The sequence below is a fragment of the Aeromonas sp. 1805 genome (assembly GCF_013085525.1).
Taxonomy (GTDB): Bacteria; Pseudomonadota; Gammaproteobacteria; order Enterobacterales; family Aeromonadaceae; genus Aeromonas; species Aeromonas hydrophila.
In genome coordinates this window covers 3992390-4050060 of record NZ_CP038515.1, presented here as the reverse complement: position 1 = coordinate 4050060, position 57671 = coordinate 3992390, and the positions used below count along the sequence as shown (strand labels likewise).

39 protein-coding genes, 4 pseudogenes and 1 other annotated feature (2 of these 44 running past the window's edge) are annotated in these 57671 nt (G+C 62.1%); of the genes and pseudogenes, 26 read left to right on the top strand and 17 right to left on the bottom strand.

All coding sequences use genetic code 11. The features are described 5' to 3' along the window. The 8 genes and pseudogenes from E5E96_RS18900 to E5E96_RS18865 all read left to right on the top strand — a co-directional run. Positions 1 to 1085 (top strand): annotated as a pseudogene (locus tag E5E96_RS18900) (molybdopterin-dependent oxidoreductase Mo/Fe-S-binding subunit) (it extends 1812 nt beyond the left edge of the window). Positions 1086 to 1180: 95 nt separating this feature from the next. Further along, the gene (locus tag E5E96_RS18895; protein WP_171282837.1) at positions 1181 to 2698 is read left to right on the top strand and encodes a nucleobase:cation symporter-2 family protein; all 1518 of its coding nucleotides are present in this window, start codon (positions 1181 to 1183) and stop codon (positions 2696 to 2698) included. Positions 2699 to 2722: 24 nt separating this feature from the next. Further along, positions 2723 to 4039 (top strand): guanine deaminase, encoded by a 1317-nt coding sequence (guaD, locus tag E5E96_RS18890; RefSeq protein WP_171282836.1) that lies wholly within the window; start codon positions 2723 to 2725, stop codon positions 4037 to 4039. 285 nt (positions 4040 to 4324) lie between these two features. Then, entirely contained in the window at positions 4325 to 5698 is a 1374-nt protein-coding gene (locus tag E5E96_RS18885) for an NCS2 family permease (RefSeq protein WP_171283255.1), read from the top strand. A gap of 330 nt (positions 5699 to 6028) precedes the next feature. After that, positions 6029 to 8347 carry a xanthine dehydrogenase molybdenum-binding subunit XdhA gene (xdhA, locus tag E5E96_RS18880; RefSeq protein WP_171282835.1) on the top strand — a complete coding sequence of 773 codons (2319 nt, stop codon included), beginning with the start codon at positions 6029 to 6031 and terminating at the stop codon, positions 8345 to 8347. Then, the gene (gene xdhB, locus E5E96_RS18875) at positions 8340 to 9218 is read left to right on the top strand and encodes a xanthine dehydrogenase FAD-binding subunit XdhB (RefSeq protein ID WP_171282834.1); all 879 of its coding nucleotides are present in this window, start codon (positions 8340 to 8342) and stop codon (positions 9216 to 9218) included. Before xdhA ends, xdhB begins: the two co-directional genes overlap by 8 nt. Continuing rightward, entirely contained in the window at positions 9215 to 9700 is a 486-nt protein-coding gene (xdhC, locus tag E5E96_RS18870) for a xanthine dehydrogenase iron sulfur-binding subunit XdhC (protein WP_171282833.1), read from the top strand. Before xdhB ends, xdhC begins: the two co-directional genes overlap by 4 nt. A gap of 529 nt (positions 9701 to 10229) precedes the next feature. After that, the gene (locus E5E96_RS18865; RefSeq protein WP_253264662.1) at positions 10230 to 13454 is read left to right on the top strand and encodes an ExeM/NucH family extracellular endonuclease; all 3225 of its coding nucleotides are present in this window, start codon (positions 10230 to 10232) and stop codon (positions 13452 to 13454) included. A 136-nt stretch (positions 13455 to 13590) separates the two neighbouring features. Here the strand turns inward: E5E96_RS18865 and E5E96_RS18860 are convergent, their stop codons facing one another. Beyond that, the gene (locus E5E96_RS18860; RefSeq protein WP_171282832.1) at positions 13591 to 14136 is read right to left on the bottom strand and encodes a glycine zipper 2TM domain-containing protein; all 546 of its coding nucleotides are present in this window, start codon (positions 14134 to 14136) and stop codon (positions 13591 to 13593) included. Between the two features lie 505 nt (positions 14137 to 14641). Between E5E96_RS18860 and E5E96_RS18855 the strand changes: the two genes are divergently transcribed. Continuing rightward, complete coding sequence (locus E5E96_RS18855; RefSeq protein ID WP_017764436.1) at positions 14642 to 14830, top strand: hypothetical protein; 189 nt, start codon at positions 14642 to 14644, stop codon at positions 14828 to 14830. 60 nt (positions 14831 to 14890) lie between these two features. Here the strand turns inward: E5E96_RS18855 and E5E96_RS18850 are convergent, their stop codons facing one another. Continuing rightward, entirely contained in the window at positions 14891 to 16417 is a 1527-nt protein-coding gene (locus tag E5E96_RS18850) for a YfcC family protein (RefSeq protein WP_171282831.1), read from the bottom strand. A gap of 636 nt (positions 16418 to 17053) precedes the next feature. On the opposite strand from E5E96_RS18850, the gene E5E96_RS18845 reads away from it, so the two are divergent. The 3 genes and pseudogenes from E5E96_RS18845 (at position 17054) to E5E96_RS18835 (ending at position 19953) form a co-directional block, all read left to right on the top strand. Continuing rightward, entirely contained in the window at positions 17054 to 18676 is a 1623-nt protein-coding gene (locus tag E5E96_RS18845; RefSeq protein ID WP_171282830.1) for an acyl-CoA synthetase, read from the top strand. A gap of 192 nt (positions 18677 to 18868) precedes the next feature. Beyond that, positions 18869 to 19567 carry a YafY family protein gene (locus E5E96_RS18840; RefSeq protein WP_171283254.1) on the top strand — a complete coding sequence of 233 codons (699 nt, stop codon included), beginning with the start codon at positions 18869 to 18871 and terminating at the stop codon, positions 19565 to 19567. Between the two features lie 66 nt (positions 19568 to 19633). Beyond that, a pseudogene (locus E5E96_RS18835) lies at positions 19634 to 19953 on the top strand (hypothetical protein). A gap of 91 nt (positions 19954 to 20044) precedes the next feature. Here E5E96_RS18835 and hisIE read toward each other — a convergent pair. The 11 genes and pseudogenes from hisIE to hisG all read right to left on the bottom strand — a co-directional run bounded on the left by hisIE (position 20045) and on the right by hisG (position 34872). Further along, positions 20045 to 20680 (bottom strand): bifunctional phosphoribosyl-AMP cyclohydrolase/phosphoribosyl-ATP diphosphatase HisIE, encoded by a 636-nt coding sequence (gene hisIE, locus E5E96_RS18830; RefSeq protein WP_171282829.1) that lies wholly within the window; start codon positions 20678 to 20680, stop codon positions 20045 to 20047. Continuing rightward, the gene (hisF, locus tag E5E96_RS18825) at positions 20673 to 21446 is read right to left on the bottom strand and encodes an imidazole glycerol phosphate synthase subunit HisF (RefSeq protein WP_171282828.1); all 774 of its coding nucleotides are present in this window, start codon (positions 21444 to 21446) and stop codon (positions 20673 to 20675) included. Before hisF ends, hisIE begins: the two co-directional genes overlap by 8 nt. A gap of 179 nt (positions 21447 to 21625) precedes the next feature. Continuing rightward, complete coding sequence (locus tag E5E96_RS18820) at positions 21626 to 25597, bottom strand: PAS domain S-box protein (protein ID WP_171282827.1); 3972 nt, start codon at positions 25595 to 25597, stop codon at positions 21626 to 21628. Continuing rightward, positions 25594 to 27747: a PAS domain-containing protein gene (locus E5E96_RS18815; protein WP_171282826.1), complete on the bottom strand. Its 2154-nt coding sequence runs from the start codon at positions 27745 to 27747 to the stop codon at positions 25594 to 25596. Before E5E96_RS18815 ends, E5E96_RS18820 begins: the two co-directional genes overlap by 4 nt. Continuing rightward, positions 27740 to 28848, bottom strand: a pseudogene (locus tag E5E96_RS18810) (two-component system response regulator). The gene E5E96_RS18815 and the pseudogene E5E96_RS18810 overlap by 8 nt, the downstream one beginning before the upstream one ends. A 165-nt stretch (positions 28849 to 29013) precedes the next feature. Beyond that, entirely contained in the window at positions 29014 to 29757 is a 744-nt protein-coding gene (hisA, locus tag E5E96_RS18805; RefSeq protein WP_011706048.1) for a 1-(5-phosphoribosyl)-5-[(5-phosphoribosylamino)methylideneamino]imidazole-4-carboxamide isomerase, read from the bottom strand. A gap of 5 nt (positions 29758 to 29762) precedes the next feature. Beyond that, complete coding sequence (gene hisH, locus E5E96_RS18800; protein WP_011706049.1) at positions 29763 to 30404, bottom strand: imidazole glycerol phosphate synthase subunit HisH; 642 nt, start codon at positions 30402 to 30404, stop codon at positions 29763 to 29765. Continuing rightward, positions 30404 to 31555 (bottom strand): bifunctional histidinol-phosphatase/imidazoleglycerol-phosphate dehydratase HisB, encoded by a 1152-nt coding sequence (gene hisB / locus E5E96_RS18795; protein WP_171282825.1) that lies wholly within the window; start codon positions 31553 to 31555, stop codon positions 30404 to 30406. The genes hisH and hisB overlap by 1 nt, the downstream gene beginning before the upstream one ends. Before the next feature lie 15 nt (positions 31556 to 31570). Further along, on the bottom strand, positions 31571 to 32641 hold the full coding sequence (hisC, locus tag E5E96_RS18790; protein WP_171282824.1) for a histidinol-phosphate transaminase: 1071 nt from the start codon (positions 32639 to 32641) through the stop codon (positions 31571 to 31573). After that, on the bottom strand, positions 32638 to 33963 hold the full coding sequence (gene hisD / locus E5E96_RS18785) for a histidinol dehydrogenase (protein WP_171282823.1): 1326 nt from the start codon (positions 33961 to 33963) through the stop codon (positions 32638 to 32640). Before hisD ends, hisC begins: the two co-directional genes overlap by 4 nt. Positions 33964 to 33975: 12 nt before the next feature. Then, positions 33976 to 34872: an ATP phosphoribosyltransferase gene (gene hisG / locus E5E96_RS18780; protein WP_171282822.1), complete on the bottom strand. Its 897-nt coding sequence runs from the start codon at positions 34870 to 34872 to the stop codon at positions 33976 to 33978. 28 nt (positions 34873 to 34900) lie between these two features. Beyond that, positions 34901 to 35025 (bottom strand) — a sequence feature (His leader region). A 186-nt stretch (positions 35026 to 35211) separates the two neighbouring features. On the opposite strand from hisG, the gene E5E96_RS18775 reads away from it, so the two are divergent. The 7 genes from E5E96_RS18775 (at position 35212) to rnd (ending at position 42824) form a co-directional block, all read left to right on the top strand. Continuing rightward, a complete protein-coding gene (locus E5E96_RS18775; protein WP_011706055.1) occupies positions 35212 to 35454 on the top strand; it encodes a hypothetical protein in 243 nt (80 codons plus the stop codon). Positions 35455 to 35521: 67 nt separating this feature from the next. Further along, positions 35522 to 37444 carry an ATP-dependent DNA helicase gene (locus E5E96_RS18770; RefSeq protein ID WP_171282821.1) on the top strand — a complete coding sequence of 641 codons (1923 nt, stop codon included), beginning with the start codon at positions 35522 to 35524 and terminating at the stop codon, positions 37442 to 37444. 109 nt (positions 37445 to 37553) lie between these two features. After that, complete coding sequence (tsaB, locus tag E5E96_RS18765) at positions 37554 to 38255, top strand: tRNA (adenosine(37)-N6)-threonylcarbamoyltransferase complex dimerization subunit type 1 TsaB (protein WP_171282820.1); 702 nt, start codon at positions 37554 to 37556, stop codon at positions 38253 to 38255. A gap of 94 nt (positions 38256 to 38349) precedes the next feature. Then, the gene (locus tag E5E96_RS18760) at positions 38350 to 38865 is read left to right on the top strand and encodes a Slp family lipoprotein (RefSeq protein ID WP_016350775.1); all 516 of its coding nucleotides are present in this window, start codon (positions 38350 to 38352) and stop codon (positions 38863 to 38865) included. A gap of 8 nt (positions 38866 to 38873) precedes the next feature. Continuing rightward, positions 38874 to 39740: an alpha/beta fold hydrolase gene (locus E5E96_RS18755; RefSeq protein WP_171282819.1), complete on the top strand. Its 867-nt coding sequence runs from the start codon at positions 38874 to 38876 to the stop codon at positions 39738 to 39740. A 198-nt stretch (positions 39741 to 39938) separates the two neighbouring features. Further along, positions 39939 to 41615: a long-chain-fatty-acid--CoA ligase FadD gene (fadD, locus tag E5E96_RS18750; protein ID WP_171283253.1), complete on the top strand. Its 1677-nt coding sequence runs from the start codon at positions 39939 to 39941 to the stop codon at positions 41613 to 41615. Positions 41616 to 41711: 96 nt separating this feature from the next. Continuing rightward, a complete protein-coding gene (gene rnd / locus E5E96_RS18745) occupies positions 41712 to 42824 on the top strand; it encodes a ribonuclease D (RefSeq protein ID WP_171280573.1) in 1113 nt (370 codons plus the stop codon). Positions 42825 to 42870: 46 nt separating this feature from the next. On the opposite strand, the pseudogene E5E96_RS18740 reads toward rnd, so the two are convergent. The 3 genes and pseudogenes from E5E96_RS18740 to dusC all read right to left on the bottom strand — a co-directional run bounded on the left by E5E96_RS18740 (position 42871) and on the right by dusC (position 45133). Then, positions 42871 to 43628: pseudogene (locus tag E5E96_RS18740) on the bottom strand (substrate-binding periplasmic protein). Positions 43629 to 43722: 94 nt separating this feature from the next. Further along, entirely contained in the window at positions 43723 to 44091 is a 369-nt protein-coding gene (locus E5E96_RS18735; RefSeq protein WP_011706064.1) for an RNA polymerase-binding protein DksA, read from the bottom strand. Positions 44092 to 44188: 97 nt separating this feature from the next. Next, positions 44189 to 45133: a tRNA dihydrouridine(16) synthase DusC gene (gene dusC / locus E5E96_RS18730; protein ID WP_171282818.1), complete on the bottom strand. Its 945-nt coding sequence runs from the start codon at positions 45131 to 45133 to the stop codon at positions 44189 to 44191. A gap of 218 nt (positions 45134 to 45351) precedes the next feature. Between dusC and E5E96_RS18725 the strand changes: the two genes are divergently transcribed. The 4 genes from E5E96_RS18725 (at position 45352) to E5E96_RS18710 (ending at position 49595) form a co-directional block, all read left to right on the top strand. After that, positions 45352 to 45729 (top strand): YbaN family protein, encoded by a 378-nt coding sequence (locus E5E96_RS18725; RefSeq protein WP_011706066.1) that lies wholly within the window; start codon positions 45352 to 45354, stop codon positions 45727 to 45729. 131 nt (positions 45730 to 45860) lie between these two features. Beyond that, on the top strand, positions 45861 to 46406 hold the full coding sequence (apt, locus tag E5E96_RS18720; RefSeq protein WP_016350746.1) for an adenine phosphoribosyltransferase: 546 nt from the start codon (positions 45861 to 45863) through the stop codon (positions 46404 to 46406). Between the two features lie 182 nt (positions 46407 to 46588). Continuing rightward, positions 46589 to 49150 (top strand): DNA polymerase III subunit gamma/tau, encoded by a 2562-nt coding sequence (dnaX, locus tag E5E96_RS18715; protein WP_171282817.1) that lies wholly within the window; start codon positions 46589 to 46591, stop codon positions 49148 to 49150. A 115-nt stretch (positions 49151 to 49265) separates the two neighbouring features. Continuing rightward, positions 49266 to 49595, top strand: a complete 330-nt coding sequence (locus E5E96_RS18710) for a YbaB/EbfC family nucleoid-associated protein (RefSeq protein WP_011706069.1) — start codon at positions 49266 to 49268, stop codon at positions 49593 to 49595. A 187-nt stretch (positions 49596 to 49782) separates the two neighbouring features. Here the strand turns inward: E5E96_RS18710 and E5E96_RS18705 are convergent, their stop codons facing one another. Continuing rightward, the gene (locus E5E96_RS18705; RefSeq protein ID WP_171282816.1) at positions 49783 to 51471 is read right to left on the bottom strand and encodes a glycosyltransferase family 39 protein; all 1689 of its coding nucleotides are present in this window, start codon (positions 51469 to 51471) and stop codon (positions 49783 to 49785) included. Positions 51472 to 52505: 1034 nt separating this feature from the next. Between E5E96_RS18705 and E5E96_RS18700 the strand changes: the two genes are divergently transcribed. The 3 genes from E5E96_RS18700 to hrpA all read left to right on the top strand — a co-directional run. Beyond that, positions 52506 to 53576, top strand: coding sequence for a transcriptional regulator (locus E5E96_RS18700; RefSeq protein ID WP_011706072.1), 1071 nt, complete (start codon positions 52506 to 52508; stop codon positions 53574 to 53576). An 84-nt stretch (positions 53577 to 53660) separates the two neighbouring features. After that, positions 53661 to 54083, top strand: coding sequence for a CBS domain-containing protein (locus E5E96_RS18695; protein WP_016350742.1), 423 nt, complete (start codon positions 53661 to 53663; stop codon positions 54081 to 54083). 213 nt (positions 54084 to 54296) lie between these two features. Continuing rightward, a protein-coding gene (hrpA, locus tag E5E96_RS18690; protein ID WP_171282815.1) for an ATP-dependent RNA helicase HrpA crosses the window boundary here: on the top strand, positions 54297 to 57671 show its 5' portion. The gene runs 525 nt beyond the window's last position; the window shows 3375 of its 3900 coding nt (coding positions 1–3375); it begins with the start codon at positions 54297 to 54299; its stop codon lies beyond the right edge, outside the window.

Sequence of the window (57671 nt, the reverse complement as noted above, 5' to 3'; positions counted from 1 at the left end):
GGGCCATCGGCGAGGGCAAGATGCCCACCTCGGTGCCCCATGCGGCCAGCTGTGCCCTTGAACCCATCCTCAAGCAGGGTCGCGAGCTTATCGCCTGGGACAGCCCCAAAGCCGCCGACGGGGATTGGCGCATCGGCCGTGGCGTCGCCATCATCATGCAAAAATCGGGGATCCCGGACATCGATCAGGCCAACTGCATGGTCAAGCTGGAATCGGACGGCACCTTTATCGTCCACTCCGGTGGCGCCGATATCGGCACCGGCCTCGATACCGTGGTGGCCAAGCTGACCGCCGAAGTGCTGCACTGCCCGCTCGGGGATGTGCACGTCATCTCGGGTGACACCGACCACGCTCTGTTTGACAAGGGGGCCTACGCCTCGTCAGGCACCTGCTTCTCCGGCAACGCGGCCAAGAAGGCGGCCGAGAACCTCAAGGAGAAGATCCTATTCCACGGCGCCGCCATGCTGGGCGAGCCGGTAGCCGATGTTGAGCTGGCGTTTCCAGGCCTGGTGCGCGGCAAGCTGGGGGAGGTGAGCCTCGCCAAGCTGGCCCACAAGGCCGAGACAGGTACCGGCTTCGGTATCCTGGTGGGCACCGCCAGCTACATCACCTCGGAGCTCGCCTTCCCGTACGGCGCGAACTTCGCCGAGGTGGCGGTCAACGTCAGAACCGGCCAGATCCGGCTCGACAAGTTCTACGCCCTGCTCGACTGCGGCACCCCGATCAATCCGGAGCTGGCGCTCGGCCAGATCTACGGGGCGACCATGCGGGCCATCGGTCACTCCCTGACCGAGGAGATCTGCTACGACGGCAAGGGCATTCCGCTGACCCGGGATCTGAAGAGCTATGGCGCGCCCAAGATTGGCGATATTCCGCGCGATTTTCGGGCCTTCCTGGTACCGAGTGACGACAAGGTCGGCCCTTACGGCGCCAAGTCCATCTCGGAGATCGGGGTCAACGGCGCCGCGCCTGCCATCGCCACCGCCATCCACGACGCCTGCGGTGTCTGGCTGCGCAAGTGGCACTTCACGCCGGAGCAGATCCTGCGCGAGCTCGGCAAGCTGGAGCAACAAGCGTCGGCATAACAAAAGAAAAGGTGAGGGGCGGGCGCAGGCTCGCCCCCAGCACCTGACAGCGGAATGAGTACTCCGCCCATATTCTGTGTGATGGGACAATCAAGATGTCTAAAACAACACGCAAGCACTCGGACCTGATTTACGCGCTCGAAGACAAACCTCCCTTTTATCAAACCCTGATGGGGGCCGTGACTCACCTGCTGGCCATCTTCGTACCCATGGTGACGCCGGCCCTGATCGTGGGCGGGGCTCTTGGCCTCTCCACCGAGACCACCGCCTACCTGGTCTCCATGGCGATGATCGCCTCCGGCATCGGCACCTGGCTGCAGGTGAACCGCTACGGCCCCATCGGCTCGGGGCTGCTCTCCATCCAGTCGGTCAACTTCTCCTTCGTCACCGTGATGATTGCGCTCGGTAGCGCCATGAAAAAAGATGGCCTGCACGAGGAGCTGATCGTCTCGACCCTGCTCGGGGTCTCCTTCGTCGGGGCCTTTCTGGTGATGGGCTCCTCCTTCGTGCTGCCCTATCTCAAGCGGGTGATCACCCCCACCGTGAGCGGTGTGGTGGTGCTGATGATTGGCCTGAGCCTCATCAAGGTGGGGATCATCGACTTTGGCGGCGGCTTCTCCGCCATGAGCAGCGGCACCTTCGGCAAATACGAGAACATCGGCCTGGGGCTGCTGGTGCTCTGCGTCATCGTCGCTTTCAACTGCAGCAAAAGCCCCTTGCTTCGCATGAGCGGCATCGCCATCGGCCTGCTGGTGGGCTATGCGGTGGCCCTGATGCTCGGCATGGTGGACTTCTCCGCCCTTGAGAACCTGCCGCTCATCACAGTACCTGTTCCGTTCAAGTACGGTTTTTCTTTCGATCTGCACGCCTTCGTGCTGGCCGGCACCATCTATCTGTTGAGCGTGCTGGAGGCGGTGGGGGACATCACCGCCACCGCCATGGTTTCCCACCGGCAGATCCAGGGCCCCGAGTTTCAAAAACGGCTCTCCGGCGGCGTGCTGGCGGACGGCCTGGTGTCGGTGATTGCCTCGGCGCTCGGCTCCCTGCCGCTCACCACCTTCGCCCAGAACAACGGCGTCATCCAGATGACCGGGGTGGCCTCGCGCCACGTGGGCAAGTTCATCGCCGTCATCCTGGTGCTGCTCGGCCTCTTCCCGGTGGTGGGGCGCTTCTTCACCACCATACCGTCGCCGGTGATGGGGGGGGCCATGGTCATCATGTTCTCCATGATCGCCATCGCCGGCGGGCGCATCATCATCAGTCACGGCTTCGATCGGCGCGAGACCCTGATCGTCGCCACCTCGCTCGGGCTGGGGCTCGGGGTCTCCTACGACCCGAACGTCTTCAAGGTGCTGCCGGCGGGGATCTACATGCTGGTGGAGAACCCCATCTGCGCCGGCGGCATCACTGCCATCATCATGAACCTGGTGCTGCCGCAAAGCCGCAGACGCCAGGCGGCCGCCAATGCCGCCGAGGCGGTGGAGCTGATCCAGCTGAGCGACAAACCCGACACCCGTTTTGCCACCCGGCCCGCTCCGTCGGCCACTGCCCGCCAACAGGGGCTGGCGACGGACGAGGCCCAGGTGCGCGCCCCGCAAGTGGATCGCGGCTAACGAACAACAAGAGGGAATTGAGAGATGAAAAACGACAACTCCGTCAAGGCGGTGCGCGGCAGCTTCTTTGACATCACCCGGGTGGTGAGCCAGCCCGAGGAGATAGAGCCCAATGCCCGCCTCATTGAAGACGGCCTGCTGATCATCCGCAACGGCTGCATCGACTGGTTCGGCCAGTGGGAAGAGGGCCGTGATCGCATCCCGGCCCAGGTACGGGTGCGGGATTATCGCGGCAAGATGATAGTGCCGGGCTTTGTCGACACCCACATCCACTACCCGCAAAGCGAGATGGTGGGGGCCTATGGTGAGCAGCTGCTGGAGTGGCTCAACCGCCACACCTTCCCGGCCGAGCGGCGTTACAACGATCTCGAGTACGCCCGCGAGATGTCCACCTTCTTCATCAAGCAGCTGCTGCGAAACGGCACCACCACGGCGCTGGTGTTCGGCACCGTCCACCCCGAATCGGTGGATGCCCTGTTCGAGGCGGCCAGTCGCATCAACATGCGGATGATCGCCGGCAAGGTGATGATGGATCGCAACGCGCCCGACTATCTGCTGGATACCGCCGAGAGCAGCTATGAGCAGAGCAAGGCGCTCATCGAGCGCTGGCACGGCAACGGCCGCTTGCTCTACGCCATCACGCCGCGCTTTGCCCCCACCTCGACCCCGGCGCAGCTGGCGATGGCGAGACGACTGCGCGAAGAGTACCCGACCACCTATCTGCACACCCACCTGTGCGAGAACAAGGACGAGATAGCCTGGGTCAAATCCCTCTTCCCAGAGCATCAGGGCTATCTCGACGTCTATCACCAGCATGGGCTCACCGGCCACAACTGCGTGTTTGCCCACTGCGTCCATCTGGAAGAGCAGGAGTGGGACTGCCTGAAGGAGACCGGCTCCACCATCGCGTTTTGTCCCACCTCCAATCTGTATCTGGGCAGTGGGCTGTTCAAGCTGCACAAGGCGTGGCACAAGCAGGTGAAGGTGGGGATGGGCACCGACATCGGCGCTGGCACCACCTTCAACATGCTGCAGACCCTCAACGAGGCCTACAAGGTGATGCAGTTGCAGGGGGAGCGCCTCTCGGCCTATCAGGCCTTCTACCTGGCGACCCTGGGCGGAGCCCATGCGCTCGGGCTGGACGAGCAGATCGGCAGCTTCGAGGTGGGCAAGGAGGCGGATTTCGTGGTGCTCGACCCGGTCGCCACCCCGCTGCAGCAGCTGCGTTATGACAACTCCACCACCCTGCGCGACAAGCTGTTCGTGCTGCTGACCCTGGGGGATGACAGATCCATCTACCGCACCTACGTGGATGGTCAGCTGGTGCACGAGCGGGGCTGATCCGCTTTTCACAGGAGAGGGGCGGGCATGCTCGCCCCGGGAACACGGCAGCAGGGACCAGCGTGGTGCCTGCGCCGCACGACAGGCGGGGCGCTTGCCCCGCCACAGCAGGTGAAATGGCCCGGTTTTTTTAGACGGCAAGTCAAACGTTTGCCTTGTCTGCCAACCCCATGATGCCGGCGACCGTGGCAGCAGAGATCCACGGCACCGACCGCCATTTCGTCACGACACATTCAGGGATGCAGGAAGGAGTCGGCCATGAGCCAGACAAACAGGATAAACGAGATGGACGGGGCAGTTGCGGACAAGGGGGCGGCGGCGGGACAGCCCGCCGGCGGCGCGCTCGATCGCTACTTCATGATCAGCGAGCGGGGCAGCAACGTGCGCCAGGAGGTGCTGGCGGGGCTCACCACCTTCCTCGCCATGGTCTATTCGGTGATCGTGGTGCCCAGCATGCTCGGCAAGGCGGGCTTTCCCCCCGGCGCCGTGTTCGTGGCCACCTGTCTGGTGGCGGGCTTTGGTTCGCTGTTGATGGGGCTCTGGGCCAAGCTGCCGATGGCCATCGGCTGCGCCATCTCGCTTACCGCCTTTACCGCCTTCAGCCTGGTGCTGGGGCAGCAGATCTCCATCCCGGTGGCGCTCGGCGCCGTCTTTCTGATGGGGGTGCTGTTTACCGCCATCTCGGTGACCGGGGTGCGCAGCTGGATCCTCGACAACCTGCCGATGGGGATCGCCCACGGCACCGGCATTGGCATCGGACTCTTCCTGCTGCTGATCGCCGCCAACGGGGTGGGGCTGGTGATCAAGAACCCGCTGGAGGGGCTGCCGGTGGCGCTGGGGGCCTTTACCTCCATGCCGGTCATCATGTCTCTAATCGGGCTGGCGGTCATCGTCGGGCTGGAGAAGCTCAAGGTGCCGGGCGGGATCCTGCTGGTGATCATCGCCATCTCCATTTTCGGCCTCGTCTTCGATCCGGCGGTCAAGTACCAGGGGCTGTTCGCCATGCCGAGCCTCGCCGACGAGCAGGGCAAGTCCCTCATCTTCAGCCTGGACATCATGGGGGCGCTCTCACCGCTGGTGCTGCCAAGCGTGCTGGCACTGGTGATGACGGCGGTGTTTGATGCCACCGGCACCATTCGCGCCGTGGCGGGGCAGGCCAACCTGCTGGACAAGGATGGCCACATCATCAACAGCGGCAAGGCGCTCAGCGCCGACTCCATCAGCAGCATCTTCTCCGGTCTGGTGGGGGCTGCGCCTGCCGCCGTCTACATCGAATCGGCGGCGGGCACGGCGGCAGGCGGCAAGACCGGCCTCACCGCCACCGTGGTAGGGGTCTTGTTCCTGTTGATGCTGTTCCTCTCGCCGCTCTCCTACCTGGTGCCGGCCTATGCCACCGCGCCGGCGCTGATGTACGTGGGGCTGCTGATGCTGAGCAACGTCGCCAGACTCGACTTCGATGACTTCGTCGGGGCCATGTCCGGCCTGCTGTGCGCCGTCTTCATCGTGCTCACCTGCAACATCGTCACCGGCATCATGCTGGGCTTCAGCGCCCTGGTGATCGGCCGCATCTGCTCGAAGGAGTGGCGCAAGCTCAACGTCGGCACCGTCATCATCGCCCTGGCGTTGGTGCTCTTCTACGCTGGCGGCTGGGCCATCTAGTCCGCATCGCGTCCTTCTTTATCGCGGGGCCAGCCTCTCTTGGCAGGCCCCGCCCTTTAAACCGAACTCATACCATTTTGATAACGGGGCTTACCAGATTGATAACGCCGCCTGTCCACTGGCGCTGCCGAGACCTTCATGGGCTGCTGCTGCGGGGCTGGTCACGGCCATGACGGAGCGCCTGATGGGCGCCGGATGGGATCTTCTTCACACTTCTTCCCTTTGCTCGCCGCCTTTGCCCCCCGGTTGGCCCGACGTGCCGGAAACGGGCGCATATCTTGCTGTTTTTTATACCGGTTCTGATTTTTCTGCCTGACAAAGGACTTGCATATGTCCATAGGATTACCGCTCAAGCGGGTGGATGCCGAGGCCAAGGTGACCGGCAGCGCCCGCTATACCGACGACAACATCATGCTCGGCATGCGCCACGCCAAATACGTGCGAAGCCATATCGCCCACGGCAAGGTGCTCACCATCGATGCCAGCGAAGCGCTGGCCCTGCACGGGGTCGAAGCCGTGTTCACCCACGAGGATGTGCCCACTACCTGTTTTCGCACCGCCGGTCACGCCTGGTCCCTCGATGAGACCAAGCGGGACGTGAAAGACCGGCGCCTGCTCACCGACCATGTGCGTCACTTTGGCGATGGCGTCGCCATCGTGGTGGCTCGCGATCCGCTGGTGGCCGAGAAGGCCGCCGCCCTGGTCAAGGTGACCTACGAGCCGCTGCCGGTGATGACGGATGCGGCCAGCGCCCTGGCCGAGGGGGCCTATCCCATCCACCCAACCGGCAACCTGCTGCGTCAGAGCCAGATCCGGGCGGGGGAACCGGAGCAGGCCATCGCCGCCGCGGATCTGCAGTTCAAGGGGCACTACCAGACGCCGGTGGTGCAGCACTGCCATCTGGAGACGGTAACCTGTTACGCCTACATGGATCAGCCGGACCACATCATCGTCGTCACCAGCACCCAGATCCCCCAGATTGTGCGCAGTAGGGTGGCCAAGTCCCTCGGCCTGCCCTGGTCCAGCGTGCGGGTGATCAAGCCCTACATGGGCGGCGGTTTTGGCAACAAGCAGGATGTGCTGGAAGAACCGATGGCGGCGTTTTTGAGTTATAAGCTCGGCGGCGTGCCGGTCAAGGTGACCTTGAGCCGGGAGGAGTGCTTCTTTGCTTCTCGTACCCGCCACGGCTTTGCCATCGACGGCACCCTTGGCATCAGCCGGGATGGCACCCTCAAGGGGTATCAGCTGGACGTGCTCTCCAACACCGGCGGCTATGCCTCTCATGGCCACTCCATCGCCAGCGCGGGCGCCAACAAGATAAGCTACCTCTATCCGCGCAGCGCCTTTGGCTACGACGCCAAAACCTTCTACAGCAATTTGCCCACCGCCGGTGCCATGCGCGGTTACGGCGCGCCCCAGGTGGTGTTTGCCCTCGAATGCATGCTGGATGACGCCTGCGCCGAGCTGGGTCTGGATCCGCTTGTGGTGCGCATCGCCAACGTGGCCCGCGAGGGGGACGTCAATCAGGTCAACCAGAAGACCATCTACAGCGCGGGCTTGCCCGAGTGTCTGCGCCGGGGCGGCGAGCAGTTCCAGTGGGAGCGGCTCAAGGCGGAATGTCTGGCACAGGATCCGGCGAGCCGGGTGCGCCGTGGCATCGGGGTAGCGTGTTTCAGTTACGGCTCCAACACCTACCCGGTGGGGGTCGAAATTGCCGGCGCCCGCATGCTGCTCAATCAGGATGGCACCGTCAATCTGCAGATCGGCGCCACCGAGATAGGGCAGGGGTCGGACACCGTTTTTGCCCAGATGGCGGCCCAGACCTTAGGCATTCCGTTTGAGCAGATCCGGGTCATTTCGACTCAGGATACCGACATTACCGCCTACGATCCGGGCTCATTCGCCTCGCGCCAGAGCTATGTGGCGGCCCCCGCCATCCATCAGGCGGCGCTGCAGCTGCGGGCCCGCATCCTCTCGCTGGCGGCCCAGCTCTGCCATCAGGATGTGGGGTCGCTCACCCTGATCGATGGCTACGTGGTGCTGGCGGGTGCACCGGACAAGGTGCTCATCAGCGTCGCCGAGGTATCGGTCAACGCCTATTACCACCTCACCATCGGCGGCCAGATCACCTCGGAAGTCTCCCACAAAACCACCACCAACCCGCCGAGCTTTGGCTGCACCTTTGTCGATCTCAGCGTCGACATCGATCTCTGCAAGGTGACCATCAATCGCATCCTCAACTTGCACGATGCCGGCAAGATCCTCAACCCGCAGCTGGCGGAGGGGCAGGTGCACGGTGGCATGGGGATGGGGATCGGCTGGTCGCTGTTCGAGGAGATGATCATCGACGCCAAGACCGGCGTGGTGCGCAACCCCAACCTGCTCGACTACAAGTTCCCCACCATGCTGGATTTGCCCGAGCTCGAGTGCGACTTTGTGCAGACCTACGAGCCCCAGTCGGTCTATGGCCACAAATCCCTGGGGGAGCCGCCCATCATCTCGCCGGGCCCGGCGATCCGTAATGCCATTCGCATGGCGACCGGCGTCGCCATCAACGAGCTGCCCATCACCCCCAAGACCCTGTTCCGGGAGTTTGTCGCGGCGGGTCTGATTGGCGAGGGAGCAGGGGAGGAGCAACACCATGTTTGATATTGCCCGTTACTACAAGGCCCACAGCGTGGCCGAGGCGGTCGCCCTGCGCCAGGCCGACCCCGAGGCGCGCCTGCTGGCCGGTGGCACCGATGTGATGATCCAGCTCCATCACCTCAACGCCGCCTATCGCCATATCGTCGATATTCACGACTTGCCCGAACTCAAGGGGGTGAGTGAGCTGGCCGACGGCGCTATTCGCATCGGCTCTGGCACCACCTTTACCGAGCTCATCGAAAACGAACTGGTGCAGGGCCGCCTGCCGATTCTGGCGGAAGCGGCGGCCACTATCGCAGGGCCGCAGATCCGCAACGTCGCCACCTATGGCGGCAACATCTGCAACGGCGCCACCAGTGCCGACTCGGCGGCGCCGACCGTGGCGCTGGAAGCCGAGCTGGAAATCGCTGGCCCCGATGGCACGCGCCGCATCCCCATCGCCGGCTTTCACACCGGCCCGGGCAAGGTGGCGCTGCAACCGGCGGAGATCCTGGTGGCGTTTCACTTTGCCCCGGACGTGCACCCGCATGCGGGCTCCCACTACTTCAAGTACGCCATGCGGGGCGCCATGGACATCGCCACCATCGGCTGCGCCGCCTACTGCCAGATTGAGGATGGTCACTTCAAGCGCCTGCGGCTGGCCTACGGGGTGGCGGCCCCGACGCCGGTGCGCACCCCTCACGCGGAAGCTGCAGCCGAGGGGCAACCGCTGACTCGCGCCACACTGGCAGCGATTGCCGAGGCGGTGGTGGCCGACGTGGCGCCGCGCTCCTCCTGGCGGGCAGAAAAAGAGTTTCGCCTGCACCTGATCAAAACCCTGGCGCAGCGGGTGATCACCTGCGCCGTCGAACGTGCCGGAGGCAAGATCCTATGATGCAACCGCAAAGCTGTCCCGCTGTGGAGATCCAGTGCGAGATCAACGGCAAGCCTTACTCCTATGCGGTGTCGCCCACCATGTCGCTGCTTCACTTCCTGCGCGGGCAGGGGCTGATCAGCGTGAAAGAGGGGTGCAGTGTCGGTGAGTGCGGCGCCTGTACCGTGCGGGTGGATGGCACGGCCATCGACAGCTGCCTCTATCTGGCGGTGTGGGCCGATGGCAAATCCATTCGCACCGTGGAGGGGGAGCGCAGAGGCAACGAGCTCTCCGACGTGCAGCAGGCCTTTATCGACGAGGGGGCTGTGCAGTGCGGCTTTTGCACGCCGGGCCTCGTGATGGCGAGCGCTGCCCTGCTCGACAAGACAGATCGCCGCCCCTTGACCGAGGCGGAGATCCGCCGCGGCCTGTCGGGGAATCTGTGCCGCTGCACCGGTTATCAGAACGTGGTACGGGCGGTGAAGAAGTGCTGCAAGGGGTGATGGGTTAGCCCCTCGGTTAGCCTCGCAAACCGTCGTTCGGCAGCGAGGTGACAACGCCTGAAATAGGCCGAGAGGTTATTTTCACCCCGCCGCTCAAGCGCGCATCCCGTTATTTCGGGCGGGCAATGGAGGGCGCCTATCCCGTGTCGCCCATCTGCACGCCTGAATAATAAATAGGCTGCTGCGTGTGGCAGCCGGTGGGTGGCAAGCGACTGTTTTTACGCGATATGTCAGCTTGTGTCGCCATCTTGTGCGCCGCCTTTGCCTATTGGCGACAGCAAATACCGGCGGGCGGGAAATAACGGAAAATAATGGCAAGGGGTCTGAAAAAAGCCCCCTTTTTTGTCACGTGGCCGCAACATTTTTCTGTAATTGTTAGCCAGCTCGCGGTGACCCTTAGCTGAAACAGGCAGAGTAGGCGCCATGGTCGGCGAAGGCCACCATGATGCGCAATCAGGGTTGTAATCAGGTGCTGCGGCCCGCTTGGCGGGGCGCAAAACATAACATCAAAAAGAAAAAGGAAACTGGCATGTCAGGAAGACACTCTCTGGTAGCGCTGGCCGTCGGGCTGGCGCTGGCGGGACCGGCACAGGCACAGGCACAGCTGCTCATCAGCGAATACCTGGAAGGCTCGGGCAACAACAAGGCGGTGGAGCTGAGCAACCTCGGCAGCGACCTCGTCGATCTCTCCCAATACCGGTTGGCGCTCTACGCCAACGGCAAACCCATCAGCGAATCACCCACCAACAGCCTGGCGCTGCAAGGCACGCTGGCCCCGGGCGCCACCCTGGTGCTGGCCAACCCCTCCGCCAGCAGCGAGATCCTGGCCAAGGCCAACCGCACCAGCGGCAACCTGGTGTTCAACGGTGACGACGCCCTGGTGCTCTATCGCGGCAGCGAGATAGTGGACAGCTTCGGCCAGGTGGGGGTGGATCCGGGCACGGCCTGGGTGTCGGGCAACGTCTCGACCCTGGACATGACCCTGCGCCGCAAGGCCACCGTCACCACGGGCCGGACTGATGCAACCGCCCCCTTCGATCCGGCGCAGGAATATGTGGCCGCCCCGAAAGATGACGCCAGTGGCCTGGGTTGCAGCGGCGATGGCCCCTGCGATGGCACCCAGCCGCCCGCCTTCGTCTGCCCGGTGGACAGCCTGGTGCCGGTGCCCGCCATTCAGGGCCCCGGCACCAGCAGCCCGCTGGTGCCGGCCGGCAAGTTCGAATCGGAACAGGCATACGCCACCCGCGGCGTGGTAACCCAGGTAGTCAGTGGCCTCTACAAGGGCTTCTTCATTCAGGACGAGCAGGGGGATGGCGATCCGGCCACCTCCGACGGCCTCTTCGTCTACAGCACCAAGGCCAATGCTGCCATCGTGCCGGGGGCCGAGGTGTGCGTCTCGGGCAAGGTGAAGGAGTATTTCAACCAGACCCAGCTCAACGCCGACGAGCTGGTGGTGACCCGGCTGCTGGGGGCCATCCCGGCTGCGGTGGATCTGCTGCCGGTGGCGGGCGAGAGCCTGAGCCAGCTGCTGGAGCGTCACGAGGGGATGCAGGTACGGCTGGTGCCGGGCTCCAGCCTGGTGGTGACCCGCAACTTCAGCTTCGATTACGACGGCAAGCGCAACAACCTGGTGCTGGCCTATGGCGCGCCGCTCATCAAGTCGACCCAGAAATTTGCCGCCATGAGCCAGGAGGCGAGCAACTGGGCCCTGCGCAACCAGCAGAACCAGCTGGTGGTGGAGACCGATGCCAAGGCGCCGGATGGCGTGCTGCCCTGGTTCCCCGGCTTCAACGCCGAGGACGGTTACCTGCGCATCGGCGACAAGCTCAACGGGCTGGAGGGGGCACTCGGTTACTCCTACAACCTGTTCCGACTGGTGGCCAGCAACCGCATCGATGCCAGCCAGATAGATCACAGCGGCTGGGATCGGGTGGAAACGCCGGAACTTGCCGAGGCGGGGGATCTGCGGGTGGCCAGCTTCAACGTGCTCAACTTCTTCACCACTGTGGTGGGCGGGGATGCCAACCCCACCGGCAGCAACCGGGGCGCCCCGACGGTGGCGGAGTTCGAGCTGCAGCGCACCAAGATCGTCAGCGCCATCACCCGCCTCAATGCCGACGTGGTGGGGCTGATGGAGATCGAGAACAACGGCTACGGTGACAACTCCGCCATCGCCAACCTGGTGGCGGCCCTCAACGCCGCCCAGCCGGATGAGGCGGATCACTACCGCTGGATTGCCTCGCCGGATGGCAAGCCCATCGGGACCGACGCCATCACGGTGGGGCTCATCTACCGGCCCGCCAAGGTGACCCCGGAGGGGGCCGCCAGCCTCATCGCGCTGCCGGTGCAGCAGGCCGAGGCGGTGGATGCCAGCGGCAAGCCGGTGACCATCAACCAGGGGATGCGCGAGTCGCTGGTACAGCGCTTCAGCTCGCCCAAGGGGGATGCACCGCTGACCCTGGTGGTCAACCACCTCAAGTCCAAGGGCTCCGCCTGCTTCGAGGATTACCCCGACTATGCCACTGCCGATCCGCTGGATGGCCAGGGCCACTGCAATGCGCTGCGGGTCTCCGCCGCCAAGGTGCTGGGGGAGCACCTCAAGGATCTGGCCGGGGATCTGCTGCTGATCGGCGACATGAACGCCTACGGCATGGAGGATCCCATCCGGGTGCTGACCGACTATGATCCGGCCGCCCAATCGCGCCAGATCATGAGCGCCTCCTTCACCACTCTGGCGGGCCAGCCCTTCGAGGAGAGCGGCAGCGCCCTTGGCAAGGGGTATGGCCTTATCAACCTCAACACCCGCTTCCACGGCACCGACACCTACTCCTACAGCTATGAAGGGGAGCTCGGCAACCTGGATCACGCCCTGGCAAACCCGAGCCTCGCGGCCAAGGTGATCGGCATCGAGGATTGGCACATCAACTCCGCCGAGAGCAACTTCTTCGAGTACGGCAGCAAGTACAGCGGCCAGCTGGCGAAATCCGAAGGGCCTTTCAGCGCCTCGGATCACGATCCCGTGCTGGTGGCCATCCAGTATCCGCTGCCGCCCGCCGGGGTATTGAGCCTCGAGAGCGCCGCTGCCAACGTGGAGGAGGGCAACACCCTGTCCCTGAGCGTGGTGCGCCGCGACGGCAGCTATGGGGAGGCCAGCGTCAGCTACCGCGTTGCCTACGGCAGCGCCGATGCCAACGACGTGGCGCCGCTCACCGGCACCTTGCACTGGGCCGCCGGACAGAGCGACAGCCAGACCATCAGCATCCCGGTGAAGAGCGACACCCTGCGCGAAGGGGACGAGACCTTTACCCTGGAGCTGTTTGACCCGAGTGGCGCGACCCTGGGCGAGCAGCACCAGACCCTGGTGACCATCAAGGACAAGCTGGCGCCGTCCACCATCTCGCTGGCGCGCGCCAGCATGACGGTGAACGAGGGGCAGTGGTTTGCCGAGATCCCGCTGGTGCGCAGCGGCGATCTGAGCAAGCCGGCCCGGGCCCGGGTGGCCCTTGACGGGGTCACTGCGCGCTGGGGGCTGGATTTCCTGCCCTGGTTCGGTCAATCGGTGAGCTGGGCCGCAGGCGAGGGGGGCAGCAAGTCGGTCAAGGTGCTGATCATCGATGACTGGTTCGTCGAGCCGACCGAGCAGTTCAAGGTGAGCCTGGCTGCATTGCAAGGTGGCCAGCCGGGTAACCTGCAGGAGACCCGGGTCGACATTCTGGACAACGACAAGTCCTGGTGGCCCTTCGGTCGCCACTGAGGATGACTTCTCAATATGAAAAGGGGCCTGCGGGCCCCTTTCTGTTGTCAGTCATCTTGCTGTTGTCAGCCGGGAGCGCCGAAAATAGCGAGGCCCATCACCAGGATGGGCCTCTGAGCTGGACACGCTGACGGGATCAGCTGCCGCTCTGGGAGCCGTCGATCACCAGCTTGCCATCCTTGACCGGGATGGTGGCGCCGGGGGCCTTGTTCATGCGGATCACCCCTTCCTGACCGGCGAGACGGTAGGTGACGTCATAGCCCAGGGTGCGGGTGCTGCTCTCCTGCACCATCTTGCAGCGTTGCTCGGTGGTGGTGTAGGTATCACCGGCCTGCATGTTGCCCTGTACCTGGTTGCCGGCATAGCCACCCGCCACGGCGCCTGCGGCGGTCGCCACCTTCTTGCCGTTGCCGCCGCCAAACTGGTTGCCGAGCACCCCGCCCAGTGCCGCACCGACCACGGTACCCAGGATCTTGTGCTCGTCCTGCACCGGTTTGCGGTGGGTCACGGTGACGTTGCGACACTCCTGACGGGGGGTCTTGATGGTCTCGGTCACCGCTTTGCTGGCCAGCACTTCGGCGAACTGAGGCTGTGATGAAAACAGGGATCCGCTGGCGGCGGCTGACAAGGCCAGCGCAGAGGCCACACCGATCCCGACTCCTGCCAACATGGATTTGTTCATTTTCTCTTCTCCTCAAATGCATCACGGGATGCGTCTCTTGCTTGCGGTCATCTTGGCACAAGGGCAAGGAGGCACAAGGCAAAGCCGGTGCGGGCACGACAGCCCCTGACTGCACCGAAAAGAGCCTCGTCAAAAAGGTGTCGGGCTTTGGCGACAAGGGGCGGGGGGAAGGCAGCAAAAGCGATCTGCGAGTGGCATTTTGCGATTCAGCTGGGCCTGTTTTCCCATTTTGCGCCAATCTGCTGCCACCGCCGGCTGGCGCAGTGGTAAACAAGGAGGGACTCGTCGTCAACAAGGGCCAGTCAGGGTGCGCCAACCGCTTGATAAATCATTGTTGCCAGGATGGCTGGCGGCCGATAACAGATCACGGCAAGCATTATGCTTGCTCTGTTGGCAGAGAGGGTCTATCGCGCGCCTCTGGCGGCCCGCACCGATGTGAGCCGGCAGGCGCCACCCGCAGTCAGGCCAGTTCGGCTGCGGTCATCCGGTCAGCAAGGGGGTTCATATGTCGATGCTGCCAAGATGGATACAACCGGCCGTGCAGGCCGGCATCATCACCCGGGAACAAGCCCAGCGGTTGCTGGACTCCCTCTATCAACCCCTCTGTGAGACGGCGCAGGAGCTGCCCGCCGACCTTGCCGACATCAGCCTCAAGCTCTTCTGTTTTCGCCAGCAGCACAGGGTGCGTCACTAGTTTTCTCAGAGCTGCACCCTGGATAAGGCATGACCCCCGCCGGGGCGGGGGCCATGTGCCCTAGATCAGCATCACCTGCGCCACCAGCATCAGGGCGCCGAAACCCAGCACGAAGCCCACCATGGGCAGCACGAACCTGACCCACTGGTTGAACTGGATGCCGAGCATCTGCAGGGTGACCAGCACCAGCCCGGTGGGGGCCAGGAACAGCATGGCGTATTGTCCCCAGTTGTAGGCCGACACCACGATGTAGCGCGGGATCATCACGGTATCGGCGAGCGGCGCCATGATGGGCATGGAGAGCACCGCCAGCCCCGAGGAGGAGGGCACCACCAGCCCCAGCAGGGTGAACACCAGCATCTGGGCCACCGCAAACACGGCGCCGTGCATGCCGGCCACCAGACTGGAGGCATAGGCCAGGATGGTGTCCGAGATCATCCCCTGATCCAGCACCAGGTTGACCCCCCGCGCCAGCCCGATGATGAGCGAGACGGCCACCAGTTCGGACGCCCCCTGGGTGAAGGCCTCGACCGCCTCTTTCTCCTTGAGACCGGAGATGAAGATGATGACGATGGCGACGGCAAGGAAGGAGGCCGCCATCTGCGGGAACCACCAGCCAGCCATGGAGACGCCCCATACCATCAGGGGGAAGGCGAGGATGAACAGGGTCAGGATGATCTTGCGGCGCAGGGTGAAGGGGACCCCTTCATCGAGGGAGCCCTCTTTCAGGAAGCGGGCCCGGAAGCTCTCTCTGTCTTCATAGGTGTAGGAGAAAGCGGGGTTGGCCTTGATCTTCTTGCAGTACCAGTAGAGATAACCGATCACCACCAGGGTGCCCACCAGACAGCCGACGGCGCGAACGCTCAGCCCCTCGGTAAAGGGGATGCCGGCGGCGTTGGAGGCGATCACCACCGAAAAGGGGTTGATGGTGGAAAAGGTGGTACCCATGGAGGCGGCAAGGAAGATCGCCCCCACGCAGACGATGGCGTCATAGCCGAGCGCCAGAAAGATGGGCACCAGGATGGGATAGAAGGCGACCGCCTCCTCCTCCAGTCCGCAGGTGGTGCCCCCCAGCGCCATCACAAAGCAGACCAGCGCCACAAACAAAAACTCGTTGCCGCGGGTCTTGCGCGACAGCGCTACCAGCCCCGCATTGAAGGCGCCGGTCTTGTTGATGACGCCGATCAGTCCCCCCAGCACCAGGATGAAGACGATGATGTCGGCCCCCTCTATGGTGCCCTTGACCATGCTCACCGCCACATCGGAGAGTTCCTTCGGCGCCTGGGCCAGCCGCTCATAAGTGCCGGGGATGGCGATGGGCTTGCGGATGGTGCCGTTGACGAACTGCTCCACCCCGATATTGATGTCGAGTCTGGTCAGCTCATCCTGAGTGGCGGGCACTCGCCGGGTTTCCCCTTGCGGCGTGTTGATGGTCAGCATATGGCTAGCGGCATTATAAGAGAGCTTGGCATAGGCGCCCGCCGGAATTATCCAGGTGAGGGCGATGGCCAACAACATGATCAAAAACAAAATAGTAAACGCGGTGGGAAATTGTCTGCGGGTCTTGGTATTCGGCTCGGCACACATAAAATGCTCCTCGATAAAGCAGGTTCGGGCTCGGCGGAATATCGGGTCGATAGGGTTCCTTCGTCATGCAGCGGGCGTGCGCAAACTCACTGGTTGTGGCGCATCGTATGGCGAGAAATCTGGCCTGATATTGAACATCCGGTAGATTATTTCACCAAGAAACCATAACCCGCCGAGGGGAAGCATGAACAGCACTGCGGGCCTGCTTTATGGAAGCCGTCACAAAATATATTTAATGAGAAATCTGTCATTAATTTATTGGCAATAAATCGATGTACTTGCTTATGCCATAAATATCCAGGCGGCGGTTTTTATAAATATATCGATATTGATAAACCTGCAACCTGATATGCCCAGCTTGCATGCCAACATCAGCATATTCATTATTTGCCGGGTTTTATGCCGAGGATATTGGCCGTCGATATTTGTCGCTGAAAAAAAAAGCCACCAGCATGCAGCTCGGTCAGATTAGCGGCGCCAGCACGGCGCCTCTAAGACGTTTTGCTAATACCTGCGACTATCACCTCGCGCTAGGCTGTGATCCCCGATACGAGCACCCTCTGGCAGGACGCCAGACGATGGTTGCCGGCGCTCCCGGGAGCGCACCGCTTTTGCTACCTGCGAGGAAGGAACCCGATGACAGAGCAGAACATCTATCAGCGCGATCTGGAAAAAAATCCTGCCAATTACCAGGCGCTGACCCCCATCAGCTTTCTGGGACGGGCCGCCCGGGTCTACCCCGACTATCCGGCGCTGATCCACGGCCCCCTGCGCCAGAGCTGGGCCCAGACCGAGCGACGCTGTCGCCAGCTGGCCTCGGCTTTGCGGCTGTGCGGTATCGGTGAGGGGGATACCGTTTCCATCGTCGCCCCCAATACCCCGGCCATGTTCGAGGCCCACTTCGGGGTGCCCATGAGCGGCGCCGTGCTCAACACCATCAACACCCGGCTCGATGCCGAGTCGATGGCCTTTATCTTCCAGCATGCCCAGAGCAAGGTGGTGCTGGTAGACAGGGAATTCGGCGCCGTGGTGCGCAAGGCACTGGCATTGATTGAACACTCGCCGCTGCTCATCGCCATCGACGATTCCCTCTACCGGGAGGGGGAGCTGGTCGGCGACCTCGACTATGAGGCGTTTCTTGCAGAGGGGAATGGGGATGAGCCCGGCTGGCTGCCGCAAGATGAGTGGCAGGCGATTTCCCTCAACTACACCTCCGGCACCACCGGCAACCCCAAGGGGGTGGTCTATCACCATCGCGGCGCCCACCTCAATGCGGTCAACAACGTGCTCTCCTGGGAGCTGCCCAAGCACAGCGTCTATCTCTGGACTCTGCCGATGTTTCACTGCAACGGCTGGTGCTTCCCCTGGACCCTGGCGGCGACGGCCGGGGTGAGCGTCTGCCTGCGCCATGTGCAGGCGGCCGCCATCTATGAGGCGCTGCACGAGCACAAGGTGACCCATTTTTGCGCCGCCCCCATCGTACTCAACATGCTCAACAACGCCGATCCGGCCCTCAAACGCGGGCTCGACCACCCCATCAAGGCGATGACGGCAGGGGCGGCGCCCCCCGCCACCGTGATCGCCGGCATGGAGGCGATGGGGATCGCCGTGACCCACGTCTACGGCCTCACCGAAACCTATGGCCCCTGCGTGCTGTGCGAACAGCAAAGAAGCTGGCAGGGGCAGGATGCCACCACGCTGTCGCGTCTCAAGGCGCGCCAGGGGGTAGCCTCACCCCTGCAGGGGGAGATGCGGGTCATCAATCCGGTCAGCGGCGAGCCGGTCCCCCGGGATGGCAAGACCATGGGCGAAATCGTGCTGCGCGGCAATGTGGTGATGAAGGGCTATCTCAAGAACCCCTCCGCCAGCGCCGAGGCGATGGCGGAGGGGTGGTTTCGCAGCGGCGATCTGGCGGTGTGGCACCCGGACGGTTACGTGGAGATCAAGGACAGATCCAAGGACATCATCATCTCCGGCGGGGAGAACATCTCCAGTCTGGAGGTGGAGGACGTGCTCTATCGCCATCCCGATGTGGACGAGGTGGCGGTGATCGCCATGCCGGACGAGAAGTGGGGGGAGGTGCCCTGCGCCTTCGTCAAGCTCAAGGAGGGGCGTGAACTCACCCAGGCCGAGCTGATTGCGTTTTGCCGCGAGCAGATGGCCCACTTCAAGGCCCCCAAGCGCATCATCTTCACTCCCCTGCCAAAGACCTCCACCGGCAAGGTGCAGAAATTTATGCTGCGCCAGCAGCTGGGGTGACTCTGGCGAGGACGCCACGCTATCAACGGGCCTGCGGGCCCGTTTTGCTTTGCGAGATGCAGGAAGCAAGGCCTCGCCGGTAGCGGTTGCCAGCCAACAATACGTGCCTTTCGAGCCCGTCCCGGCTTACCATGGCCGGCATGTCCCGCCAGCCTGAGGATGCCCGTGAGAAAATCGGATCGACTGTTTCAATTGACCAACCTGCTGCGGGTCCATCAGCCCTTGACCGCCCGCGAGCTGGCGATGCGGTTGTGTGTCTCGGAGCGCACTATCTACCGCTATATGGATGACCTCTCTTTGGCTGGCATTCCCGTTTATGGTGAAGCCGGGCTGGGCTATCGGCTGAGCGAGGGGTTTGAGATGGCCCCATTGCAGTTGAGCGCAGCCGAGCTGGAGGCCCTCATCACCGGGGTGAACCTGGTGGCGGTACTGACCGGCAAGGGGATGGCCGATCCGGCCCGCTCCCTGCTCGCCAAGATAGAGGCCGCACTGCCGGCACAGGGCATTCAGGCGGACCGCGACCCCGTGGTGCGGGTGCCGGACTATCGCACGGCGCATCCGGTATACGCCCGCTGGGATCAGTTGCACGAGGCCATCACCGCCGGCCGCTGGCTGGAAATCGGTTACCAGGATGCCAGAGCCAGCAAGACGGGCCGCCACATCTATCCCCTCGGACTCTTTTACTGGGGCGGATGCTGGACGCTCGGCGCTTGGTGTGCGCTGCGTCAGGCCTATCGAGATTTCAGGGTGGATCGCATCGATACCCTGGCACAGTGCCGTTCGGGAGAAGGGGCACCTCTTGGCGTGACCCTGGCCGATTACCTCGCCCTGCGGCAGTCGGACGAGTTCACCCATGCGCGCAGTGGTGCCGAGACGACAATTCAGAACTGATACAAGGCTGTCAGTAGCCCTTCGTTATGCTGTTTCCTCCAGATTATCCACAACGGAGAAAACAAGATGATCATCAAGGGCAACATGCAAGGGGTAGGGGGCGTCGAGTTTGCCACTTTCAGGCTCAAGGAGGGGGTGCGGAGGCGGATCTGCTCGCCTTGGCACACAGGGTCGAGTCCGAGTTTCTTGTACAGCAATCCGAGCTCATTGTGCACTGCCTGCTGCGTGGCACCGACGGCCTCTATGCTGACCTGGTGATGGCCCCCAGCCAGTCACTGGTCGAAACCTATTGCCAGCAGTGGCTGCACAATGCCGTGGCAGGGGAGTACCTGACTCTGCTGGATCATGACTCGGTGAACATGAGTTTCTGGACCCGCATCGGCTGAAAGAGGCGTACAACCTGCCGGCTCCGTGCCGGTGGTGACCATAAAATGAAACGGGCCCATCAGGGCCCGTTTGTGCTTCACCGGTTGGTTATCACTTGGTGTGGCGCTCATACAGCCGCTGCACCACATCCTTCAACGCCAGCCCTTCGTTTTGCAGCAGCACGGTGAGGTGATAGAGCAGGTCAGCGGATTCGTTGATGAGCTCCTCCCTGTCTTTCGCCATCGCGGCCAGCGCCACTTCGACACCCTCTTCACCCACCTTCTGGGCGATGCGCTTGGTGCCCTTGGCATAGAGGCTGGCGGTGTAACTGGTGGCCGGATCCGCGCCTTTGCGGGCTGCCAGGATCTGCTCGAGCTCAGCCAGGAAGCCGAGCGGCGGCACGGGGTGGCCGTCGAAGCAGGATGGGTTGCCCAGATGGCAGGTGGGGCCGACGGGGTTGGCGGAGATCAGCAGGGAGTCCTGATCGCAGTCGGTGGTGATGGCGACCAGCTGGAGCATATGGCCCGAGCTCTCCCCCTTGGTCCAGAGGCGCTGCTTGCTGCGGCTGAAGAAGGTGACCTGACCGGTCGCCAGGGTTTTATCCAGTGCTTCGCGGGTCATGAAACCCTGCATCAGCACTTCGCCGCTGGCGGCATGCTGGACGATGGCGGGGATCATGCCGTCACATTTTGCCCAGTCCAGGCGTTCGGCGAGCGACTGCTCGTTGTTTACTGCTTGATTATTCACGGATGGCGACTCCTTCGGTTTTCAGCCAGCGTTTCAGTTCGGGAATGGGGATAAGGCCCTTGTGGAACACGGAGGCGGCCAGCGCCCCGTCCACGTCGGCGAGGGTTAAGGCATCGCGAAAGTGCTCCATAGCACCAGCGCCGCCGGAGGCGATGAGCGGCACCTTGCAGACGGCCCGCACCAGCTTGAGCTGCTCGAGATCATAGCCCTGGCGCATGCCATCCTGATTCATCACGTTCAGCACGATTTCACCGGCGCCACGTTTTTGCGCCTCCTGTACCCAATCGAGAGTGTGCCAGGCGGTGGTGCGGGTACGGCTCTCGTCGCCGGTAAACTGTTTGACCTGATAGTGACCGCTCTGCGCATCAAAATAGGAGTCGATGCCCACCACCACGCACTGCACGCCGAAGCGCTCGGCCAGTCGGGTGATGAGGGTTGGATCGGCCAGTGCCGGCGAGTTGATGGAGACCTTGTCGGCCCCGAATTCCAGGATCTGGCGGGCATCCTCCACGCTCTTGATGCCGCCGGCAACGCAGAAGGGGATGTCGATGACTTCGGCCACCCGGCTCACCCAGCTCTTGTCCACCACCCGCTCATCGCTCGAGGCGGTGATATCGTAGAACACCAGCTCGTCGGCCCCTTCGCTGGCGTAGCGGCGGGCCAGCTCGACGATGCCGCCCATCACCTCGTGATTACGAAACTGCACTCCCTTGACCACCACGCCATCTTTGACGTCGAGGCAGGGGATAATACGCTTTGACAACATGCTCGTTGCTCCATGTAAAGCACTGTTAAAACTAACGTTGTTGCCAACGGGCCCAGGGGCCCGGCGGCGAGTGAAAAAGGTGGCTTGCATGCTTTAACAGCGGGTTCCTGAGCGGGAAAAGAGACCCGAAACGGGCGGCGTCTTCACTCGGGGGAGTACCACTATATGCACGACTTTATTCAGTGATTCAACCCTTTATCCAGCTTGCTCGGCCCCTGATGCCGGCTGGTGCCAGCAGGCGCCTGGCCGCTCAAGCCTGGCTGAGAGCCATCTGCTGCCAGCAGCTCACGAAGGGTGAGCAGGGCACCGTCAAAATCAAACACTTTCAGCTGGCGAGCCAGGATCTCGCCTGGCGTCCCCAAGGCGAGCAGCAGGGGGGCCGCGTACTGCTCAAACAGCGGGATCACGGCGGTGTCACTCTGCACCAGCAACTCCTCAATCTGGCGCAGCAGCTGTTGCTGCCAGTGGCTGCCAAGCGGCGCGGCGCTCGCGGCGGGGCTGGGATCTTCTTCCCCCAGAAGCGCTGGCAGTTCGCTGAGTAGGCGGGCGATCGGTGCCATCCGCTCGGCCAGGGTCTGGCTGTTGTTGGCCAGATCCTGCTCCAGTTGCTGGCTCTGGGCGGCCAGTTCAACCAGCCCAAGGGTGCTGGCCACTCCGCGCAGGGTGTGGATCAACCGGCTGGCGGCTGGCCTGTCGCCAGCATGCAGATGGCTCTCCAGCAGATGCATGTCCTGACTGTGTTCGCTGGCAAAGTGGCGCAGCAGGGCGACGTATTTGCTCTGGTTGCCCTGCAGTGCCGCCAGCCCCTGTTGCAGATCCAGCCCGGGCAGATTTTGCAGGCGGGTGAGGGGACCAGTTAGCAGGTCGGTCGTCCGCCGCTGGTATTTGGGGGCGGCGGCCGTGCTGTTGGGCAACCACTGCTGCAGCGCCTCGAACAGCTTGGCGGGAGTCACCGGTTTGGCGATGAAGTCATTCATGCCGGCGGATTCGCAGGCCTTGCGGTCTTCTTCGAAGGCACTAGCGGTCAGCGCCAGGATGGGAACCTGTTCCCAGCCCGGCAGGGCGCGGATGGCCCGGGTCGCGCTATAGCCATCCATCAGCGGCATCTGTATGTCCATCAGGATGAGATCGAACGGGTGCTGGCTGACGCGCTCTAGCGCCTCCTGGCCATTGACCGCCGTCTCGATGACGAGGCCGCTGTTGTTGAGCAGCTCCAGCACCACCTCGCGGTTGATGGCGTTGTCCTCCACCAGCAATACCCTGGCGTGGTTGGCAAAGAAGAGGGCCTGCTGCACCGTCTGCTCGAGCGGTGCCGGTTGCTGCGGTTCGCCCTGACCCACCGCGAGGCGGGCGGTAAACCAGAAGCAGCTGCCCTTGCCAAGGGTGCTGGTGACCCCGACTTCCCCGCCCATCAGGGTGGCAAGCCGGCTGGTGATGGCAAGCCCAAGGCCGGTGCCGCCATATTTGCGGGTGGTGGAGACATCCGCCTGCTCGAAAGCCTGGAACAGCTTCTCGCTCTGCTCCGGGCTGATGCCGATGCCGGTATCCTCCACCTCGAAGCGCAGCAGATAGCCGCCGGCAAGCGGGTGATCCACCCGGACTCGCAGGGTGACCGAGCCCTGTTCGGTGAATTTGATGGCGTTGGCCGCGTAGTTGAGCAGCGCCTGACGCAGGCGGGTGATGTCGCCGTGCACCCAGGCCGGGGTGTCGCCGATGTCGACTATGATGGTGAGCCCCTTGGCACGCGCCTGCTCGCTCATCAGGGCACTGACGTTGTCCAGCATGGCGGTAAGGGAGAAGTCGCTCTGTTCCAGCGCCATCTTGCCCGCGTCGATCTTGGAGAGATCCAGGATGTCGTTGATGATGGTGAGCAGGTGCTGGGCGGCGTTGTCGATCTTCTCCAGTCGGTCCTGCTGGGTGTGATCCGGCGTGTCGCGCTTGAGCAGGTAGGTGAGCCCCAAAATGGCGTTCATCGGAGTGCGGATCTCGTGGCTCATGTTGGCCAGGAAGGCACTCTTGGCACGGTTGGCACTCTCCGCCCGTTGATGGGCCTGAGCCAGCTGCAGGGTGCGCTCGTTGACCATCTCTTCCAGGTGGTAGCGGTACTGATCCAGCTCCTCGCCGAGCTGCTTCTTCTCGGTGATGTCGGCCTGCACCGTCACGTAGTGGGTCACAGCTCCGTTCTCCTGGCGAATGGGAGAGACGGTGGCGAGCACCTGATAGTGGGAGCCGTCCTTGCGCCGGTTGATGAACTCGCCGTGCCAGCGCTGGCCGCGCTTGATGGCATCCCACAGGGCGATGTAAGTGGCCTTGGGGGTAAGCCCGGAGCGCAGCAGAGAGGGAGTCTGCCCTATCACTTCGCTCTGCTGGTAGCCGCTGGCGGCCAGGAAGGCGACGTTGACATATTCGATGCGGGCCTGGGTATCGGTGATGAAGACGCCATCCGGGCTCTGCTCCAGGGCGAGCGAAAGCTGACGCAACTGCTGCTCGGCCTGCTTGCGCTCGGTGATGTCGAGGTGAATGCCGAGCAGGCGCAGTGGGCGCTGCTGGGCATCCCGGTAGATGCTGCCCTTGCTGCTGAGCCAGCGCACGTCGCCGTTTGGCAAGAGGATGCGAAATTCGATCTCGATGGGTTTGCCGCTTGCCGGCAACTCGGCCAGCAACTTGTCGAGCCGGGGCTTGTCGTCCGGGTGCAGGCAGCTGTGCCACTGCTTGAACTCGCTGAGCTGTTCGGCGCTGCGGCCATAGAGGCGGGCACATTCGGGGGAGAAGAAGAGCCGGCCGCCCTGCATGTTCCACTCCCAGATCCCGACGTGGGCACCCTCCTGGGCCATCAGCAGCCGCTGCTCGCTCTCGCGCAGGGCACTGCTGGTGGTTTCGGCGCGGATGCGGGCGCTGATGGCGTCGTCCATCAGGTTGAGCGCCGCCAGCCTGGCACGGCGCTGGGTATCGAGGGCCACCTGCTGGTTGTGCAGCAGTTGCTGCTCGGCCAGCTTGCGTTCGGTGATGTCCTGCACGGTGCCATACAGCTCGACGATGGTGCCGTCGTTGGCGCGCAGGGCGGCGCCGCGGGCGATGATCCAGATGGGTTCGCCCTGCTCGTGGATCACCTCGGCATCGCACTCGTAGGGCAGGCCATCCTGCAGACAGCGCTCGACCGACTGGGCGATGGCGCGCCAGCCATCCTGGGTGAAGTACTTCCTCACCTCGGGGTAGATGGCGGGAGGCAGGGAAGGATCGCGGCCATAGATGCGGTAGATCTCCGGCGACCAGAAGTGGCTGTCATCGGCGATGTTCCAGCGCCAGTTGCCGATCTTGGCCAGGTGCTGGGATTCGCGCAGGATGCCTTCGTTGCGGCGCAGCGCCTCTTCGGTCTCCTTGCGTTGCTGGTGATCCTCGATGACCGAAATGAAGTAATCCGGTTTCCCCTTGAGATCCTTGACCAGCGCCACCGTGAGGGTGATCCAGAGGACCTCGCCGCCCTTGCGCAGATAACGCTTCTCCAGGGTGTAGTGCTGACGTTCGTCTGCCAGCATCTGGGCTACATAGGTCTGGTCGATGAAGAGATCATCCGGGTGGGTGATCTGCTGGAAGGTCATGCCCATCAGCTCGTCGGCCTGGTAGCCCAGCATGTCGCACAACCGCCGGTTGACCCGCAGCCACTTGCCATCCGGGGAGACCAGGGCGATGCCGACCGCAGCCTGCTCGAAGGTGGCCTGAAAACGGGTCTCGCTTTGTTGCAGGCGGGACTGGATGCTGCTGAGCTCCTGCCAGCGCTGGGTTTCCCGGGCGCGGGAGCGGTGCACGGCCGCGCTGAGCAGGCTGATAAGAACGCCGTTGGCGATCAGAATGCCCCACTGCACCAGATCCTGCCCGGCGCCGATACGCAGCTCGTGAAGCGGGGCGAGCAGGAAGTAGGTGGTGAGCAGACCGCTCACCAGGGTACAGAGCAGGCCGGGCAGCAGGCCACCGAGCAGGGCGCAGACGGTGATGGGCAGCATGAACAGCACCAGCAGCGGCCGCTCGCCAAAGGCAATGGGCAGCTGGACCCGGATCTGCAGCATCAGCACGGGCAACAGCACCGCCAGCAGGCAGACCCCCCAGCGCTGTCTGGGTTGGCGAGGGTGCCACAGTGAAGACCAGCGCGTCATAGGGACTCCTCCGGCGGGGTGGGGGCCTGCGGATAGGGGGGCTGTTGCCCGAGCTGAAGTGACAGCTCATTGATCTTGTGCTTGAGGGCCAGCATGGCCAGCTCCCGGTCCACCATCACCTTGTTGAACCGCTCCAGTTCATTGTTTTGCTGGCGGAGCTCGCTGGCCTGTCGGGTCAGGGCCTGTTCGACCTGTTCGCGTTCGGTGACATCCAGCAGCAGGCCAAGCACGGCGGGCTGGCCGCGGTAGTCGACACGGCGCCCATAGAGCTCCATCTCGATGTTCTGGTGGTCGTGGTGCAGGGCGGTGAAGCGGGTGTGGATCTCGCTGTCTTCCTGTTCGCAGCGCTGCAACTGCTCAGCCACCCTGGCGCTGTCTTTCGGGCTGGCGAGGGCGTGCAGGGTACCGATTTTGAGCAGGGTGGCGGTCGAGGCGTAGCCGAACAGGCGGGCAAAACCTGGGTTGATGTAACAGAGCTGACCCTGCTGGATGATGTAGATGCCGGCCAGTGACTGTTCCACCAGGGCGCGAAACAGCCCTTCACGCTCGCGCAGGCCCGCTTCGGCCCGCTTGAAATCCGTGATGTCGCGAGAGATGCCGAAGATGCCTATTACCTGGCCGTCGCTGTCTTGCAGCGGCCCCTTGGTGGCGAGGAACACCCGCTCGCCGCCTGGCAGGGTCAGGTACTCCTCCTGGGTCTGTACCCGGTTGTTGGCGATCACCTGTTCACCCAGCGCCATCAGCATGCGGGCCTGATCGGGGGGAAAGATGGCCATGTCGTCCTGACCCAGCATCTCGCTGGCCGATTTGCCGACAAACTGGCTGGCGGCGCGATTGAACAGAATGTATTTGCCCTCTCTGTCCTTGGCGAAGATGGCATCTTCCGAGCTGTCGGCGATGGCGGAGAGCAGTTGCAGCGCCTGCAGGCGGCCAGCCTGGGACTGGCGAACCTGCTCGGCCATCTGCAACCGGGTGTGCTGGCGCAGCAGCACGATGCCGGTGTTGGCGATAAGCAGCACCAGCAGGCCGATCAACCCGATCCAGATGCTCTCTTTGAGCTCCGCCCGGGTGAGTTCGGCCTTGTCTATCTTGGCCAGCAGATACCAGTCGGTACCCATGACCGGTTGTACTGTGCCAAATACCGGCGTATTGCGGTAATCCTTGCCAAAGAAGAGCGCCTTGCCCTCTTCATTGCGACTCTGCTGCAGGAACTGGGCTGCCAGCAACTCCTTGCTGCTGACAGGCAAATGCAGGGTGAGAGCCGAACCGGGGCGATAGCGCACATCGTTGAGAAACTGGATCTGATCGCCGCTGCGGCGAAACAGCAGGGCCTCACCGCTGCTGTCCGGCACCGGCCAGGACTTGAGAATGTTGTTGAGCCAGTCACTGCGGCTTATCTGCAGCACGATGAAAGGCGACTTGTCGCCTACCATGGGGAGCGGGGCGATAAAGTCGAGGCGGGCTTGACCCTGTTCGTCCAGATAGGGGCCGACCCGGGTGATGCTGCCGGTTTTTGCGTCCTTCAATGCCGCACGCAACTGGGCGCTCAGGCCGCCGGCATCCGGGGTGTGCCACAGCAGATTGCCCTCTGGCGAGAGCACGCTGGCGGCACTGAAGCGGCGAATGGAGATAAATTCGTCCAATTTGGTCATCAGGTTGGCATGACCGGCCCGGGTGGCCTGGGCTTCGCGATAGAGCGCGGCATATAGCGGGTTTTCAAACAGAATGTGGGCGTCAAATTCCCGGGCGCTGAGCCATTCGGTAATGCGCTTGCTCTTGAGATCGGCAATGGTCTCGAGCCGGGCCGCCTCCTTGTCCTGGGTCAGGTTGATGTTCTGGGCGATGGCCATGGCGGTCAGGGCCAGGATCAGGCCGTTGAGCAGCCCGAATGGTAGCAGCTGGCGCCGGGAAGGGGTGGTGGTCACCGTCGGCTGGTCGATACGCCGGCGCAGCATGGTATAGAGCATGGTGGCGGTGATGAGGATGAACAGCCACCCCTTGATGGTGCTGGCCAGCGCGAACTGGGCCGGGGTGCTGAACAGCCACTCCACCGCCTTGTCGGAGAGCAGGATCCACAGGCTCGCCACTGCGGCATAGGTGAGCACGACGTTGAGCACATGGGCCCGGGTCAACGAAGGCTGCTCAGCCATGTCTGGCCTCATTGTCATCCTGGTAGCGCTCGGCGATGGCGACGAACTGCTCGAAGTGGTTGTCGAATGCCGTCACCACATCCGGATCGAAATGCTGGCCGCTGCCGGAGAGGATCAGGGCGCGCGCCTCCTCATAAGGCATGGCCGCCTTGTAGACCCGCACATTGATCAGCGCATCGAACACGTCCGCCAGTGCCATCAGGCGGGCCGAGAGCGGAATTGCGTCCCCTTGCAGGCCATCGGGATAGCCGCTGCCATCCCATCTTTCGTGGTGCCAGTGGGCTATCTCCTTGGCCAGGGTGAGAAACGCCAGCGGCTGTTCGATGTCCCGTTCGGCCTCTTCGATGGCGTCGCTGCCGAGCTTGGCGTGGGTGCGCATGATCTGCCACTCCGCCGGGGTCAGCTTGTCCGGCTTGAGCAGGATCTGATCCGGAATGCCCACCTTGCCGATGTCGTGCAGCGGCGCCGAGCGGCTCAGCAGATCGATGTAGCGGGGGTCAGGGTGTCGCTAAAACGGGGGTGACTGGCCAGCGCACAGGCCAGTTGCCTGACATAGCCCTGAGTGCGCAAGATGTGATTGCCGGTCTCGGGGTCGCGGATCTCCGCCAGATGGGCGAGCGCCCGGATGGAGACTTGCTGGATGAGGTCGTTCTCGGTCATCCGGCGTGCGACTTCGGCCTCCAGCGCCGCGTTCTGATTCTGCAGGCCGTCGCGGGCCTGTTTGGCCTCCAGCTGGGTACGTACCCGCGCCTGGACGATGGCCGGTTTGATGGGCTTGGTAATGTAGTCGGCAGCGCCCAGCGACAGCCCGTACTCCTCGCTCTGGGGGTCGGCGAGGGCGGTGAGCAGCACCACCGGAATACGACTGGTTGCAGGGGTAATACGCAGCTGTTTGAGCACCTCATAGCCGTCCATGCCAGGCATCATCACATCCAGCAGGATGAGATCCGGGATTGTCTTGCCAGTGGCGATCCGCAGACACTTCTCCCCGCTCTGGGCGGCGAGCACCCGATAGGTGGGAGAGAGCAGGTCGGTCAGCACCATCAGATTTTCGGGTGAGTCATCGACAATCAGGATGGTGGCGGAGTGAGATGTAAACATAGGTCCTCCGTGACGTTGTCTCAGTGAATTCGAGTATAGAGTCAATTGTTACCAAGTAATAAGGACTTACCTCGATTTACCCCTTGATGAAGAGGCTTCCGGCCGGACGGCCCGGCAGGGAGCCTCTCTCTCAATCGACGTCCTGATGGCGACGCTGCGGCTTGCTTACAGGCTGCCATTTCCCCAGCAGGCGATGGCATCCCCTACCGAGAACTTGCCCTCCAGCAGGGCGCGGCCAAGGATGATCCCCTTGACCCCTGAACCCTTGAGCGCCTCGATGTCTTCGATGCCGCCAATGCCGCCGGAGGCCTGAAAGCCGACGCTCGGATAACGGGCGCAGAGATCCCGGTAGAGCTCGACGTTGGTGCCTGAGAGGGTGCCGTCACGGCTGATGTCGGTGCAGAGCACGTGCTTGAGCCCGGCAGGGAGGAAGCGCTCGATCAAAGCTTCGATGGTCACCCCGCTGTTCTCCTGCCAGCCGGCTACCGCGATATGGCGATTGCCCTGGGCATCAATGTTGACGTCCAGTGCCAGCACGATGCGCTCGGGGCCGTATTTTTCCATCCAGCTGGCCACCAGATCCGGCGATTTGACGGCGGTGGAGCCGATCACCACCCGGCTGGCGCCGGCGGCCAGCAGATCTGCCACATCCTGCTCGCTGCGCACGCCGCCCCCCACCTGCACCGGTGCTTCGGTGGCCGACAGCAGCTGGGCGATGAGAGGGAGCTGGCGCGCCTTGGCATCCTTGGCACCATCAAGGTCCACCAGGTGCAGTTGCACCGCCCCCTGGGAGACATATTCGTCGAAGCGGGCCTGCGGGCTGTCGCTGTAGGCGGTCTTCTGACCGTAGTCGCCCTGATAGAGCCTCACGACTTGGCCGTTAATCAGATCAATGGCTGGAATAATCATCCTTGTTACAGCTCCAAAAAGTTTTGCAGTAGGCGGGCACCGGCCGCGCCGGAGCGCTCCGGGTGGAATTGGGCGCCAAAGAAATTGCTGCGCTCTGCAACCCCGCCCACTATGGCGGTGAAAGGCTTGCCGTAGTCACAGGTCGCCAGCGTCGCTTCGGTTACCTCCAGCGCATAGGAGTGCACGAAGTAGAAGTAGCTGCCGCTCGGGATCCCCTTGAGCAGAGGATGGGTCTCGTCGTGTTCAATCTGGTTCCAGCCCATGTGGGGCAAACGCAGATTGCCTACTTCCATCAGCTTGATCCTGCCCGGTACTATGCCAAGGCAATCGATCAAGGCATGGGTCTTGCCATCGGCCGCCATGCTCTCTTCGGAGGCCTCCGCCAGCATCTGCATGCCGAGGCAAAAACCCAGCAGCGGCTGCTTGGCGGCGCGAATGAGCGGCACCAGCCCCCGTTCGTTGAGATTCTTCATGGCGGCCACCGCGGTGCCGACGCCGGGCAGGATCAGCTTGTCCGCCTGCTCGATATCGGCAGCCTCGCGGGAGACCCGCGGCTGCACGCCGAGGCGCTCGAATGCCATGCGCACCGAGGCCAGGTTCGCGCAGCCGGTGTCGATGATGACCAGCTTCTGCTTGCTCACATCCATCACAGCACCCCCTTGCTGGAGGGAAGCTCGCTCCCTTCCACTCGAATGGCCTGGCGCAGGGCGCGGCCAAAGCCCTTGAACAGCGCCTCCACCTGGTGGTGGGTGTTGCCGCTGCCGACCTTCATCTGCAGGGTGATGGCCATGGCATCCGAGAGGGAGCGGAAGAAGTGGGGCACCATCTCGGTGGCCATCTCGCCCACGCTGTCGCGGCCAAAACCGCTCGGGCAGTCGAACACGAAGTAGGGGCGGCCGCTCAAGTCGAGCGCGGTGGCCACGTCCAGCTCGGTCAACGAGGGAGCCTGGGCACTGTCATTGGCGCCGTCAACCAGGCGGGGGCGACCGTCGATCACCGCCTGAACCTCGTCCATCGCCAGCACGAAGCCGAAGCGGCCGATGCCGCGCTTGCTGCCAAGGGCCTGGCGCAGCGCCTGACCCAGGGCCAATCCGACGTCTTCTACCGTGTGGTGATCGTCGATGTGCAGATCGCCGCTCACTTTGAGCTTGAGTCTGAAACCTGCGTGGGTCGCTATCTGATCCAGCATGTGATCAAAGAAGCCGATGCCGGTGGCGATCTGGTTGCCGCCGCTCTTGTCGAGATCCACCGCCACCTGGATGCGAGTCTCCTTGGTGTAACGCTCCACCTCGGCCACACGCCCCTTGGACAGCAGCTGATCACGGATGGCGAGCCAGTCGTGATCCTGCGGGTGGTAGCGGATCCCGCGAATGCCCATGTTGTCGGCCAGCTGCAGATCGGTCTGTCTGTCACCAATCACGAAGGAGTTGGCAAAGTCGATGCGACCGGAGGCGAGATACTCCTTCACCAGCCCGAGGTGGGGCTTGCGGCAGCTGCAGCCGTCGGTGGGGAAGTGCGGGCAGATCAGCACCTGCTCCCAGTTCACCCCTTGCGATTCGAACAGGTGCATCATCAGATCGTGGGGCGGCTGGAAGTTCTCCAGCGGCAGGCTGGCAGTACCCAGCCCATCCTGGTTGGTCACCATCACCAGCACGTAGCCGGCGGCCTGCAATTCGCGCAGCACTGGAATGACCATGGGCTCGAAGCGCAGCTTGGCGAGGCTGTCCACCTGCTTGTCGGTCACCGGCTCTTCAATCAGGGTGCCGTCGCGGTCGATAAACAAAAACGGGGTCTTCATCGCTACATCCTTGTCTTAAAAAGAGGGAGAGGGCAGGTCACGCAATACCGCCAGCACGGCATCCATCTCGCCCTGATAGCCGATGGTGACCCGAATGCTGTTGTCCAGGCCCGGCTTGGTCGAGAAATCCCGCAAGATGATGCCGGCGGCCTTCATGGCGGCAAAGACGGCGGCGCCATCCACAAAGCGCACCAGCACGAAGTTGCCCTTGTCCTCGAACACTTCTTTCACGCAGGGCAGGGTTGCCAGCGCGGCCTTGAAGGCGGCTTTTTGCTTGTTGAGCTCCGCCACTCGCTCCTGCATCAGCTCCAGTCCCATGGGGGAGAGGGCCTGCGCCGCGATCTGGGCGATGGGCTCGGGGATGGGATAGGGGGCGATCACCTTGGCCAGCATGGCGATCACCTCGGGACTGGCCAGCGTAAAGCCGCAGCGGATCCCCGCCAGGGCAAAGGCCTTGGAGAGGGTGCGGGTCACCACCAGATTGGGGAAGCGGGCCAGCAGGTCCACCACGGACGCCTCGGGGCAGAATTCGATATAGGCCTCGTCTACCACCACGATGGCGCGATCCCGCGCCTTCTCCAGCAGGGCGATGAGGCCGTCGCGGCCCACCAGATCTCCGGTGGGATTGTTGGGGGAGCAGAGGAACACCAGTTTCACGTCGGAAAGGCGATCGGCAATGGCGGGCCAGTCAGGCTGGCGGCTGGCGGTCAGCGGCTGCTCGACGATGCCGACACCACAGGTCTCGGCGCTGATGGCGTACATACCGTAAGTGGGCGGGCAGATCAGGATCTGATCTTCACCCGCTTCGCAGAAGGTGCGGATCAAGAGCTCGATGGCCTCGTCGGCACCGCGGCTCACCAGCACCTGATCGGGGTTGACCCCGGCGTAGGCGGCATAGCCATTCACCACCTCGGCCGGCTGGCACTCGGGGTAGCGGTTGAGACGGCTGCCCTCGATGGTGAAGGGATAGGCCAGCGGCGCCTCGTTGGCGTTGAGCCAGACGTGGCCCTTGCCGCCGATGCGGCGAGCGGATTGATAGGGGGTGAGGGCCCGCACCACGCGGCGCGCCAGGTTGGCAATGCTCATGACAAATCCTTCTGCTGTGCTGTTTGTTGGGACGTGGCGGCCAGGGCGTTCAACCTGAGGGTGACGGCATTTTTGTGGCCATCAAGCCCCTCGGCCTCTGCGATGCGCTCGACGATGGGGCCAAGGCCCTGAATGCCACGCTCGCTCAGCTCCTGCACCGTGTAGCGGCGCTGATAATCGGCGAGGCCCAGGCTCGAACAGGTGCGGGCATAACCGTAGGTGGGCAGGGTGTGGTTGGTACCGCTGGCGTAATCGCCGACCGATTCCGGCGTCCATGCTCCCAGAAAGATGGAGCCGGCATTCTCAAGCTGATCCAGCAGATCACGGGGAGCGCGGGTCTGCACGATCAGGTGCTCCGGCGCATAGGCGTTGGAGATGGCGCAGGCTTCTGCCAGATCGTCACAGAGGATCACCAGGCTGCTGCCGAGCGCCTGCGCGGCGATATCGCGGCGAGTCAACTTGGCCAGCTGGCGCTTGATCTCGCCGTTGATGGCGTCGGCCAGCAGCGGCGAGGTGGTTACCAGCACCACCTGACTGTCGGGGCCGTGCTCGGCCTGTGAGAGCAGGTCCGCCGCCACGAAGGCGGGGTTGGCACTCTCGTCGGCGATCACCAGCACTTCGGAGGGGCCGGCCGGCATGTCGATGGCGGCGCCGCGCCAGTCACGGGATACCTGCCCCTTGGCTTCGGTCACATAGGCGTTGCCCGGGCCGAAGATCTTGTCCACCTTGGGGATGCTCTGTGTGCCGTAAGCCATGGCGGCGATGGCCTGGGCGCCGCCGATGGCGAACACCTTCTCGACCCCGCAGGCACGGGCAGCGAACAGGATCTCGTCGCTGGCCGGGGACGGGGTGCAGAGCACCACTTCACGGCAACCGGCCAGGCGGGCTGGAATGGCCAGCATCATCACGGTGGAAGGGAGCGGCGCGCTGCCCCCCGGTACGTAGAGGCCGACCCGGCTGATGGGCTGGGTGCGCAGCTCGCATACCACCCCGGGCTGGGTTTCCACCCGCACCACTGGCTGCACCTGGGCGGCGTGAAAGGTACGAATGTTGGCGATGGCCGCCTCGATGGCGCCCTTGATGTCGTCACCCAAGCGGGCGCAGGCGGCCTCGATTTCGGCATCGCTCACTTGCAGTTGCTGACGGGGGGCGCGCTCGAAGCGCTGGCTCAGCTCGCACAGGGCCTCGTCGCCCCGGCTGCGCACCGCAGCGATGATCTCCCGCACCACGGCGCCGATGTCGGCTTCGTCACTCAGGGCCGGCCGGGTCAGCACGTCGGCCTGCTGGGCGGGGGAGAGGGTCTTCCAGATCAGGGTCTGCATGATGTTCCTTCCTTATTCCATCATTTTTTCGATGGGCAGCACCAGAATGGAGCTGGCACCCAGCGCCTTGAGCTGTTCCATGGTCTCCCAGAACAGGGTCTCGCTGGAGACGACGTGCAGCGCCACCTGGTTGGTCTCGCCCGCCAGCTGCATGATGGTGGGACGCTCGGCGCCCGGCAGCAGATCGGTGATGGCATCGAGCTTGTCCTTGGGCGCGTGCAGCATGATGTACTTGCTCTCGCGCGCCTGTTGCATCCCCTGAATGCGGGGCAGCAGGGTGTCGATGATCTTCTGCTTGGCATCGGACAAGGGGTTGGGTGCCTGCACCAGTACCGCCTTGGAGCGGTAGATCACTTCCACCTCTTTGAGGCCGTTGGCCTCAAGAGTCGCGCCGGTGGAGACCAGATCGCAGATGGCATCGGCCAGGCCCGCACGCGGCGCCACTTCCACCGAACCGCCCAGCATCACGCTCTTGAAGCTAAGCCCTTTTTCGTCGAAGAAGCGCTTGAGCAGCCCCGGGTAGGAGGTGGCGATGCGCTTGCCGGCGAGGCTCTGTGGCCCGGTGTAGTTGACGTCGTCCGGCACCGCCAGGGAGAGGCGGCAGCCGCCGAAGTCGAGTTGTTTGAGGGTCTTGACTGCAAAGGACTGGCCCTGGGAGGCGCGAATGAGCTGCACCTCTTCCAGCACGTTCTCGCCGATGATGCCAAGGTCGACGACCCCTTCCATCACCAGCCCCGGGATGTCGTCATCGCGTACCCGCAGGATGTCGATGGGCATGTTCTCGACATGGGCGATAAGGCGCTGTTCGCGCAGGTTGATCTTGAGGCCGCAGCTCTTGAACAGGGCCTGGGAGTCCTGGCTCAGGCGACCGGATTTTTGCATGGCGATGCGCAGACGTTGTGTTTCCATTGCTCGATTTCCTTCTAGTCAAAAACGAAAAAGCCCTCGGAAGTCAGTGCTTCCGAGGGCTTATGAATCTTGCGGTCCTTTTGGAAGTCACCAGTTAAGTGTCTTCCAGCAGTCAACCTCCTGAAAGACTATTCGGGATGATGATGGTGGTGATGAGTCTTCAGGCTGGTGAACTGCATGTAATTAATCCTTTACAAATAAGATGTCGTAGTTGACGCCCGATTTAAACTACCTGCCTTGACGGAAAAAGCAACCGGAAAATGTGATTTGGTCGATTAAAGTTGAGAAAACGGTTTTCTGGTCGATAACTAGACAAGGTGAGCCAGAGGAGGCGACATCATGCCCAGTCAGGACCTGTTATTCCCCATTCTGCCCCGGGCACCGGCTGCCCCGAGCAGTGACGACATCAAGCGGGAAGTGACCCAGATCAGCCAGAAGCATCAGCTGCGCAAGACCAGCACCGATAACGGTGACTCCCAGCAGCGCCAGCAGCCTTATCCATCGGCCAAGCGTGATCAGCCAGCACCTGAAGAGGACGATCACAAGCCGGATCCCGATCACCAGATCGATCTCTTCGTCTAGGCGCAGAATCAGTCCCGCTTTTGCCACACTTTTGGCATAATGCCCCCTTTTGCTACGGGACGCCCTTTTGACCATCCAGACCCTGTTCAAGCCAGACGGCCCTCTGGCCAGCCATATCGACGGCTTCAAAGCCCGTGCCCCGCAACTGGAGATGGCCGAGGCGGTGGCGCGTGCCATCAAGGAGCATGGTCGCTTGCTGGTGGAGGCGGGCACCGGTACCGGCAAGACCTACGCCTACCTGGTGCCGGCGCTGGAGTCCGGCAAACGGGTGGTGATCAGCACCGGCTCCAAGAACCTGCAGGAGCAGCTTTTTTACCGGGATCTCCCCACCATCACGGGGGCGCTCTCCTATACCCCGCCGGTGGCCCTGCTCAAGGGGCGCAGCAACTATCTCTGCATCGAGCGGATGAACCGGCTGCTCAGCGAATCCCACCTGCAAAAACCGGAAGTGCTCAATGATCTGGTCAAGGTGAAGTCCTGGTCCACCGCCACCGACAACGGCGACGTGGGGGATATTCCGGGGCTGCAGGAGAACGCCGAGATCCTCGCGCACGTCACCAGCACCAATGAAAACTGCCTCGGTCGCGACTGCCCCTATTACGACGACTGCCATCTGGTGGTGGCTCGCCGCCGAGCCATGGATGCCCAGGTGGTGGTGATCAACCACCATCTCTTCTTCGCTGACATGGCGGTCAAAGACACGGGTTTTGGCGAGCTGGTGCCCGAAGCGCAGGTTTACGTGTTTGACGAAGCGCACCAACTGCCCGAGATCGCCACCAACTACTTCGGCAAATCGGTGGGCAGCCGCACCATCCTGGATCTGGCGCAGGATATCCAGCTCGCCTATCGGGCCGAGGCCCACGACATGACCCAGCTCGGCAAGGCGGCCGACCGGCTCGCCATCGCCAGCCAGGATTTGCGGCTCGCCTTCGGGGTGGATGGTGGGCGCGGCAACACCCGCGACATGCTGCGCCAGCCGCTCTGGGGCCAGGCGCTGGCCCGTCTCAACGATGCCCTCGGACTCTGCTATGAAGTGCTGAAACTGGCGCTCGGGCGCGGCGAGCAGCTGGATCACTGTTTCGAGCGGATCAGCGAGCTGCGCACCCGCCTTGGCGAAGTGCTGGCCATCAACCAGACCGGTTTCTCCTACTGGTACGACTGCTCGCGGCTGCACTTTACCCTCAACCTGACCCCGCTGTCGGTGGCCGAGCGCTTTGGCGCCGAGGTGCTGCGCCCCGAAGTAGCCTGGGTGTTTACCTCGGCCACCCTGACGGTGGACATGCGCTTTGATCACTTCAAAGCCGAGCTGGGACTGGCTGGTAGCGCCGAGCTTATTCTCGACAGCCCGTTCGACTATGGCGAGCAGGCGCGGCTTTGCGTGCCGCGCTTTCTGCCCGAGCCCAATGCTTTTGGCCGCGGCGAGCAGCTGGCCAATCTGATGATCCCGCTCATCAACAAGACGCCGGGGGGCTGTTTCTTTCTCTGTACCAGCCATCAGGTGATGCGCCAGGTGGCCGAGGTGCTGCGCCGGGAGATCGGGCGCACCGTCCTGCTGCAGGGAGAGGACAACAAGCAGCGACTGCTCAAGGAGTTCGTCGAAAATGGCCGCGCCGTGCTGGTGGCGACCAGCAGCTTCTGGGAGGGGATCGACGTGCGGGGGGCGGCCCTCTCCTGTGTTATCATCGACAAGCTGCCGTTCGCCAGTCCCGATGATCCGCAGCTCAAGGCGCGAGTGGATGACTGCAAGCTCAGGGGCGGCGATCCCTTCGCCGATATCCAGCTGCCCAAGGCGGTGATCGCCTTGAAACAGGGGGTGGGGCGGCTCATCCGTGATCGCGGTGATCACGGAGTATTGGTCATCTGTGATCCCCGCATGGTCAACAAGCCCTACGGCGCCACCTTCATCAAGAGTCTGCCCGCCATTCCACGGACCCGGGAGCTGGCGATGCTGGGGAATTTCTTCGAGCAGCAGGCGCTCGCCGGGCGGTGATCGTGTTTGCCCTGGCGCGGCCGGGCAAGCCCCGCAAAATTTTGAAAAACTGCTGGCACTGTCTGCTTGCAGATTATGTAATTGACTGATTTTATAGAGATTGGAAAGCATGAACGAGTTGAAGATCCTGGCCGTTGATACCGCCACCGAAGCCTGCTCCGCCGCCTTGCTGGTGGGGGAGCAGGTGTTCTCCCGCTGGGAGGAGGCGCCGCGGGATCACACCCGCAAGATCCTGCCCATGGTTCAGGCTGTGTTGGACGACGCCGGGATAACCTTGGATGAGCTCGATGCCATCGCCTTTGGTCGTGGTCCCGGCTCCTTTACCGGGGTGCGCATCGGCATCGGTGTGGCGCAGGGCCTGGCATTTGGGGCCGGCGTGCCGCTGATCGGCATCTCCACCCTGGCCGCCATGGCGCAAGGTGCCCATCGTCTGGATGGCGCCGAACAGGTGCTGACCGCCATCGATGCGCGGATGAACGAGGTCTATTTCGGTCGCTATGAGCTGATCGACGGCCGCATGCAGCTGGTGGGCGACGAGGTGGTGAGCGATCCCGCGGCACTGGTTGACGCCCGTGGCAAGCTGGCGGGTCGAGTGACCTGCGTCGGCACCGGTTTTGAGACCTATGGCGAGATTTTGAGTGGTCTTGCCGATGAGCTGGCGGTGAGCAAGGTGCGCTTCCCGGCGGCAGAAGACATGCTGCCACTGGCGCGCAGCGCCTGGTTGGCTGGCAAGGCGGTGGCGGTGGAGCAGGCGACCCCGGTCTATTTGCGTGACAAGGTGACCTGGAAGAAGCTGCCGGGTCGCGAATAACGGCGGGAGTGGCAGGCATGTCGCTCACGCCGATCGGAACATGCCCCATTGCGGGGGGTGACAGGCCGGTTTCAGCCGGCCAGAGGAGCGTGACATGTTGAAGCGTGCAATGGTGATGGGGGCCGCAGGGCTCTTGCTCGGTGCCTGCAGCTCGGTTCCGAAAGAGCTGGCCTATGAGCCCGCCAACCAGCTGGTGGCCTACCAGCCGGCCCTTGCCGGCCTGGAGGGCAAACCGGCCCGCTGGAGCGGGGTCATCTCAGCGGTACACAACAAGGCGGATCAGAGCGTCATCGAGGTGGTCTATCTGCCGCTCAAGTCCAACGGGGTGCCGGAGCAGACCGAACAGAGCCCCGGTCGTTTTCTGGCCATCATGCAGGGCTTTGTCGACCCGACCCTCTATGCCAAGGGGCGCAGCCTGACGGTGCTCGGCACCATCGACAAGCCGCTCGACAGCCAGATAGGCGAGCACAAATACCGTTTCTCGGTGCTCAAGGTGACAGGCAGCAAGCTGTGGCCGCCGGTCAAGGAGGTAGAGGTTCGCTATGTGGATCCCTACTTCTACGACCCCTTCTATGATCCCTACTGGCCGAGACGGCCACTGCGCCGCTAGGATCGGGAGTGAACGACGTGCTGCAGGAGCGCTTCCTGACCCTGGCCGATGGCCGCCGGGTGGCCTTGCTTGAGAGTCAGCCGGTGCCGGGTGAGCAAACGAGCAAACCCTTGCTGGTAGCGCTGCACGGCTGGCTCGACAACAGTGCGAGCTTTGTGCCCCTTGCCCCCTATCTGACCCATTTTCAGCTGGTCTGCATCGATCTGCCGGGGCACGGTCACTCGGATCACAAGAGCACGCCCTATGTGTTTGTCGACTGGCTGGACGATCTCTACCAGATCGCCCAGGCGGCAGGCTGGACGGCATTCACGCTGCTTGGCCACTCCCTCGGGGCCTTGATCGCCTCCGCCTATGCCGGGGTCTTCCCCGAGCAGGTGGAGCGACTCATCCTGCTGGAGGGGCTTGGGCCTCTGAGCCAACCCGACGAGGCGGTGCCGGAGCAACTGCGCCGCGCCATCCTGAATCGGAGTCGTACCCGCGAGCGAGCCTCCCAGGGCTTTGCGTCCATCGATGAAGCGGTGGCGGCGCGCTGCAAGGTGGCCGATATTGGCCCGAATTCGGCACGCCTCATCTGCGAGCGGCAGTTGGAGGCACGGGCAGGGCGCTGGCATTGGCGCAGCGATCCTCGTTTGCGGGATCTCTCCCCCATGCGCATGAGCGAAGGGCAGGCCCAGGCGCTGATCCGGGCCATCCGTTGCCCGGTGCTGTTTATCGCCGGCGCAGAGGGTTTTGCCAGCCTGCAGGCGCAGTGGCAACAGCGTCATGCCGCGTTTGCCCAGATAGAGCGGGTCGTTTTGGCGGGAAACCATCATTTTCATATGGAAAATTCGGCAGAGACCGCGGTTTGTATCGAAAAATTTTGTCAAATTCGGTAGAATCGACGGCTTTCAATAATTCCAGGTTTGTCTTCTTCCTCACATTTTTCCGTTGTTAATTTGCTGTTAATTGATGTTGCCCTATGTAAATATGGGCGGCATTAGAGTATGAGCTTAAAACAACTGCTTGAAATGGATGTGAACAGGGACGGAGGCAACACAGTGAGCGCACAGGTGCTAGTTATGCAGGAGAAGTTCGTGGAAAAAGTCTGGCTGAAGCGTTATCCAGAAGGGGTGCCCGCCGAGATCAATCCAGACCAATACAGCTCCCTGGTCGAAATGTTTGAAGAGTCGGTGAACGAATTTGCCGACCAGCCAGCCTTCGTCAACATGGGGCAGACCATTACCTACCGTCGCCTCGAAGAGCAGTCCCGCGCCTTTGCCGCCTACCTGCAAAACGAGCTCAAGCTCAGTCAGGGTGACAGGGTCGCCGTGATGATGCCCAACCTGCTGCAGTACCCCATCGCGGTGTTCGGCATCCTGCGTGCCGGCATGATAGTGGTCAACGTCAACCCGCTCTACACCCCGCGCGAGCTGGAACATCAGCTCAAGGACTCCGGCGCCAAGGCCATCGTCATCGTCTCCAACTTCGCCCATACCCTGGAAAAAGTGGTCTACGACACCCCGGTCAAGCACGTGATCCTGACCCGCATGGGCGACAATCTGGGCTTGGCCAAGGGCACCTTGGTCAACTTCGTGGTGAAATACGTCAAGAAGCTGGTGCCCAAATACAATCTGCCCCACGCCAGCACCATGCGCCAGGCGCTGGCCAAGGGCCGCTATCTGCAGTACATCAAGCCGGAGATCAACAACGACGATCTGGCCTTCCTGCAGTACACCGGCGGTACCACCGGCCTCTCCAAGGGGGCCATGCTGACTCACCGCAATCTCATCGCCAACGTCGAGCAGTGCCTCGGGGTATACGGCCCCATGCTGGAACGGGGCAAGGAGTTCGTGGTCACCGCGCTGCCGCTCTACCACGTGTTTGCATTGACCGTGAACTGCCTGCTGTTCATGCGCATCGGCGGTTACAACCTGCTCATCAGCAACCCGCGCGACATCCCGGGCTTTGTCAAAGAGATCAGAAAGTACCCCTTTACCTGCATCACTGGGGTCAACACCCTGTTCAATGCGCTGGTCAACAATGGCGAGTTCCAGTCGATGGACTTCTCCCGCCTGAAGCTGACCATAGGCGGCGGCATGGCGGTGCAGCGGGCGGTGGCCGAACAGTGGAAAGGGCTGACTGATACGCCGCTGCTGGAAGGCTACGGCCTGACCGAGTGTTCGCCGTTGGTGAGCGTCTGCCCCTATGATCTGCTCGACTACAACGGCTCTATCGGCCTGCCGGTCTGCTCCACCGACATCCGGCTGGTGGATGATGCAGGCCAGGAGATCCACGAGCTTGGCAAACCTGGCGAGATGCAGGTGCGGGGCCCGCAGGTGATGAGCGGTTACTGGCAGCGGCCGGAAGCCACCGCCGAGGTGATGCAGGATGGCTGGCTCTGTACCGGCGACATCGCGGTGTGTGACGAGCAGGGCTTCTTCAAGATCGTCGATCGCAAGAAGGACATGATCCTGGTTTCCGGCTTCAACGTCTATCCGAACGAAATTGAAGACGTGGTGGCGCTGCACCCGAAAGTGCTGGAAGTGGCTGCCGTCGGCGTGCCGCACAAGGTCTCCGGCGAGCTGGTGAAGATCTTCGTGGTCAAGAAAGATGCAAAGCTGCAGGAAGACGAGATTATTGCTCACTGCCGCAAACATCTGACTGCCTATAAGGTACCGAAACTGGTAGAATTTCGTGACGAACTTCCCAAGACCAATGTGGGCAAGATCCTGCGCCGCGTGCTGCGCGACGAGGAGATTGCCAAGCAGTAACCGGCATGGCGCTGCCAAGCAGCATGCCGTCGTTATGCAAAACCGTGGGTCAGCCCACGGTTTTTTCTTTTGGCCCTGATCAACGCGCAGGCACAGATGCACTATCAACTCATTTCACAGCAAGCCGAACTGGATCAGTATCTCGCCTCCCTGGCCGACGTTCCCCTGGCCATCGATACTGAATTCGTTCGCACCCGCACCTACTATCCCCAGCTGGGCCTGTTCCAGATCTATGACGGTGAGCATCTGGCACTGCTGGATCCGCTGACGCTGGATCTCTCCTCCCTCTGGCAACGGCTCGGCCGGGCAGGGCAGATCGCCATCTTGCACGCCTCCGGTGAAGATCTGGAGCTTATCCAGCATCAGGCGGGCCATCTGCCCAACCAGATGCACGACACCCAGCTGGCCGCCGCCTTTCTGGGTTACGGGGTATCGGTCGGTTTTGGCGCCCTGGTCAACGAATTTCTCGCGGTGGAGCTGGAAAAGGATCAGGCCCGCACCGACTGGCTGGCGCGCCCACTGACTCCCCGTCAGCTCGAGTACGCAGCGGCCGACGTGTTTTATCTGCTGCCACTCTACGAGAAGGTGATGGCCAAGCTGCATGAAAGCGGCAAGTTCGCCTGGTTCGAGCAGGAGTGCCAGAACCACTCTGCCCGCAAGACCCAGACCAGCGATCCCCGCCAGGCCTATCTCGACATCGTCAATGCCTGGCAACTGGGGCGCCGTGAGCTGGCTATCTTGCGTGAGCTGGCCGCCTGGCGTCAGCAGGAGGCAGTGCGCCGTGATCTGGCCCTCAACTTCGTGGTCAAAGAGCTGCACCTGTTCAAGGTGGCGGAGCGCAGACCCACCTCGCTGCGCGATCTGAACGAGCTGGGGCTGGCCCCCATCGAGATCAAGATCCACGGCAAGCGGATGCTGGATATCGTGGCCGCAGCCCAGCAGAGCGATCCCGACAGCTGGCCCGAGCCCATTCGCCGGTTGGTGGACTACCCCCAGTACAAGGCCGAGCTCAAGCGCATCAAGGGGATGGTGGAAGAGAAGGCCAAGGCCAGCAACATTCCGCCCGAGCTGGTGGCCAGCAAAAAGATCATTCACCAGTACTTCACCTGGAGCTGGCGCATGAGCGACGAAGAGCGCGCCCGGGCCGACAAGCCGATGCTGCTGCAAGGCTGGCGCCATGAACTGGTTGGCCACTTGCTGGCACAATGATCACAAAACAAAAAAAGGGGCCCTCGGGCCCCTTTTTTTGTCGGCGTTACTGTAGCGGATAGCGGTAGCGAGCCAGGATCTGCCCGTACTCCGGACTCTGCAGCAGGGCCCGGATCGCCTCATCAAGCCGTTGCAGCTGCTGCGGCGTGGTGGTGCGTCGACTCAACATCAGGTGGACCGGGGTCTGCTGGATGTCGAGCAGGGTGGTCAGTTGATCGAGGGGGAGCCCGGCCAGATTGAGCTGCTGCAATCCCATGGGGTCCATGACAACCCCTGGATCCGGCCGGCCAGCAGCAGCTTGATCAGCGGTTCCATTTTGAGCCTTACCAGCAGTCGCTGCTGCATCTGGGGTGACTGCATGAAGGTGCGAAAATCGGTGCCGTAATCAAAATCACGCAGCAGGCCGATGGTGAAGTCCGGCCGGGAGAGCAAGTCGGAGAGCTGGGTTATCTCCTGCCAGCGCCCCTTGTCCTGACGGCGGATGAGCAGCACTGTCTCTTCATTACGATAGGGCAGGGTAAAGCGGGCATACAGGTCGCGCTCGGCGGTCTGGTTGGCGGACATGGTCAGTTGGATGGTGCCGAACTCCAGCTCGCGCAGCACGCGGGCCCAGGGCATCTCGCTGTAGTTGGCGTGAAACCCAGCCCGGTTGAAGATGGCTTCCAGCAGGTCGATATCCAGCCCCTGCAGTTGCTGCTGTTCGTCGCGAAAGCTGAACGGGTGCCAGCTTGACCAGCCTACCAGCAGCGACTCTTGCGCCCAGGCGGAGCAGCACAAACACCATAACAACAAGACTCTGTACACGGAGATGTCCCTGTTCAGCGTGGTTGTTGTTGATTATTGAATAGAAATGTCGGGCTGACCAGCCCGCAGGAGAGGATGCACGGACGTGCATCCCTCAGAGTTCGTGGGCGTGGAATCCCTTGCGATAGCGGGCTTCACAGCGCGGGCAGCGTTGCAGGGTCGGGTCCTGTTCCAGCTGTTCGATGGCCAGCGGCTCCTCGCAGTCGGAACAGAGGCCATAGAGGCCCAGATCCATCTGACAGAGGGCGGCATCGATGCGCTTGAGGCGAGCCACGCTCTGCTCCACCTTGGGCAGGTCGAGGCGGCTGGTCAGATCAACCAGTTGATCCCGCTCGCAGTGATCCACCTTTTCTGCCCACTCGTCACGCCGACAGGCTTTGAGCTGACCGATCAGCTCTTCTCTTACTTGCGCCCAGTCAGTCAGCAGGCGATCACGCCACACGGCCAACTGAGCTTGCGTCATTTCACACACACTAGCCCCCAACAGACGAATTACGAATCTGGGGCAGTATAGGGAAGCGACAGGATTATCAAGATGATATGCGTCAAGTAAAGGACGGTTAGATCACAGTTTTCGACGCCTGCAGCAAGGCATCCCGGATGGGATGAGTCTCCTTGAGTACCCGGATTTCCCCAAACAGCCGATCCGCCTCGGGATACTCCCGCTTGAGATAGCTGAACCACTGCTTGATCCGGCTCGGGTAGTAGTCCGCCTTCTCGCTTGCCAAGTCCTGCTCGGTGTAGCTCACCATCAGCTGCAGCACCTCGGCCCAGCTCATGTGGGCACAGCCGGTCTTCATCACGTTGGCCAGATTGGGCAGGGAGATGGCGCCGCGGCCCACCATCAGGGTGTCGCAACCGGAGACTTGGGCGCAGGCGAGGGCATCCGCATGATCCCAGATCTCGCCGTTGGCGGTGACGGGAATGGGCAGAGCACGGCGAATGGCGCTCACATACTCCCAGTGGGCCGGCGCCTTGTAGCCTTCGCGCTTGGTGCGGGCATGCACGGCCAGCTCGTTGGCACCACCTTGATGAACGGCATGGGCGTTCTCCAGATAGAGCTCCTTGTCATCGTAGCCGAGGCGGATCTTGGCGCTCACCGGCAGATGGGCAGGCACCGCTTCGCGCACCGCCTTGACGATGCGATAGATGGTGTCGGGCTCTTTGAGCAGCACGGCGCCCCCCTTGCTCTTGTTGACCGTGGGGGCAGGGCAGCCGAAGTTGAGATCGACGCCAGGGGAGCCCAGTTCGATGGCTCGCAGCGCGTTTTCGGCCAGCCATTCGGGGTGCTGGCCCAGCAGTTGTACCCGCACCGGGGTGCCGGCCCGGGTCTTGCCGTCCTGTTTGAGCTCGGGGCAGAGGCGATGGAACACCTTGGCCGGCAGCAGCTGATCGACCACCCGGATGAATTCGCTGACGCAGAGGTCGTAATCGTTGACGGAGGTGAGCACCTCCCGCATCAAGTGATCCAGCACCCCCTGCATGGGGGCCAAAATAACGCGCATAACCGGTTCCGAAGGGCAAACAGAGAAAAAAGAGCGCAGATTGTAGTGGTAACGGGGCAGGTTGTCAGCCGTCACGCCACGGGAATGGGCAGGTTCAGGTCATAACTGGTGCGCAAGCCCCGTGATCCGGGGCATCAGTTGCCGTGATAATGGGAATCGTTGTCAACATGGGGGCGGATCCTGTTAGGATGACGCAAGGGCATGCAAGAGGGGCTGCGATGAAACGTTGGTGTTTGATGGGGTTGGGCTGGCTGGCATTCGTGACCGGCATCATTGGCATCGTGCTACCCCTGTTGCCGACCACCCCCTTCATGCTGCTGGCGGCGGCCCTGTTTGCCCGCTCGTCGCCCCGTTTCCACCGCTGGCTGCTGGCGCACCCCTGGTTCGGGCCACCCATTGCCGACTGGCAGCAGTATCGCGGCATTCGCCGCCATGCGCGGCGGCGTGCCATCCTCTTCATTCTGCTCTCCTTCTCGGTGTCGCTGGCGGTGGTCCCCCTGCTGTGGGTCAGGCTGCTGCTCATTGCCATAATGGTGATCCTGCTCACCTGGTTAATGCGTCTGCCGGTGCTGGAGCCAGTTGCAATGGAGAAGTGAAGTCCCTAAGCTATTGCGGCAATAATGCTATGGAGTCGGCCTGTCATTTTTGCGTGACGGGCCTTTTTATTTCCCGCTGGCGGGAAGCTGAGAGAAACGACCATCTGCGTCGAAAAACAAACGGTCAAACCATGAATCCGGAAACCCTGAAATTTATCGAAGCGAGCATCAAGACCATTCCCGACTATCCGAAGCCGGGCATCCTGTTTCGCGACATCACCAGCCTGATCGAGAATGCCGATGCCTTCAAGGCCACCATCGATCTGCTGGCCAATCACTATCGTGATCAAGGGATCACCAAGATTGTCGGTACCGAAGCGCGCGGCTTCATCTTCGGCGCGCCGGTTGCCTACGCCATGGGTCTGGGCTTCGTGCCGGTTCGCAAGCCGGGCAAGCTGCCCCGCGCCGTCATCGAAGAGTCCTATGCCCTCGAATACGGCACCGACACCCTGCAACTGCACACCGACGCCATCGTGCCCGGTGACAAGGTGCTGGTCGTGGACGATCTGCTGGCCACTGGCGGCACCGTCGATGCCACCGTCAAGCTCATTCGCCGTGCCGGCGGTGAAGTGGTTGATGCCGCCTTCATCATCTCCCTGCCGTCCCTCGGTGGTGATGCCCGCCTGACTGCCGCCGGCGTCAAGGTGGTTTCTCTGGTCGAACTGCCGGGCGAATAAGCCCTCAGTCTCACCAAGCAGGCAGGTCTCGTCAGCCTTGCCTGCGTCCAGACCGGTGCCCGTACGGGCATCGGTTTGAAATTCAAGCGATCCCTCCCGCCCTGGCCGATAGCCGATACAGCCCGCCCCGCATTTGTGTTAGCATCCAACCTCAATGCCTTGTCATCCCTGCATCGAGATCTATGAGCTATCAGGTTCTGGCGCGTAAATGGCGCCCCAATACGTTTGAACAAGTGGTAGGCCAGCACCATGTGCTGACCGCCTTGACCAACGCCCTGGATCAGGGACGGCTGCATCACGCCTATCTGCTGAGCGGCACCCGAGGGGTCGGCAAGACCACCATCGCCCGCATCCTGGCCAAGAGCCTCAACTGCGAGCAGGGGATCAGCAGCCACCCGTGCGGGGTGTGTGACACCTGCCGCGAGATCGATCAGGGCAACTTCGTCGATCTGCTGGAGATCGATGCGGCGTCGCGCACCAAGGTGGAAGACACCCGCGAACTGCTCGACAACGTGCAGTACCGACCAGCACGTGGCCGCTTCAAGGTCTATCTCATCGATGAAGTGCACATGTTGTCGCGCCACAGCTTCAACGCACTGCTGAAAACCCTGGAAGAGCCGCCCCCCTATGTGAAGTTCCTGCTGGCCACCACGGATCCGCAGAAGCTGCCGATCACCATCCTCTCGCGCTGCCTGCAGTTTCATCTGAAGAGTCTGGATCAGACCCAGATCGCCAAGCAGCTCGAATGGGTGCTGGATCAGGAGGGGCAACCCTTTGAACCGCGCGCCCTGTTGGCGCTGGCCAAGGCGGCCGACGGCAGCATGCGCGATGCCCTGAGTCTGACCGATCAGGCGCTGGCCCACGGCAATGGCAGCGTGCGCCTCGACAGCGTGCTGGCCATGCTGGGTACGCTCGATCATCGCCATCTGCACCAGCTGCTGGAGGCCGTGCTGCGCCAGGATGCGCCGGCCACCATGGCCAAGATCACCGAAATTGCCACCCTGGGCCCCGACTTTGATCAGCTGCACGCCGAGCTGGAAGGCTTGCTCCATCGCATCGCCATGGCGCAGCTGCTGCCTGCCACCGTGCAGGAGCAGGGGGCGGACGCTGATGCCCTGCTGCAGCTGGCCCAGGCCATGAGCCCGGAAGAGGTACAGCTCTGTTATCAAATCGTGCTGGGCGGCCGTAAAGACTTGCCCTGGGCCCCCGATGGTCGCACCGCGCTGGAGATGACCTGCCTGCGGATGCTGGCCTTCTCGCCCCGGCGTGAAGTACTGCACCCCGCCAGCCTGACGGCGCTGCCCCCCGCCATGGGAGGGTTGGCGACAGAGGCGAGAAGTGGCGCAGCGGCGCCGGGAAAGCCCCAGGGGGCTGAGCCGGCCCCGGCTGCCAGCGCAGCGCCACTGGCTCCGTCAGCAGGCGCATCCGCCGCATTCGCCGCGCCTGCAGCGCCCATCGTCCCAGTGGTGATGGCTGAGCCAGCAACTGTCGAGCAAGCTTTGGAGAGACAGGATAACGGCGCCGAGCTGGATCCGCTGTTTGCCGAGCAGGATGAGTTGCTGCGCGAGGCCGAGCAGATGGGTTACGAGGCGGCGACGTTGCTGGCCGCGTCCGGCAACCTGCCGGTAGAGCCGCCTGTGGCTCCCCCCTTAGTGCCTGTCATGGCCGAGCCCGAGCCCGAATCAATCCCGCAGGCCGAGGTGGTGGCCGACGCAGAGGCCGTTCCCTCGACGGTCTCCAGCATGCAAAGCCTGCTTGGCAAGCGCAATCTGTTGCGCAGTCGTCTGCGCAGCGAACCGTCTGTGGCGACCAGCGCTGTGCGCACTGCTCCCGCCAAACCGGTGGCAGCCGCCAGACCGGCAACTGCGATACAGTCAGCTTCCGCCACGCCATCCCCGGCTTTCGAACCGCAACCGGCACGAGTTGATGGGCAAGGGCAGGCGTCTGCCCGGCCAGCCCCGCAGACGGGGTATGACGAGTTGCCGCCGCTCGATGCCTATGAAGAGAGCGGCAGCGACTACGAAGAGTATTTGAGCCAAGGTTTCAGCGATGCGTTCGCCAGTGTTCCTCTGCCGGAGCGGGCTGCCGAGGCTTTGTCGCCGGCGCCTGTCCCCGCGGCCGTTGCTCGTCCTCAGTCAGACGATCTGCCGCCCTGGGATCTGGACGGTAGTGCGCCTCGGCAGGTTAGCGCTGCGCCTGTTGCGGCTCCCGTGACGGCTCCTCGCGAGGTCGTTGCCAGCGAGCCGGCGCCTGCGGCCTCGGTGATGGAGACCATCGACTGGGACGAGCTGGAGGGTAACAACCAGCCGCAAGCGGGAGAAGCGGCGGCCAGATTGATCCCGTCTTCCCTGCTAAACAGCTGTGGCGATCCCTGGGCCGAGCTGATTGCCCGCACCGGTGTCGGTGGCCGGCTGCGTCAGCTGGCCATCAACTCGGTCATGAGCCAGCAGGGGGACAAGGTACTGTTGACCCTCAAACCGGAGCAGCGCCATCTGATCAGCGACAGGGCGCGCGCCGATCTGGCCGAGATCATCGGCCCCGAGCTGGGGCAACCGGTGCAGGTGGAGGTCACGCTGGGCAACGTGCCTGAGCAGGAGACGCCGCTGGAGATAGAACATCGCCTCTATCTCGGGGTGCGTGAGCAGGTCACCCGGGATCTGGAGCAGGATCCCAACGTGCAATTTTTGCAGCAGCGATTTGGCGCCGTGCTTCACCACGACAGCATCGAGCCGCTGAGTCGCTGACAAACACCATGCCGGGCCTGGTGCCCGGTTGAAAAATGGTTTGGCTGTCCCCACTTAGGACGGGTAAACCCACGGCCCGGCGCTGGATGCCGGATTTCAAGACGAGAGACGACATATGTTTGGTAAAGGTGGAATGGGGAACCTGATGAAACAGGCCCAACAGATGCAAGAGCGCATGCAGAAGATGCAAGAGCAGCTTGCCCAGATGGAAGTGGTCGGTGAAGCCGGCGCTGGCATGGTCAAGGTCACCATGGCCGGCAGCCACAGCGTGCGCCGCATCGAGATCGACCCGAGCCTGATGGAAGATGACAAAGAGATGCTGGAAGATCTGGTGGCCGCTGCCGTCAACGATGCCGTGCGTCGTGTGGAAGAGCAGAACAAGAGCAAGATGGGCGAACTGACCGGCGGCATGCAACTGCCACCCGGCTTCAAGATGCCGTTCTAAGCTCGGCCTGGTAAGTGCGCCGTACTGCATTTCTTGCGCATGACGGAGTGACCAGACGACACAGCGGATACAGAGATGTATCCGCTGTGTTTTTTTATCCGGTTTGCAAGGCGATAGCCGGTCTTGTTTGATTGCCTGCTGGCTCGCTTAACTGCGAAGTGCTACCCAAGTCATGCAAGGGGGATCATCAAGGCAGGCAGCGTCCCTTCACCCAATAGATGGCTCGGGCATCCTTGTCTACCCTGGGGTGGCCTGTCGCCAGTAGCCGGTAAGGCTGCTCTGCCAGCAACTGGGCCAGCTGGAAATGCGGGTCATCCTGGTTGATGAGCAGGCTGGTATAGACGGGGTCCTGGCAGGTCAAAATAGCATTGAGTCGGGCCTTGTCGACATTGGTTATTTGCCAGTTGCCATATACCGAGAATAATCCGCGTTCGGTTTCACCAAATTGCCAGCCGGCAATATTGTCGCGTTGTTCTATCGGTATTTTAAACAAGAAGTGTTGGGTGTCATCTTTCATATTCTTGGCGGCATCAATGGCGGGGTAAGCAAGAATAAACGTCAGCATAAACATAATACCGGCTGCGCTGGCCAGCAAGGTTGCGCCGTGTATTTCGCGCCAGCGCCACAACTGTTCTACCGCAAAGATAAGCAATATGGCCGCAAATACATGTCGCCAACCCAGCGTACTGATGACCCTGAGCACGTTATCGGGTATTTCCAGCGGCAACAGCGGCAGATAAAAGGGGGCCATCAGCAGCGCCAGTGCAAACAGGAACATGAACAAGGTCCAGCCACGGCCATAGCCATTGAGCCAGCGAGGCCAGCAGACGCTCAGTTGGCCGATCATCAGGGCAAAGACTGGCATCAGTGGAAAGAGATAGAGAGTTCGCTTGGTGGAGGCGATGCTGAGCAACAACAGGGTGCCCAGCGCCCAGCTCAGCAGAAACAGGCGGGAGGCGCTCCACTGTTTCTGCCTGAGGGTCTGCCAGCACCAGAGCAGCACCAGAGGCAGCCAGGGCAGGGTGTATTCGGCCAGCCCGCCAAGGTAAAAGAGGTATTCACCGGGCTTGATGTGACCGAGTTCGGCCGAGCTGCCCGTTAACCTGCCCACCTGATTTTGCCAGAACCACTGCTGCCAGAGCGACTCCCCCTCAGGATGCTGCCACAGGGCTAGCAGCCAGCCGGCGATGGGGGCGACAAACAGGAGGGTCATACCGAGGTGCTGTATCACGACGCGGCCTCCCTCCTGGTGTGCAAGATGGCGTTTGAGTGCCGGCAGAAACAGCGCCAGCCAGCCGAAGAAGAGAGTGATGGGGCCGATGGGGCCCTTGACCAGAAAGCAGAGGGAGAGCCCAAGTCCCGCACACCAGAGCATGTGCTGGCGATCCGCCAGATACCATTCGGCAAATGCCCACATGGTGAAGGTGACGAAAAAGGCGAGGCTGGTATCGACCCGGATCCAGTGGCTGTTCATGATGAAGCCCTCCATGGTACCCAGGGCGATCACCGACCAGAGGGCGGCAGTGCTGGAGCCCAGTACCCGTCTGGCCAGCAGGCCGGTGAACAGCAGGGTTGCCATGGCCCACAGAGCTCCCACCAGACGCAGCGCCACCGTGACGCCGAGGTTGTCGTGCAGCAGGGCAAGAAAGGGAATGGTGAGGATGTAATAGAGGGGCGGCTTTTCGATGAAGCTGCTGCCGCCCAGCGTCGGAATGGCCAGTTCACGGCTGGTGAACATCTCCCAGGCGATGGCTGCCTCGCGAGGCTCGTCGGGGGTCCACAACTGGTGTCCAAACTGGCCCATCAGGGTGATGGCAAGCACCATCAGCAATAATCCGTACAGATGCGTATTCGGGGCTGTGCTAGTGGGCTGCATGAGGGCCTCCCGGCAGGCAAGACTGCGCTTTGACAACGAACAGACTGACATCCGTGGTCTGAAAATGGGTCATGGTAATATCCATATTGATAAAGGCCACCACACTAAAATATCGATGTTCAATCTAGTATCACATATTCTGATGGATGCTAATGAACAAGTTGTTACCAAATATTACTTAAGAGGTTCACCTTTATTATGGTGAGACATTTTGTCTTGTTTGCTACTTGCAACATAAATACATTGATTGCTTCACTTATTCTTTTTATCTGTAGTCAGTAATGTGCTTGACGAGCCATGGATAAACATGTCGGCCATATATTGATACCGCTGGCCGCTTCTATGTTTTTATTTTTCATATCGGTTTTCTGGAGCTCGATATGCGCGACTTCCTGATGGAAGATGAACCTGGTATCGAGGCAATGGCGAAGGTAGGCAGAGCAGATGCATTGTGTTGGGATCTTCGCTTGACTGGATACGTCAACAGCAAGTGAGGTGATAGCGTCTTTTGGGTGTGCTCATTCTGCAGCCAGATCACCGCCAGCTGATCCACGTTGACCGAGACGATGAGGAGAATGCCGGCGACGAAAGTCGAAATGAAGCGCTTCGAGTTGCCGAGAGTACTTTGGTGGTTGCCCCTATCCGGACAAGTTGCCAGCCAATACGCTCGAATCGAGGAGTGCGTAGCGCCAGCGGCAGACCCAGAATAACTGGGGCAACGGCCCGGCTGGCGGGATGATTTTGTCGCTGCAGTGCAACTTGTCGCAACAAATGGCGTGAAGGAAGTGGTTTTGCGTGCAATCGACCGTTGGACTGGCCTGTTGCCTTGTTGCAGACAAACCCAACATCAACGACAAAAATCATATAAAACATTAACTTGGATTTAAGATTTTCGCTTTCGAAGACGCTTATGTCGTTTCATCATTACTATTTATGGATCAGTTATAAAACCTTTGTTCATTTGACTACTTTTCGCGTTTCTCATTGCAGAGTAAGATGCCACTTCAATAAAAATAAGAATTAGGAGTTCGGGTGTGAAGGCATTAGTAAAAGAAAGGGTATCGCCCTATATAAGCCAGTTATATGAGTGCGGTATTAATGATTCTGACATTAAGTTGGTGGTGGATCAGTTCCGCTCCGACGTGTCGGGCAGCTCGTCGCTGTTCCTGTTGCGCGATGATGACAAGAGCGACGGCATCAAGCTCTTCGCGAGCGGCTTGACTGAGGCCCAGCAGCAGTTCTACGTCCAGCACCATCGCCAGGATGTGTGGTTCAATCACTATCTGGACAAGGGCTGCCAGGGGATCGTCAGCGCCAACACGCTGTCCAACTCGGCGGGTCTGCTGGCCAGCTTCGGCGCCCAGTTCGCGGCCGGTGGTGTCTGCCGGGTGAAGGGGCGGGGACTTAGCAGCCTGTGTACCTACCGGGCGGCCACCCAGGATGATTTCAGCGCCCAGGAAATTTCTTCCCTTGGCGAAGTTTATTCTGGCCTCGCGGCCTGGAGCCAACATTATTGGAACCTGCTGGCCCTGGAAACCCAGAACTATCAGCTGCAACAGCTGGTAAAAAACCACAATAAACCCAGCGCCATCGTGGATGACAAAGGGCATATTCATTATTCCAATGTGGCCTTCAATCGTATTGCCGACGAGAACGTGGAGCTGCGGGCAGGCAATGGTATTTTCTCGCTGCAAAATAAGGAGCAGCAACGCCAGTTCAAAGAGATATTGAATGGCTTTGCCTATCTGCTGCCTGGTGCCAGCGCTTATATGTCCATTCCCCGTCAACCCAATCTGCGACCGTTGCTGATCCAGTGCACCCTGATGAGTGGTCTCAACCGCTTCGAGCGGTATGTGGAAGTGGTGCTGCGGGATCCCGAACACTCTTTCAACCCCGACATCGAAGCGCTGGCCAGCCTCTATCCGCTCACCATCGGTGAGAAAGAGTTGCTGGTGCTGATGAGTAAGGGCTATAGCAGCAACGACATCGCCGAGCTGCGCGGCGTCAAGGTGGAAACCGTGCGCTCGACCCTGAAAGGGGTCTTCAAAAAGACCGACTGTCACAGCCAGAACGAGCTCTTGCTGTTGCTGCAATCCATCTCCTGATCCATGCAAGCTATGCTTGGAGTGAGCTGGACATAGTGCCCGGCTCGCGCCTCCCGGCCGGGAGGCCGGTTGGGGGAATGCAGGATGGAATCACTCAAGGCAAAGGATTATATGCAGACTCGGCCCATCACCTTCAGCGCAGAGATGATGGTGCAGGCGGCGGTGGAAAAATTTCTCAACAGCCGCCAGCTTGGCGGCCCCGTGGTGGATGGGCGGGGCCATCTGGTGGGCTGGGTCTCCGAGCAGGACTGCATCGCCGTCATGTTGAAAGAGGCCTATCACTGCGAACAGGTGGCCCAGGTACGGGACGTGATGCGCAAGGAGGTACTGGCCGTCGGCCCCGATACCAGCATCCTGGAGCTGGCCGAGATGATGATGGGGCAAAAACCCAAGATTTACCCGGTGGTGGAGGAGGGACATCTGCTCGGGGTCATCAGCCGCCACGACGTGATGCAGGCCATCCACGCCCAGCTGGGAGCCTGCTTCGTGCGCAAGGCGCGGGCCTGAACTCGGCTGATGGGGGTACTGTTGTCATCCCAAGAGCAGGCATCTGGCCTGCTCTTTCTTATGGTGATGGGGAGTGCCGCCTACCCGGATAACGCCTCTTTCATCGCCCTCGCGGCCGCTTTAAGGCTTGCACCCTCCGGCCTCGCTCTTTAGGATCGCTCGAAGCTATCGATATGGCCCTCTTGCCGGGCACTCTTTTAAGGAATTCGTACCTTGTCTCTCTCCATCGAGGCGCTGCGCCGCCGTCTCTCTGCCTGCATGAATCTCGACGCCCGCCGTCTCTCCAGCCGTTTGCACGGAGCCAAGAAGCTGCCCGAGGGCAAACAGGCGGCCGTGCTTGAGACCATCGCCGCCGATCTGGATGCGGCACTGGCGCGTTATCAGTCCCGTCTGGCAGGCGTACCCAAGGTCACCTATCCGGACAACCTGCCGGTCAGCCAGAAGCAGTCGGAGATCGCCAAAGCCATTGAAGAGCACCAAGTGGTGATCATCGCCGGTGAAACCGGCTCGGGCAAAACCACCCAGATCCCCAAGATCTGTCTGGCGCTCGGGCGTGGAGTGAAGGGTTTCATCGGCCACACCCAGCCGCGTCGTCTGGCGGCCCGCACCGTGGCGGCCCGCATTGCCGAAGAGATGGAGTCCGAGCTCGGTCACTACGTGGGCTACAAGGTGCGCTTTACCGATCAGGTGAGCGAACAGACCCACATCAAGCTGATGACCGACGGTATTCTGCTGGCGGAGATCCAGAACGACCGGATGCTCACCCAGTACGACACCATCATCATCGATGAGGCCCACGAGCGCAGCCTCAACATCGATTTCATCCTAGGTTACTTGAAGCAGCTGCTGCCAAGGCGCCCCGACCTCAAGGTGATCATTACCTCGGCCACCATAGACCCGCAACGCTTCTCCCGCCATTTCAACAAGGCACCGGTGATCGAGGTCTCCGGTCGCACCTATCCGGTGGAGGTGCGCTACCGTCCGCTCACCAGTGATAAAAGTGAAGGGCTGGAGGAGCGCGACGAGCTGCAGGGGATCTTCGATGCAGTGGAAGAGCTGGCCCGCGAGGGGCTGGGGGACATCCTCATCTTCATGAACGGCGAGCGGGAGATCCGCGATACCGCCGATGCCCTGCGCAAGCTCAACCTGCGCGACACCGAGGTGCTGCCGCTCTACGCCCGCCTCTCCAACGCAGAGCAGAACAAGGTGTTCCAGCAACACGCCGGGCGGCGCATCGTGCTCGCCACCAACGTGGCGGAAACCTCGTTGACGGTGCCGGGCATTCGCTACGTCATCGATCCGGGCACCGCCCGCATCAGTCGCTACTCCTGGCGCACCAAAGTGCAGCGCCTGCCCATCGAGCCGGTCTCCCAGGCCAGCGCCAACCAGCGTAAGGGTCGCTGCGGCCGGGTGGCGGACGGTATCTGTATCCGTCTCTACTCGGAGGAGGATTTCAACGGCCGCCCGGCCTTCACCGACCCCGAGATCCTGCGCACCAACCTGGCATCCGTCATCCTGCAGATGCTGGCGCTCGGCCTTGGCAACATGGAGGCCTTCCCGTTCGTCGAGCCGCCAGAGTCGCGCCATATCAAGGATGGCCTGACCCTATTGAAAGAGCTGGAAGCGGTGAGGGAATTGCCGGCCACCGGCGATCGTGAAGCGAAACTTCAGCTGACCGAGACCGGTCGCCAACTCTCGCGCATCCCCCTTGATCCGCGTTTGGCGAAGATGGTGATCAGCGCGGCGCAGACCGGCTGTCTGAGCGAGGTGATGGTGATCACCGCGGCCCTCAGCATTCAGGATCCCCGCGAACGGCCCATGGAGAAGAAGCAGGCCGCCGACGAGCAGCACAGACGCTTTGAGGACAAGGATTCCGACTTCCTCGCCTTCGTCAATCTGTGGAACTACCTGAAAGAGCAGCAGGATGCCCTTGGCAGCAACCCGTTCCGCCGCATGTGCCAGAAGGAGTTTCTCTCCTACCTGCGGGTACGGGAGTGGCAGGACATTCACTTCCAGCTGCGCCAGACCGTCAAAGAGCTTGGCTTTAAAGCCAACCATGAACCGGCGGATTTCAAGACGGTGCACTGTGCGCTGCTGACCGGCCTCTTGAGCCATATCGGCAACAAGGATCTGGAAAAACCCGAATTCCTCGGCGCCCGCAACGGCCGTTTCCACCTCTTCCCGGCCTCGGGTCTGTTCAAGAAGCCGCCCAAGTGGGTGATGGCCGCAGAATTGGTGGAAACCTCGCGCCTCTACGCCCGCATCAACGCCAAGATTGAACCCGAGTGGGTGGAGCCGCTGGCAGGCCACCTCATCAAGCTGCACCACAGCGACCCCCACTGGTCGAAGAAAAACGGCGCCGTGATGGCCAAGGAGAAGGTGACGCTTTATGGCCTGACTCTGATCAATGAGCGCACCATCAACTTCAGCCGCATCGACCCGGCGCTGTGCCGCGAGTTGTTTATCCGCCGCGCCCTGGTGGAGGGGGATTTCGAGACCCGTCACCGTTTCTTCAGCGATAACCGCAAGCTGCTGGCCGAGGTGGAGGCGCTGGAGCACAAGTCCCGTCGGCGCGACATCCTGGTGGATGACGAGGATCTGTTCCGCTTCTACGATGCCCGCTTGCCGGAGGAGGTGATCTCCGCCCGCCATTTCGACAAGTGGTGGAAAGAGGCGCAAAAGCAGGACGCCGAGCTGCTCAACTTCGAAAAAGAGATGCTGATGAAGGGGGATGCGGCCCATATCAGCGATCTCGACTACCCCAACTTCTGGCAGCAGGGGCGCCTCAAGCTCAAGTTGACCTATCAGTTCGAACCGGGGGAGGCCGCCGATGGCGTGACCCTGCATATTCCGCTGCCGCTCCTGAACCAGGTGGAGGTGAAAGGGTTCGAGTGGCTGATCCCGGGGCTGCGTCACGAGCTGTTGGTGGCCCTCATCAAGTCGATGCCAAAGCCGATGCGCAAGAACTTTGTGCCAGCGCCCAACTATGCCGATGCGCTGCTTGCCAGCATCAACCCCGAACAGGGGCCGCTGCTGGACGAGATGGAGCGCCAACTGCGCCGCATGACCGGTGTGACCGTGCCCCGTGAATCGTGGGACTGGGCTGCGGTGCCCGATCACCTGAAACTCACCTTCCGGGTGGTGGACGACAAACACAAGAAAGTGGCGGAAGGCAAAGATCTGGAGGTATTGAAAGAGTCGCTGCGCGGCAAGGTGCAGGAGACCCTGTCACAAGTGGCGGACGATGACATCGAGCAGTCCGGTCTTACCCTGTGGAGCTTTGGCGAGCTGCCGCAAGAGTACAGCCAGAAGCGCGGCGGGTTCGAGGTGAAGGCCTACCCGGCCCTGGTGGATCAGAAGGATTCGGTCGCCATCCAGTTGGTGGAGAGCCCGGTGGTGCAGCAGCAGCTGATGTGGGCCGGTCAGCGCCGGCTGGTGCTGCTCAACGTGCCATCCCCCATCAAGTATCTGCAGGAGAAGCTGCCCAACAAGGCCAAGCTGGGGCTCTATTTCAACCCGTTTGGCAAGGTGGCGGAGCTTATCGATGACTGCATCGCCTGCGGCTGCGACAAGCTCATCGAGCAGCAC

Coding starts and splice junctions, on each gene's coding strand:
- hisC (WP_171282824.1), bottom strand. CDS start 32,641: ATGAGCATTGCCAACCTGGCGCGCCGCGTGGTGCGGGCCCTCACCCCC.
- E5E96_RS18760 (WP_016350775.1), top strand. CDS start 38,350: ATGTTGAAGCGTGCAATGGTGATGGGGGCCGCAGGGCTCTTGCTCGGT.
- E5E96_RS18860 (WP_171282832.1), bottom strand. CDS start 14,136: ATGAACAAATCCATGTTGGCAGGAGTCGGGATCGGTGTGGCCTCTGCG.
- hisA (WP_011706048.1), bottom strand. CDS start 29,757: ATGATTATTCCAGCCATTGATCTGATTAACGGCCAAGTCGTGAGGCTC.
- hisG (WP_171282822.1), bottom strand. CDS start 34,872: ATGGAAACACAACGTCTGCGCATCGCCATGCAAAAATCCGGTCGCCTG.
- guaD (WP_171282836.1), top strand. CDS start 2,723: ATGAAAAACGACAACTCCGTCAAGGCGGTGCGCGGCAGCTTCTTTGAC.
- hisH (WP_011706049.1), bottom strand. CDS start 30,404: ATGGATGTGAGCAAGCAGAAGCTGGTCATCATCGACACCGGCTGCGCG.
- hisF (WP_171282828.1), bottom strand. CDS start 21,446: ATGTTGTCAAAGCGTATTATCCCCTGCCTCGACGTCAAAGATGGCGTG.
- E5E96_RS18855 (WP_017764436.1), top strand. CDS start 14,642: ATGTCGATGCTGCCAAGATGGATACAACCGGCCGTGCAGGCCGGCATC.
- apt (WP_016350746.1), top strand. CDS start 45,861: ATGAATCCGGAAACCCTGAAATTTATCGAAGCGAGCATCAAGACCATT.
- E5E96_RS18705 (WP_171282816.1), bottom strand. CDS start 51,471: ATGCAGCCCACTAGCACAGCCCCGAATACGCATCTGTACGGATTATTG.
- xdhC (WP_171282833.1), top strand. CDS start 9,215: ATGATGCAACCGCAAAGCTGTCCCGCTGTGGAGATCCAGTGCGAGATC.
- E5E96_RS18815 (WP_171282826.1), bottom strand. CDS start 27,747: ATGGCTGAGCAGCCTTCGTTGACCCGGGCCCATGTGCTCAACGTCGTG.
- xdhA (WP_171282835.1), top strand. CDS start 6,029: ATGTCCATAGGATTACCGCTCAAGCGGGTGGATGCCGAGGCCAAGGTG.
- E5E96_RS18735 (WP_011706064.1), bottom strand. CDS start 44,091: ATGACGCAAGCTCAGTTGGCCGTGTGGCGTGATCGCCTGCTGACTGAC.
- xdhB (WP_171282834.1), top strand. CDS start 8,340: ATGTTTGATATTGCCCGTTACTACAAGGCCCACAGCGTGGCCGAGGCG.
- E5E96_RS18895 (WP_171282837.1), top strand. CDS start 1,181: ATGTCTAAAACAACACGCAAGCACTCGGACCTGATTTACGCGCTCGAA.
- E5E96_RS18865 (WP_253264662.1), top strand. CDS start 10,230: ATGTCAGGAAGACACTCTCTGGTAGCGCTGGCCGTCGGGCTGGCGCTG.
- dusC (WP_171282818.1), bottom strand. CDS start 45,133: ATGCGCGTTATTTTGGCCCCCATGCAGGGGGTGCTGGATCACTTGATG.
- hisD (WP_171282823.1), bottom strand. CDS start 33,963: ATGCAGACCCTGATCTGGAAGACCCTCTCCCCCGCCCAGCAGGCCGAC.
- E5E96_RS18775 (WP_011706055.1), top strand. CDS start 35,212: ATGCCCAGTCAGGACCTGTTATTCCCCATTCTGCCCCGGGCACCGGCT.
- rnd (WP_171280573.1), top strand. CDS start 41,712: ATGCACTATCAACTCATTTCACAGCAAGCCGAACTGGATCAGTATCTC.
- E5E96_RS18695 (WP_016350742.1), top strand. CDS start 53,661: ATGGAATCACTCAAGGCAAAGGATTATATGCAGACTCGGCCCATCACC.
- E5E96_RS18820 (WP_171282827.1), bottom strand. CDS start 25,597: ATGACGCGCTGGTCTTCACTGTGGCACCCTCGCCAACCCAGACAGCGC.
- hisB (WP_171282825.1), bottom strand. CDS start 31,555: ATGAAGACCCCGTTTTTGTTTATCGACCGCGACGGCACCCTGATTGAA.
- tsaB (WP_171282820.1), top strand. CDS start 37,554: ATGAACGAGTTGAAGATCCTGGCCGTTGATACCGCCACCGAAGCCTGC.
- E5E96_RS18710 (WP_011706069.1), top strand. CDS start 49,266: ATGTTTGGTAAAGGTGGAATGGGGAACCTGATGAAACAGGCCCAACAG.
- dnaX (WP_171282817.1), top strand. CDS start 46,589: ATGAGCTATCAGGTTCTGGCGCGTAAATGGCGCCCCAATACGTTTGAA.
- E5E96_RS18725 (WP_011706066.1), top strand. CDS start 45,352: ATGAAACGTTGGTGTTTGATGGGGTTGGGCTGGCTGGCATTCGTGACC.
- E5E96_RS18885 (WP_171283255.1), top strand. CDS start 4,325: ATGGACGGGGCAGTTGCGGACAAGGGGGCGGCGGCGGGACAGCCCGCC.
- E5E96_RS18845 (WP_171282830.1), top strand. CDS start 17,054: ATGACAGAGCAGAACATCTATCAGCGCGATCTGGAAAAAAATCCTGCC.
- E5E96_RS18850 (WP_171282831.1), bottom strand. CDS start 16,417: ATGTGTGCCGAGCCGAATACCAAGACCCGCAGACAATTTCCCACCGCG.